Origin of the sequence: Pararoseomonas sp. SCSIO 73927, from assembly GCF_037040815.1 — a bacterium.
GTDB lineage: Bacteria > Pseudomonadota > Alphaproteobacteria > Acetobacterales > Acetobacteraceae > Roseomonas.
In genome coordinates this window covers 443,648-499,537 of record NZ_CP146232.1, presented here as the reverse complement: position 1 = coordinate 499,537, position 55,890 = coordinate 443,648, and the positions used below count along the sequence as shown (strand labels likewise).

The following is a 55,890-nucleotide window of genomic DNA, read 5'->3' as shown; positions in this document are numbered from 1 at the left end:
GGACGCGGACATGGCACGCTACCTCGCCGCGCGGCTCCGTGTGCGGCCGGTCTTCATCGAGACCCTGCCGGGCGCGATCGTCGGCCTGATCGAGCGGGGGAACTGCGACGTGGGCATGGGCGGCCTCGGCATCTCCCCGGCCCGGGCGGAGCGGGTGGCCTTCACCAAGCCCTTCCTCTCCGGCCCCCTCGCGGCCGTGAGCCAGCAGGTCAGCCACCGCGTGCCGGGCTGGGCGGAGATGGACCGGGACGGGGTGGTGGTGGCCGTGCTCGCCGGCTCGGTGGCCGAGGAGGTGATGCGCCAGAGGCTCCGCCAGGCGGAGCTCTTCTCCGTCTCCGCGCCGCTGAACCCGGAGCAGGAGACGGGCGCCGGCCGGGCGGACGTCTTCGTGACGGACTACGCCGACGCCCGCCGGCTGCGCGAGAACGATGCCTGGCGCGTCTCCGACGCGCCCCGCACGGTGGGGGAGACGCTCTACGCCTACGCCGTGCCGAAGGACGACCCGGCCTGGCTGGCGGAGGTGAACGGCTTCCTCTCGGCGATGAAGGGGGACGGCACGCTGACGCGGGCCGCCCAGCGCTGGGAATTGCGCGACATGCTGGTGAACTAGGCCTTCAGCCCCAGCGTCTCCAGCCAGCGCCGCTTCCCGCCGCCGGCCACATGGGCCTCCCCCAGGGCGCGGGCGCGGGGGACATCGCCGGCGGCCGCCGCGTCCAGCATCGCCGCGTGCTCCGCGTTGCTCTCCCGCATCGCCGCGGGGCGGGCGAGGGAGCGCTGGCGGGCCAGGTGGCTCTCCTTCAGCAGGGAGCCGTAGAGGCCGGCGGCGCGGCGGTGCCCGGCGGCGTCCAGCAGCACCTCGTGGAAGGCGAGGTTGCGGGCATAGTAGCCGGCCGCCTCGCCGGCCCCGGCATCGGCCTCCATCGCCGCTACCTGCGCGCGCAGCCCCTCCATCACCCCCGGCGGCAGGGCGCCCGAGGCCGCCAGCTCCGCGATGCGGCCGAGGACGAAGCCCTGGAGCAGGGCGCGCATGTCGTAGAGCTCGGCCAGCTCCTCCGGCTCCAGCCGCCGCACGCTCATGCCCTGGCCGGCGGGGCCGGCGGCCACCAGCCCCTCCCGCTCCAGCCCGCGCAGCGCCTCGCGCAGCGGCCCGCGGGAGAGGCCGAGGCGGGCGGCCAGCGCCACCTCGTTCAGTCGCGCCCCCGGTGCCAGCTCGCCGGAGAGGATGAGCTCCTCCAGCGCGGTGCGCGCGCGCTCGGAGAGCGGGGCCGGTGGGGAGGGCAGGTCCATGCGGGGCAGGGCATCACGGCCGCGCGCGCCCTGTCAACAGGCTGTTGACAGGGCGGCCCGCCCGGCCCAGCCTGTGCCGCAGGAGGAACCGCCATGCTCGACGCCCCGAACCCCGCCGAGACGGGAACCGCCGCCGGCGCCCTCTCCCGCTTCACCGTGCTCGATCTCACCCGCGTCCGCTCCGGCCCTACCTGCGTCCGCCAGCTGGCGGACTGGGGCGCGAAGGTGATCAAGATCGAGATGCCCGAGGGGCTGGACCAGGGCGATCCGATGGGCGGCCCGCGCGGCGGCCCGGACTTCCAGAACCTGCACCGCAACAAGCGCGGCCTGACGCTGAACCTGAAGTCGCCCGAGGGCGTCGAGATCCTGAAGAAGCTTGCCGAAAAGGCCGACGTGGTGGTGGAGAACTTCCGCCCGGACGTGAAGGACCGGCTGGGCATCGGCTACGAGGATCTGGCGAAGGTGAACCCGCGCCTCGTCTACGCCTCCATCTCCGGCTTCGGGCAGGACGGGCCCTACGCCGGCCGCCCCGGCTTCGATCAGATCGCGCAGGGCATGGGCGGGCTGATGTCCATCACCGGCCTGCCCGGCCAGGGCCCGGTGCGCGTGGGCATCCCCATCGCCGACCTCTGCGCCGGGCTGTTTGCCGCGCAGGGCATCATGGTCGCGCTGCTGGAGCGCGAGGTGTCGGGCAAGGGGCAGTGGGTGCAGACCTCCCTGCTGCAGGCCCAGGCCTTCATGCTGGACTTCCAGGCCGCGCGCTGGCTGCAGGCCGGCGAGGTGCCGAAGCAGGCCGGCAACAACCACCCGACCAGCATCCCCACCGGGGTGTTCAAGACCAGGGACGGCCACATCAACATCGCGGCCACCGGCAACGCCATCTGGAAGCGTTTCGCGATTGCCGCCGGCGCGCCGGAATGGCTGGAAGACCCGCGCTTCAAGGATGCCGGCTCCCGCTCCGACAACCGCGACGCGCTGAACGCCCTGATCGACGCGAAGATCGCCGAGCGCACGAGCGAGGAGTGGGTGATGGCGCTGAACGAGGCGGGGGTGCCGGCGGGGCCGATCTACTCCATCGATCAGATGTTCGGGGACGAGCAGGTGAAGCATCTGGGTATCGCGACGACGCTGGACGATGGCGCGAAGAGCCAGACCTACGTCGCCCAGCCTTTCACCCTCTCCCGCACGCCCAGCCGCATCGTCAGCCACCCGCCGGCGATCGGCGAGCACTCGGCCGAGATCATGGCCGAGATGGGCCTGCCCGAGGACGAGATCGCGGGGCTCAAGTCCCGCCAAGTGATCTGAGACCAGGTGATCTAGGACAGCACATGCCCGACGCGCTTCCCCCGCCGAACCCGGCGCTTGGCACCGACAAGATGCTCTCCCGCAAGGAGGGCGGCGTCGGCTGGATGATCTTCAACAACCCGGAGCGCCACAACGCCGTCTCCATGGAGATGTGGGAGGCGGCGGAGAAGATCCTGGCCGATTTCGGGGCCGACCCGGAGATCCGCGTGGTGGTCGTCACCGGCGCGGGCGGCAAGGCCTTCGTCTCCGGCGCCGACATCTCGAAGTTCGAGAGCGAGCGCAGCAGCAAGGAGGCGGTGGACGCCTACCAGGCGCAGACCGCGAAGGTGTACGACGCCCTCTCGGACTTCCCGAAGCCGACCATTGCCGCCATCCGCGGCCACTGCATCGGCGGCGGCTCCGCGCTCGCGGTCTGCTGCGACATGCGGATCTGCACGGAGAAGTCCTCCTTCGGCATCCCCGCCGCGAAGCTCGGCCTGGGTTACCCGCTGCCGGGCATCCGGCGGCTCGTGCACCTCGTCGGCCCCTCCTTCGCGAAGGAGCTGTTCTTCACCGCCAAGCGCTTCACCGCCGAGGATGCCCGGGTCATGGGGCTGGTGAACCGCGTGGTGGCCGATGACGCGCTGGAGGCCACGGTGGGGGACTATGCCAGCACCATCGCCGGCAACGCGCCGCTGACCGTCGGCTCGGTGAAGGCGATCGTGGCGGAGGCGCTGAAGGCCCAGCCGGACGAGGCGCTGTGCGACCGCCTGGTCCGCGAGTGCTTCGGCAGCGAGGACTACATCGAGGGCCGCCGCGCCTTCATGGAGAAGCGGCCGCCGCAGTTCCGCGGGCGCTAAGCCCGCTGCAGTTCCGCGGGCGGTAAGCCCGCTGCAGTTACGTTAGCGGTAAGCCCGCTGCAGTTGCGTCAGGGGTAAGCCCGCCGCGGTCTCGCGGCCGCCAGGCCCAGCGTTCAACGGCCCCCGGAGAGACCCGCGACAGACGGGCCCCGGGGCGCCGCAGGAGGAGAGTCCGAGATGATCCACCGTCGCGCCCTGCTGGGCGCCGGGATGGCGGGCTGCGCCCTGTCCCTCCCGGCGATCCGCGCCGCCGCCCAGGAACCCTGGCCGAGCAAGCCCATCCGCATCGTGGTGGGCTTCGCCGCCGGCGGCGCCACCGACATCAGCACGCGGGTGATGCAGCCGAAGCTCACCGCCCTGCTCGGCCAGCCCGTGGTGATCGACAACCGGCCGGGCGCGGGCGGCAACCTCGCCACCGAGATCGTGGTGCGCGCCCCGGCCGATGGCAGCACCTTCCTGATGGGCACGATCGGCGCCCTGGCCATCAACCCCAGCCTCTACGGCAGCCTGCCCTTCGACCCGCAGGCGGACCTCACCCCCGTCGCCATGGCGGGGAACGTGCTGAACGTGCTGGTGGTACCGGCGAACCGCCCGTGGCGGAGCGTGGCGGAGCTGATCGTGGCGGCGAAGGCGCAGCCGGACACGATCACCTACGGCTCCTCCGGCGTCGGCGGCGCGGGGCACCTGGCCGGGGCGCTGATGGATCAGATGACCGGCTGCAAGACCGTCCATGTCCCCTATCGCGGCGGCGGGCCGATGATGACGGACCTGGTGGGCGGGAAGGTGGACTACGCCTTCTCCACCGCACCGACCGCGCTGCCCCAGGTGCAGTCCGGCCGGCTGCGGCTGCTGGCCGTGCCCACCGCCCGCCGCATCCGCGCCCTGCCGGACACGCCGGCCATGGCGGAGACCCTGCCGGGCTACGAGGTGCAGAACTGGTACGCGCTGGTGGGGCCGAAGGGCCTCTCGCCCGCGATCGTGGCGAGGATGAACGCCGTGGTCCGCGAGGCCCTGGCGGACCCGCAGGTCTCCGCCTCGCTGGAAGGGCAGGGGGTCGAACCCCTGCCCAGCTCGCCGGAGGACCTGGCCCGCTTCATCCGCGAGGAAACGGTGAAGTGGGCGCCGATCGTCAAGGCGACGGGCGCGCGGCCGGACTAGCCCGCCTCGCCCCCGCGCAGGCGCCCGGCCATCAGCTCCTGCAGGTCCAGGTCGTGCTCCAGCGCGTGCAGCACCTCGTCGTGCAGGCGGCCGGCGCGGTGCAGGCGCAGCACCTCCGCCCGCCCCGCGGCCACGGCGGCCAGCACCACGCCGAAATGCTCGTCCCGCGCGCCCTGCAGCTCCTCCGACGCCTCGCTGAACCGGGCGGCGGCGCGGGCGCGGTAGCCGTACTGCTCCAGCAGGCGGGGGTGGCGCACGGTGCCGTCCGGGGCGCGGGCCAGCGCCTCCACCGCGGCAAGCTGGACCGAGGCCACCTTTGCCTCGGCCTCGTGGTGGGTGAGGTGGATGCCTCTCTCCTCCGCGTGCGCGCCGGCGCCGAGCAGCCGGATCACCCACCCCAGCGTCGTGCCCTGGACCAGCACGGTGACGAGGATCACCGCGAAGGCGCTGACAAGGATCAGGTCGCGCCCCGCCATCTCCTCCGGCACGGAAAGGGCGATGGCCAGCGTCACGACGCCCCGCATCCCCGCCCAGCCGATCACGGCGGAGGTGCGCAAATCCATCCCGAGCGACGGGCGCCCCCGCAGCCGGTCCTGCGCGCCCACGAGGAGGCGGGCGCCGAAGACGAAGACGAAGCGGGAGAGGATCACGGCGACGATCACCGCCAGCACCGGCCCGCCGAGGTTCTGCAGCGCGTCCTCCGCCCCGCCCAGCCGCAGCAGTACGCCGCGCAGCGAGAGGCCGATGAGGACGAAGACCAGCGCCTCCAGCAGGTGGGTCATGATCTCCCACACGGCGGTGCCGGTGCGGCGGCCGCCCGCCGTGAAGATTTCGTGCTGGTACCAGCCCAGCACCATGCCCGTGACGACGGTGGCGATCACGCCGGAGGCGTGCAGCTCCTCCGCCAGGATGTAGGCGGCCCAGGGCATGAGCAGGGTGGTGATGATCCCCAGCTCCACGGAGCGGAACAGGCCGAGCAGCCGCACACCCGCCGCCCCCACCGCCAGCCCGGCCACGATGCCGCCGACGGCGAGCACGCCGAAGCTGAGCGTGGCGTCCCACAGGCTGAAGGTCCCGGTCAGGGCCGCCGCCACGGCGAAGCGGAACAGCACGAGGCCGGCCGCGTCGTTCAGCAGGCTCTCCCCTTCCAGCAGCATCATGGTGCGGCGGGGCAGGCGCACCCGCTGCAGCACCGCCTTTGCCGCCACGGCGTCGGGCGGGGAGACGACGGCGCCGAGGGCGAAGCAGGCCGCCCAGGGCAGTTCCGGCACCGCCCAGCGCACGACGAGCCCGACGGCGAGGGTGGTGAAGGCCACGGCGCCGACCGCGAGCGCGAGGATGCCGCCCAGCTGCGCCCGGAACTCCCGCCAGGGGGTGAAGTAGGCGCTGGCCATCAGCAGCGGCGGCAGGAAGAGCAGCAGGACCAGCTCCGGGTCCAGGCTCAGCGCGGGCATGCCGGGGATGAAGGTCAGGGCGCCGCCGCCGAGGATGAGGGCGGCAGCGGGCGGCAGGCGCAGCCATCGCGCCAGCGCCTCCAGGCACACCACCGCGACGAGGAGGAGCAGGATGAACTCGAATTGCGCGGTCGGTGACATGGATCTCTCTGCCGGTGTTCCCGGGTTAGCGTAACATCGGGCGCGCCGGGCGGGGATGGTGCCGGGCGGCCGGGGTTCAGGCCCGCGCGCTCAGCGCCAGGGCGGTCAACTTTGCCAAGTCCGTCCCTGCGCTGCGCACTCCGCCCACCGTGCCACCGCCGAGCAGGGTGACGAGCTCCGACAGGCGCGTCCCGCCCGACCCGGCGTAGAGGGGCGAGAGGTCGAGCGTGCCCGCCGCGCCGCCCGTGGCCCGGTAGGCGCCCACCGCCGCCGCCAGCGCCGCCGCGGTGGCAGCCGGCACGGCGAGGCCGATAGCGGGGGAGAGCGGCTTCGCGGAAGCGGACCGGTACACCGCCGCGTCCCGCACCACCGAGTCAAAGCCCGCGCCATCGCCATCGCCCCGCAGCGCCGCCAGCGCGTTGACGGAGCGCGTGCCGGTGGCACGGGCCGTGATCTCCAGCGTCGGGCTGCTGATCGTCAGGCGGCCCTCCGCCCTGCGCGCCACCACCAGCAGGTCCTGCGCGCTGCCGGCGGGCCCGGCCCGGAAGACGAGGGCGGAGAACTCGGGGCCGGTGAACTCCGTGCGGCCCGTCACGTCCTTCCCTTCCAGCAGCAGCCGCGCGCCGGCGCCCGTCCCCGCCACATCGTCCCGCATCGCGACGCGATAGGTCATGCCGGCGTCGAACACGCCGCCGGCCGTGTCGAACAGCGTGTTCATGGAGAGCAAGTCGCCCGCCGCCGCGGTGAAGTCGCCCACGGCCCGCAGCGCGGGGGTCTTCTGGGCGCCCAGCGGGGCGTAGACCGCCGCGTCCGACGCGATGCGGGCGTAGCTGTCCTCCGGCGCGCCGCGCAGCGCCGGGGCGGCGTTGATGGAGCGCTCCCCCGTGCTGCTCGCCGTCACCTGCACGGCGCGGCTGTCCACCTTCATCCCCCTGGCGTCCGTGGCCCGCGCCACCACCAGCAGGTCCTGCGAGGTGCCGCCGGCGCCCGCGATGAATTGCAGGCGGTTGAATTCGGCGGGGGTGAAGTCAATCCGGCGGGTCACGTCCTCCCCCTCCAGCAGCAGCCGCGCGCCAGAAGCCGCGTCGCCCTCTCGCAGCGCCACGCGGTAGCCGCTCACCTCCGCCCTCGCGCCCGTGGGGGAGGCGAAGAGGTCGCGCAGGGCGAAGGCATCCCCCGCCCGCGCGGTGAAGTTGCCGGCCGTGACCAGGCCCGGCGCCACCTGGCTTCCCAGCGGCGCGTGCAGCGCCGCCTCCGACGCCACGCGCAGGAAGTCCGCATCCGCCGCCGATGCGTCGATCCCCGTCCGCAGCGCGCCCGCGGCGTTGAGGGAGCGCGCGCCCGTGACCGCCGCGCGGATCACGGCGGGGGTGCTGTCGGCGATGGAGGTCAGCCCGCCCCTGCCGTCCTCCCTACCGGCGCGCGCCACCACGAGGATGTCCTGCGCCCCGCCCTCCGGCCCCGCCACGTACTGCAGCGACAGGAACTCGATCGGGGAGAAGTCCGTGCGCTCCGTCACGTCCTTCCCATCCAGCACCAGCCGGCCACCCGAGGGGCCGCCCGGATCGTCGCGCAGCGCCACGCGGTAGAGCGCCGGCTCCGCGCCCTTGCCGGCGGGGAAGAGGTCGCGCAGCGAGAGGCTGTCCCCCGCCTTCGCCGTGATGTCGCCGGCAGCCGCCAGCGCCGGGGCCGGGCGGCCGGTGCTGCCCGTGAGGATCGCCGCGTCCTGCGCCACCCTCACAAAGCGGGCGTCCGGATCCGCGGGGTCCACGGCCGTCCGCAGCGCCGGCGCGGCGTTGGCGGAGCGCGCGCCGGTGACGGCCGCGGTGATCGCGACGGCCGGGCTGTCCACGATGCCCGTCAGCCGGCCATCCCCCGCCCGCGTGCCGGCGCGGGCCACCACGAGGATCTCCGCCGCGCTGCCCGCCCCGCCCGCGACGTATTGCAGGTTCACGAACTCCTCCGGCGTGAAGTCCAGCCGGCCGGTCACGTCCTCCCCGCCCAGCATCAGCCGCGCGCCGGTGCCGGCATCCTCGCGCAGCGCCACGCGGTAGAGGGCGGGCTCGGTCTTGCCGCCAACCGTGAACAGGTCGTGCAGGGCCAGCGCGTCGCCCGCCCGCAGCGAGACGTCGCCCGCGCCCGTGAGGCCCGGCGCCGTCCGGCTGCCATGGGCGGCGAAGACGGAGGCGTCCTGCGCCAGCCGCACGAATTCCTCGTCCGCCCCGCCCGCCGCCGGGGTGCGCAGCGCCGCCAGCACGGAGAGGGAGCGCGTGCCCGTGACGGTCGCGGTGATCTGCACGGGCTCGCTGTCCGCGATCTTCGTCCAGCGGCCGTCCGCGCCCCGCATTCCCGTGCGCGCCACCACCACCAGCTCCTGCGCGCTGCCCGCCTTGCCGGTGACGTATTGCAGCTCGTTGAATTCCATGGGGTCGAAGTCGGTGCGGGCCGTCACGTCCTCGCCGCGCAGCGTCAGCCTGCCGCCGCCCTCGCCGCGCAGGGCCACGCGCATCAGGTCGGCGCCAGGCGATCCGAACAGCTCCCGCACGGAGAGGCTGTCCCCCGCCTTCGCGGTGAAGCCGCCGGAGGGGAGGGGCACGCGGATGTCCACGATGTCCGCAGCCGCCGCCGGGCCGCCCGCGGAGGCCGGGGGCGGCGTGGCGGCGGCGTAGCCGGCCGGCAGGCTCGTGTAGAAGGCGGCCGCTTTACCGCTGAGGGTGACGGACACGGGGCGGTCCTCGCGAAACCCGCTCCAATCTGCCCGCGCGCCGTTAACCCGCCCTGAATCCTGTTCCGGATCCTGTTCCGGATCCTACCCTACGCGCAGCAGGGTCGGCCCGTGGCGCCGCAGCCAGTCCTGCGCCGCTTCCCGGTGCGGGGTCAGGCGTGACACATGGGCCCAGAAGCGGTCGGAATGGTTCAGCTCCCGCAAATGGGCCACCTCATGCGCCACCACGTAGTCCAGCACCCAGTCCGGGGCCATCACCAGCCGCCAGGAGAAGGCGAGCGTGCCGTCCGGCGCGCAGCTTCCCCAGCGGGAGCGCGTGTCCTTCAGCGTGATGCGGCGGATCTTCACACCCAGCGCCACGGCGTGGCCCGCCGCCAGCACGGCGATGCGGCGCTTCGCCTCCGCCTTCATGAAGTCGCCCACCCGGCGGGTGAGGAAGGCGGCATCCCCCGCCACCACGATCTCCCCGTTCCACAGGATGGCCGGGCCGCGCGCGGTCGGGTCGTGCCGGATGGCGTGGGGGATGCCGCCCAGCGGCACGCGCTCCCCCTCCCGGAAGGGGATGGCGGGGGAGAGGCTGCTCAGGCGCTCCTTCACCCAGGTCGCGTGGGTGGTCAGCAGCGCCATGCCCGCCTTCCGGCCGGAGCGCGGCGGCAGGGTCACCACCACCTCCCCCGCCCGCGGGTCGATCCGCAGCGAGACCCGGCGCGCCCGGGCGGAGCGGTTCCAGCGCACCGGCGTCGGCGTCGGGAGAGCCAGCGGATGGGCGCGGAGGGGAACGCTCTCGGTCTCGTTCTGTTCCATGACCGGGAGAATGGACCCTCGGCGGGGTCCGGTTCAACGGCTTGACAGAAGCGGGAATGATCCTGTGGTGAATGCGGCGCAAAAAGAGCACGGAAACAGCGTTCTGGCCGCCGATCCGCCCCGGATCGCCTTCGCCCACGGGCTGCGCGGCCCCGCCGCCCTCCTGGTCCTGCTGAGCCACTACACCCAGTTCTTCTGGGACCGCCGGGGCGCGGCCGCGAACTTCCTCGGCCTGCCGAACTGGACGGGTCCGGCCCCCTCCGTGCTGGAACTCCACCGCCTGTTGCCGGAAGGGTTCGCCGGGCATTTCGGGGTGGCGCTGTTCTTCCTCATCAGCGGCTTCGTCATCCCCTTCTCCCTGCTCGACCGGGGCCGGGGGAGCTTCGCCCTGGGGCGGGTGCTGCGGATCCTGCCGACCTACGCGGCGGGCCTCTCCGTCACCATGCTCGCGGTCCTGGCCTGCGCCCGGCACTTCGGGCAGCCCGTGCCCTTCGGGGTGGCGCAATGGGCCGCCCAGCTCCTCTTCGTGCGGGACCTGCTGAGCCTGCCCTCCATCGACGGCATCGTCTGGACGCTGGAGATCGAGGTCCGGTTCTACCTCCTCTGCCTCCTCCTCGCCCCCGCGCTGCGGGCGGGGCGGGTCGCGCCGCTGGTAACGGCCGCGCTGGCGATGTTCGGCGGGGTCGGCGCGCTGGCCGCGCTGCCCCTGCCGGATGCCTGGCTGACGGCGGTGACGGAGCTGGGGATCAGCGCGCAGATGATCACCTTCATGCTCGTCGGCACCGTGTTCCACGCCTGGCACCGGGGCACGGAGCCGCAGCGGACCCTCCTGGCGGCTGGAGCGGCCCTGCTGGCCCTCTTCGCCGCGCAATGGGCGGTGGGCGGCATGCGGGGGGCGCTGCGGCCCGGCCTGCTCTCCTACGCGGCGGCGCTGGGCCTCTTCGCCGCCCTTTTCGCCGCGCGCCATCGGATCCGGCAGTTGCCCGGGCCGCTCGATGCCCTCGCCCGGATAAGCTACCCGCTCTACGTCGTGCACGGGGTGGCGGGCTTCGCGGTCATGCGTCTGCTGCTGGAGGCGGGCTGGGGGCCCGGCGCGGCGGTCCTGGCCGCCACGGCCCTGGCCTTCGCGGCCGCTTGGCTGCTGCACCGGCTGGTGGAGCGCCCGACCCAGCGGGCGGCCCACCGGCTGGGCCGGTAAGCCCACCGGCTCGGCCGGTAAGCCCACCGGCTCGGCCGGTAAGCCCACCGGCTCGGCTGGTAGGGTCCCGCTGCAACGGGGTGTTCCCGGCCACGTTGCCCAGACCATGGACATCCCGCCCCCGATCCGCGAGATCGACGCCGAGGCCGGTGTCCAGCGCCGGATCTGGCTCGCCTCCCGCATCGCGTGGGGGGCCATGGCCGCCGCGCTGCTTCTCGGCGCGGCAGGGCTGTTCGGGGACGGGACGCTTGCCGAGGCCGAGGCGAGCGCGCCCGGCGCCTCCCTCCACCTGCGCTACGACCGTTTCCAGCGCGCCGACGCCATGAACCTTTTCACCCTCGTTCTCGACAAGCGAGAGGAGGGGCCGGGGGAGGAGAGGGAGGTGGTGCTGTGCTTCGATCGCCCCTTCCTGAAGGAGTGGCGGGTCTCGCGCCTCGAGCCGGCGCCGGAGCGGGAGGAGGCGCGGGGCGAGGACTGGTGCGGCCACTTCCTGATCGACCCCGCAGTGCGGCCGGCGGCGCTGCGCCTCTGGGCCGCGCCGAGGAGCAGCGGCTTTGCCAGGGGCGGCGCGATCTACCGCCCGGGCCACCCGCCCGTGCCCGTGGGCGCGGTGGTCTGGCCATGACGGAGACGATCCTCCGCACCGCCCTGGCCTGGCTGGGGCTGGTGGTCCTGATCCGCCTCTCCGGCCGCCGCACCCTCGGCGAGATGAGCCCGGTGGACTTCATCGTGCTGCTCATCATGGGCGACATGATCCAGCAGAGCCTGCTGGGCGAGGATTTCAGCATGACCAGCGCCTTCGTGGTGGTGGTGACGCTGCTGCTGCTGACCGTGACCTACGCCTGGGCAAAGTCTCGCTGGCCCCGCCTGACGCGCGCGGTGGAGGGCGTGCCGACGGTGCTGGTGCGGAACGGCGTGCCGGACGAGGCGCAGATGCGGGCCGCCCGCGTGGGCATGGACGAGGTGATGGAGGCGGCGCGCAAGAACGGGCTGCTCGATCTGGGGGAGGTGCGCTTCGCCGTGCTGGAGACGGGCGGGGAGATCAGCATCATCCCCGCCGCGAAGGGCTAGGGCAGATCGCCTAGGGCAGATCGCCGTAGCGCGGCATCGCGCGAAGGCGTGAATCTGCCCTTCAAACAATAGGCCAGGGCATGTGCGGTGAACGCATGTGAACCGGAAATGCCCTCGCCCTCAGCCCGGGTGGGCCTTGAACTCGATCTCCACGAAGGAGAAGGGCACCGTGCCCTCGTTGATCACGTTGTGCTCCACTCCCGGCGGGCGGGTGTAGGAGACCCCGGCGGTGATGCTGGCCTGGCGCATGGCGCCGCCCGGCTCCTCCAGGGTCATCGTCCCGTCCGTCACGGGCACGACGAGATAGGCCCAGCCATGGCGGTGCCAGCCCGTCTCGGCCCCCGGCGGGAAGTCCCAGCGCGTGACGCGGGCGATGGCGTCATCGGCCTGCACGGTCGCGGTGGCGGGGATGCGGCAGCGAAGCGGTTCGGACATGGGCCTCAGCTTGCAAGCCTCAGGCCGCGAGCGCCATGCCGATATCGGCGAGGCCGGGAAGGGGCAGGGCGCCCGTGGCCTGCCAGGCGGCCCAGGCGCGGTCCCCTTCCTCCCGCGTCAGCGGCGTGTGCGGCGGGCGGATGTGGCGCCAGCCCTCGTCGCCCGTGCTGCGGGCGATGATCTCGCGCAGGCCGGGGATCAGCGGCACGGTGGCGGCCGCGGCGCGGCAGGCGTTCATCATGGCCTGGGCGGCGTCCGCCTCCGGCCCCGTTCGCTTCGTGTACACGGTCTGGGCGAAGCCGCAGGTCAGGTTCGTGGCCGCGGTGATGCAGCCGGCCGCGCCGAGCCCGAGCATCCGCTGGAACAGGCTGTCCCCGCCCGGATAGACCTCGAAGCCGCTCGCCGCGAAGGCGCGGAGATAGGCTTCCGTCTGCGCCGCATCGCCCGTGCTGTCCTTGATGCCGCGCACGGTGCCGGGGAAGGCCTCAATCAGTCGCCCGACCAACTCGACCGAGAGCGGTACGGCCGACTGGGCGGGGAAGTGGTAGAGGTAGAAGGCGAGGCCCGGCCCGGTCCGCTCGATCACCTCCGCGTAGTAGGCGAAGAGGCCGTCATCGGTCGGGGCCTTGTAGTAGAAGGGGGGCAGGACGAGCACGCCGGGGCAGCCCAGCTCCCGCGCGTGGCGGGAGAGCTCCACCGTGTCCGTGATGTTGGGCAGGCCCGTGCCGGGCATCAGCCGCGCCGCCGGCACGCCCGCGTCCACCAGCGCCTCCAGGATGCCGCGCCGCTCGGCGAGGCCGAAGGAGGCCGCTTCCCCGGTGGTGCCGAGCACGCCGAGGCTGTTGCAGCCGTGGGAGAGGAGCCACTTCGCGAAGCGGACCGTGCGGGCGTGGTCCGGCGAGAGATCCGCCCCCACCGCCGTGATCAGCGCCGCGTTCACCCCGGCGTAGAGCGCGCCCGTCATCCTGCCTTCCTCCCCAGTGACCCCGCGGCGCGGGGTGCCCGGCCGCCCTTGCGGGACCTGGCCGGCCATCGGCCCGGCCATTCCACCACATGATCCTCCAGCGCGCCTGCCTCCCGCTCCGGCACCGCGCGCCCGCGGACCGAGATTCCGGCGCGGTGGACGCTCTCCGGGTCGCCCGTGACCAGCGGGTGCCACTCCGGCAGGTCCCCCCCGCGCGCGAGGAGGTGGTAGGCACAGGTGGGCGGCAGCCAGTCCAGCGCGGGCAACATCTTCGCCTTCAGCTGCACGCAGTCCGGCACGTGGTCCTTGCGGTTCGCGTAGTCGCGGCAGCCGCAGCCCTGGGTGTCCAGCATCCGGCAGGCGACGTTGGTGAAGTGGATCTCCTCCGTCTCGTCGTCGCGGATCTTGTGCAGGCAGCAGCGGCCGCAGCCGTCGCACAGGCTCTCCCACTCCGCGCGGGTCATGGCGGAGAGGGACTTGCGCTTCCAGAAGGGGAGGGAGTCGGACACGGCGCTCCTCTACACCTCCCGGGGACCCAACTGGAAGCTTGACCTGCTCCTCGACTCGGCGTGAATCCGGCCGATGCCGCTGGACCTGACCATCCCCGAGCGCACGGCCACCACCTGCCGCGCCGCCATGCGCTTCTGCGCCCGCAACCGCTGGGCGCCGCTCGCCGAGATGCCCATCCCCTGCGGCCGGCGGCTGGACATCATGGCCCTGACGCCCGAGGGCTGCCTCTACGCCATCGAGGTGAAGTCCGGCCCGCGCGACTTCCTCTCCGACAACAAGTGGCACGAGTACCGGGACTGGTGCGACCGGCTCTACTTCGCCGTGGACATCGACTTCCCGCAGGAACTGATCCCGGAGGAGGTGGGCCTCATCGTCTCCGACGGGTTCGACGCGGTGATGGTGCGGGACACCGAGCACAAGGCCCTGGCGGGCGCGCGGCGGAAATCCCTGATGCACCGCTACGCCGTGCTGGCGGCGGGGCGCCTGGCCGCGGCCCTCGACCCCGTGGGCGCGCAGGAGATGCGGGCCGCGCTGCTCTGCGAGTAGGCCGGACCAGAGCGGCCTGCCTTCGCCCTGGCCCGCTTCGACTGCCCCGGCCTGTCGGATGGACTGGCCCTAACATTTCATGGTCCGGAACCCTCCTCCGGCTCCGCCGTTCTCTCCCGGCGCCGGCCCCCCAGGCGCCACCGGGAGAATCACCAGCCATGTTCCGTCGCTCCATCCCCCTCGCCCTCGCGGGCGCCGCCCTGATCCCCGCCATGGCCCGCGCCCAGGCGCCGGCCGCCAGCGCCAACCCGCAGGCCGGCACCGCGCCGAACCGCATGGCCGGGATGTCGCCCGACCAGCTCGCCCTTCGCACGCACGAGGCCGGCGCCTTCTCCCTCATCACGGCCCGCGTGGGCGTGGAGAAGGCCACGAACCCCGACGTGAAGCGCTTCGCCAACTTCGAGGTGACGGAGCAGGAGGGCGTGGCCCAGGCCATGAAGCTGGCCGGCCACAACTTCCCCGACCACGCGCCCACGGGCGAGAAGGCCCAGGCCCTGCAGCGCCTGCAGGCTGCGGGCGGCGCCGAGTTCGACCGCCTGTTCCTGGAGGTGCAGGAGCAGGGCCACCAGGAGCTGCTGAACCTGACCACGGCGCTGATGAACAGCACCGCCCCGGCGCCGGACAAGATCATGGCCCTGCTGGCCAACGGCCAGGTGAAGGAGCACCTGATCCTCATCGGGCTGATGATGGGCCGCCGCTGAGGCCCGGGCCCGCGGCGGCCTCCGGGCCGCCGCGGCCCGCTGACAGGCGCGGCCGCCAGTGGCCGCGCCGCTAGCCCTTCAGGCCCAGCCCCAGCCGCGCCACCGTCGCGTCCGGGTCCGGCAGCAGGTCAGCCAGGCGCACCACGCCGCCCCATTCCTGCACCAGAAGCCCGCCGGGGATCTCGTCCACCCGGTTGTCCGCGCCCTTCACCAGCACGTCCGGCCGCAGCGCCTCGATGAGGGGCAGGGGCGTGTCCTCCTCGAAGAAGGTCACGAGGTCCACGGCGGGGAGGGAGGCGAGCACGGCCGCCCGCGTGGCTTCCGCCTGCACGGGGCGGGTGGGGCCCTTCGCGCGGCGCACGGCGTCGTCCACCTGCACGCCCACCACCAGCCGGTCGCACCAGCGCCGCGCCTGCTCCAGCAGGTGGACATGGCCGGGGTGCAGCAGGTCGAAATGGCCGTCGGTGAAGCCCACGCGCCAGCCGCGGCGGCGCCAGCGCTCCGCCTGCTCCGCCGCGCGGGCGCGGGGGACGATCTTGCGCAGCGCGCCGTGCCGGCCGCCCAGCGCCTCCAGCAGCTCCGTGTCCTGCGCCACCGCCGTGCCGAGCTTGCCGACGACGAGCCCGGCCGCGAGGTTGGAGAGGCGCGCCGCGACCGGCACGGGCAGCCCGGCCGCGAGCGCCGCCGCCACCACGGCCACCACCGTGTCCCCGGCGCCGGAGATGTCGGCCACCTCCGCCGCCTCGGCCGGGAAGTGCTGCAGCCCGTCCCCGTCCAGCAGCGCCATGCCGTGCTGCCCGCGGGTGACGAGGACGGCGCCGAAGCCGTGCCGGTCGCGCAGGGCGCGGGCGGCGGCGACCACCGCGGCCTCGCCGTCCACGTCCATGCCGGTGGCACGGTGCAGCTCCGCCCGGTTCGGCACGATCAGGTCGGCGCCGGCGTAGAGGGCGAAGTCCTCCCCCTTCGGGTCCACCACCACGCGGCGGCCGGCGGCGTGGGCGGCCGCGATCAGGCGGGGCGTCACATCCCCCGCCAGCACGCCCTTCCGGTAGTCCGAGAGGACCATGACCTTCGTCGCGGCCACCGTGTCCTGCGCGATGCGGATCAGCCGGTCCGCCAGGCGGGGATGGATGGGCTGGGCCACCTCGTGGTCCGCCCGCAGCAGCTGCTGGCCGGAGGCGATGAAGCGGGTTTTCGTGGTGGTGGCGCGGCCGCCCTGCACCAGCAGCCAGGGCTCCACCCCGGGCTGCCCGCCGATGAGGCCGGTGAGGTCGGAGCCCGCCTGGTCGTCCCCGACGACGGAGAGGAAGGCGACGGAGGTGCCCAGCGCCGTGAGGTTGCGCACCACGTTCCCGGCGCCGCCGGGCATGGCCACCTCCCGCTCCACCGCCAGCACGGGCACGGGGGCCTCGGGCGAGATGCGGGTGACGCGGCCGTAGACGGTGCGGTCCAGCATGGCGTCGCCGACCACGAGCACGGAGGCGCGCCGGAGGGAGCGCACGGCCTCCGCAAGGTCGGCGGCGCCCATGGGATGGGTAGGAGGTTCGGGCACGGGGCCGGTCATCATTCCCGGCGTAGCCCCTGAACGGTGCGGGTGGCAACCGGGCGTTTCGGCCGGTGACGGAGGGTTAACCCCGCGGCGCCAGATTGCGGGGGCAGATCTGGGGGCGCGATGATCGCCGTCACGCTTCCGGCCCAGGACGGGCCGGCCCTTCCGTTTCCTGGCGCCGTCCCGGGCGCCTTGCTGTTCCGCCCCGGCCCCGGCCTGGCGCCGGAGGCGCACCGGGTGGCCCGCGCCCTGCTGGAGGACGCGGCGCGCAACCGCGGCGGCCGGGTCCTCTCCGCCGAGGACGGGACCTGGCGGCTGGTGGCCGCGCCGCCGGCGCTGGAGATGGCGCGGCGCGCGCTCTCGGCCGTGCTGAACGGGCGGGACGCGGTGCTGGTGACGGAGGCGCTGGCCGCGCCGGCCGCCAGGCCGGTTCCGGCCGGGACGGGGCCGGAGGCGATCCTCGCCGCCCTGCCACTGGACGGGCTGCTGGAGAGGCGGGAGATCCTGGGCTTCGGCCCCGGCGGAGTGCCGCGCCCGGCCGGGGTGCGGGTGCGCCCGGCCGCCGCCGCCATCGGGGCGGCGCTCGGGCCGCGCTGGGCGGGGGCGCCGTGGCAGGCGCATGGCTGGGGCCTGGTCGCGCGCCGCGCCCTGGGCCTGCGGGAGCCGGCGGAGGGGGCGCTGCACCTCGACCTGCCGCCGGAGGCGCTGCCGGCCGAGTCCCCCCCATGGCGCCTGCCGGTCCTGCCGGTCTCCGCGCTGGCCAGCCCGCCGAAGGGGCGCTTCGGCGTGGACGGGCCGCCCCGCGCGGCACTGGCGCTGCTAGAGCCGACTGCGCTGCCGGGCGCGGCGCTGCACCTCGCCTGGGAGCCGGGGCTGGACCACTTGCCGGCGGGCTTCTGGGCGGCGCTCGGGCCCGGGCGGGTGGTGCTGGAGGGGGTGGCGGACGCCGCCGGGCTGGAGTGGGGGCTGTCGCGCGGCATCGGGCGCTTCGCCGGGCCCGGGGCCGACCGGCTGCTGGCCGCGCTGCGGCGCGGGGCGCGCGGGTGAGGGCCGCGCCGGACCCCGGACCGGGAAGGCCGGCCCCGCGCGCGGCCGGGCTGGTCGATCCTCCGCCGCTGACCGGGCCGGACGGCGGCGTGGCGGAGCTGGCGGCGCTAGTGCGGCTCTGCCTCGCCTCCGGCTCCGTGCGGGACATCCTTTGGCTCCGCCTCTCCCGCCTGCCGAGAGGGCTGGACCGGCCCCATCACCGCCGCCTGCTGCGGGAGGCGCTGGCCCTGCCGCAGCACGCCCGCCGCGCGCGGGTCTTCCACCTGCCGGACGGCGACATGGCCGTGGCCACCGCCCCGCCGGACACGCTGCGCCCCGCCATGATGCGCGTGCTGGACGGCGCGGTGGAGGAGGAGGCGGTGGCGGAGGTGGTGCGGTCCCTGTGCCTGCCGGAGGAGGCGGGCGCCTTGCTGGCGGGTCTGGAGGAGAGCCTCGGCCTCGCCCCGCCCGCGCCCCCCGCCGGCCCCGAACCCCCGCCGCTGGAGGCCGAGGCGCTGGCCGCCGTGCTGCCGGCGCTGACGCGCGCGGACCTCGCGCCCTATCTGCGCCGCCAGCCCGTGCTGCGCCTGACGCACGAGGAAGGGTTCGGGGTGGTGGCGGAGTCCGTCGCCCCCATGCCCGGGGCGCTGCGGGACCGGCTCCTGCCCGGCCGCGGGCTGGGGGCGGTGCCGGCCCTGGAGGCGCGGCTGCGGCTCTCCCTGGAGTTGCGGATGCTGGCGGGGGTCGCGCGGCCGGAATGGCTGGCCTCGCCCTCGCCGCTGCACCTCTCGCTCTCCGTCGCGTCCCTGACCTCGGAAGCCTTTCTTGCGCTGGACGGGCGGCTGCCGGGGGCTGTCCGCCCGATGCTGACCCTCGGCGTGCCGGCCGCGGAGGTGCTGGCGGACCCGGCGGGCTTCGCGCTGGGGCGGGACCTGGCGGCCAGCCGCGGCTACGGCCTGGCGCTGGAGGCGGCGGGCGGGCCGGTGCTCGCCCTCCTGCCGCCGGCGCGGATCGGGGCGGGGACCGTGCGGCTGGCCTGGTCCGAGGCGCTGCCGGGCGATCCCGGGCCGGTGGCGGCACTGGCCCGGGCCGGGATGCCCGTGGTGCTGACGGGGGCGGACCGCAGCGCCGCCATCGCCTGGGGGTGGGAGAACGGGATCACCCTGTTCCAGGGGCGCGCGACGGACCGGCACCTCCGCCACTGACCCGGTGGTGCCCCGTGCCCTGGCGGCGCGGCGCCGCGGCCTATATCCCCCCTCCATGCGCGCCGCACCGGACCCCGACGCCCCCGCCATCGCGGCCGAGGGCTTGACCAAGCGCTACGGCGAGGTGGTGGCGGTGGACGCGCTCAGCTTCACCCTGCCGCGCGGGGCCACCTTCGGGCTGCTGGGCGGCAACGGGGCGGGGAAGAGCACGACCATCGCCATGCTGCTGGGGCTGCTGATCCCCAGTGCCGGGCGGGTCCGGGTGCTCGGGCACGACATGGCGCGGGATCGCTTCGCGGCGCTGGCGCGGGCCAATTTCTCCTCTCCCTACATCGCCCTGCCGCACCGGCTGAGCGTGGGGGAGAACCTGCGGGTCTACGCCCACCTCTACGACGTGCCGGACGGGGAGGCGCGGATCGCGGAGCTGGCCGGGGAACTGCACCTCGGGGATCTGCTGGACCGGCCGGCGGGCGACCTCTCGGCGGGGCAGAAGACGCGGGTGGCGCTGGCCAAGTCCCTCATCAACCGTCCGGAGGTGCTTCTGCTGGACGAGCCGACGGCGAGCCTGGACCCGGACACCGCCGATTTCGTGCGGGGCTGGCTGGAGCGGTACCGGGAGAGGAGCGGCTGCGCCATCCTGCTGGCTTCCCACAACATGGCGGAGGTGGAGCGGCTCTGCGGCCATGTCCTGATGTTGAAGAAGGGGCGGCTGGTGGACAGCGGCTCTCCGGCGGCGCTTCTGGAGCGCTACGGCCGGGACGACCTGGAGGAGGTGTTCCTGGACATCGCGCGGGATCGTTCGGGGCCGGGGAAGGCGCCGTGAGCGAGGGGATGCGGCCCGGCCGGTCCTCCGGCGCCGGGGCCTACGAGCTGCTGCTGGAGGCGATGGAGGCCGGCGCCCTGCCGGCGGGCACGCGGCTGCGCGAGGCGGAGCTGGCGGAGCGCTTCGGGATCAGCCGGACCCCGGTGCGGGAAGCGCTGAAGCGGCTGGAGGCCCAGGGGCTGGTGCTGCACGAGCCCCATCACGGCGCGGTGGTGGCGAGCCTGGACTACGGGCAAATGACGGAGCTCTACCACATGCGGGAGGTGCTGGAGGGCACGGCCGCCGGGCTGGCCGCGACCCATGCGACAGCCACCGAGGTGGAGATCCTGCGGGAGATGGTGGAGCGGGATCGCGGGTTGCTGGAGGACCCGGCGGCGTTGGCGGCGACCAACCGGGCCTTCCACCGGCAGATCCGGCTCTCCGCCCGCAACCGGTTCCTGAACACCTCGCTGGAGACCATGCGGATCTCGCTCGCGCTGCTGGCGCGGACGACACTGGCGGCGCCCCGGCGCGGGGCGGAGTCCGTGGAGGAGCACGCGGCGATCCTCGGTGCGATCGAGGCGCGGGACGCCGCGCGGGCCGAGGAAGCCGCGCGGCGCCACATGCGGAACGCCTTCAAGGCGCGCATTCGTCTGGAGCACGCCGACGGCCAGGGGTGAGGAGCCTCACGCCTCGATGAAGCTCCGGAAGCCGCCGAAAATCATCCGCTTCCCGTCGAAGGGGGCGTTCGACATCGTGTCCTTCAGGCGCGGGTCGGCCATGACCTTGGCCATGATGGCGTCCCGGGCCTCGCGGCTCTCGTAGGTGATCCAGGAGAAGATCACCGTCTCCTCCTCCGTCGCCATGACGGCGCGGGGAAAGGAGGTGAGGGTGCCGTAGGGCACGTTATCCGCGACGCACTCTACATAGGAGAGGGCGCCGTGCTCCTTCCACACCTCGGCCCCGATACGGGCCATGGCGGTGTACTCGTCCATCCTCGCCTTCGGCACGGCGAGCACGAAGCCGTCGACATAGGGCATGGATCGTTCCTCCGCTGAACTCCTCTCCGATGATGGACGCCCTGTCATCTTTCAAGGGACGCTTGCGTGTCACTTCCCTTGTGCGGAACGCGGGAAGATCGTATCCCACCGTATACAGTTCTGGAGGGTGGCAGGGGCGATGCCGGACTTCTCGCGTGTCTGGGACGTGCTGGTGATCGGGGGCGGCAACGCGGCCCTCTGCGCCGCCGTGACCGCGCGCCAGGCCGGGTGCTCCGTGCTGCTGATCGAGAGCGCGCCGAAGGCCTTCCGCGGCGGCAATTCCCGCCACACCCGCAACATGCGGACGATGCACACGGAGCCGACCTCGGTGCTGACCGAGGCGTACCTGGAGGACGAGTACTGGGACGACCTGCTGCGGGTCACGGGCGGGCAGACGGACGAGCACCTGGCGCGGATGACCATCCGGCTGACCACCGACGCGCTGCGCTTCATGGAGGCGAGCGGGGTGCGGTTCCAGCCATCCCTCTCCGGTACGCTCAGCCTCTCCCGCACCAACGCCTTCTTCCTCGGCGGCGGCAAGGCGCTGGTGAACGCCTACTACGCCCTGGCCGAGCGCCTGGGGATCGACATCCTCTACGACACGGAGGCCGTGGACCTGAGGATGGAGGACGGCTTCGTCCGCGAGGTGGCGATCACCCATCGCGGCTTCCCGGAGACGGTGCGGGCCAAGGCGGTGGTGGCCTCCTCCGGCGGGTTCCAGGCGGATCTGGAGTGGCTGGAGAAGGGCTGGGGGCCGGCGGCGCGCAATTTCCTCATCCGCGGCACGCCCTACGCCAAGGGCGTGGTGCTGCGGAACCTGCTGGACCAGGGCGTGGCCTCGGTCGGCGATCCCACCCAGTGCCACGCGGTGGCGATCGACGGGCGGGCGCCGAAGTTCGATGGCGGCATCGCGACCCGGCTGGACTGCGTGCCCTTCTCCGTCGTGGTGAACAAGGACGGCGAGCGCTTCTACGACGAGGGCGAGGATGTCTGGCCCAAGCGCTACGCCATCTGGGGCCGGCTGGTGGCGCAGCAGCCGGACCAGGTGGGCTACGCCATCATCGACGCGAAGTCCGAGACGCTGTTCATGCCGAGCGTCTTCCCGCCCATTAAGGCGGACAGCGTCGGCGAGCTGGCGGTGAAGCTGGGGCTGGAGCCGGCGAAGGTCGAGGCGACGATCGCCGGGTTCAACGCGGCCTGCGTGCCCGGCGAGTTCAACTCCACCCGGCTGGACGGCTGCCGCACCGAGGGGCTGACCCCGCCCAAGACCCACTGGGCGCGCCCGATCACGGAGCCGCCCTTCATCGGCTACCCGCTGCGCCCCGGGATCACCTTCACCTATCTCGGCGTGAAGGTGGACGAGAACGCCCGCGTCCGCATGGATGACGGGCGGCCGAGCGCGAATCTTTTCGCCTCGGGCGAGATCATGGCCGGCTCCATCCTCGGCAAGGGTTACCTCGCCGGCTTCGGAATGGCGATCGGTTCCGTCTTCGGGCGGATCGCGGGCAGGGAGGCCGCGAGGAATGCGCGAAACTGAGGCCACCGCCGAGGCGCGGCGCGCGCTCGAGGTCTGCAACGCCTGCCGCTACTGCGAGGGCTTCTGCGCCGTCTTCCCCGCCATGACGCTGCGGCGGGAGTTCAGCTCGGGCGATCTGAGCTACCTTGCCAACCTCTGCCACAACTGCCGGGGTTGCTACTACTCCTGCCAGTACGCGCCGCCGCACCCCTGGAACATCAACGTGCCGCAGGTGCTGGCCCAGGTGCGGGCGGAGACCTACGAGGAATATGCCTGGCCGGCGTCGCTGGTGGGGCTCTACAGGCGGAACGGCACGGTGGTGTCGCTGGCCGCCGCCGCCGGGATCGCGCTGACGCTGCTCTTCACCATGGCGCTGGTGGACCCCTCCATCCTCTACACCGCGCAGACCGGGCCGGGCGCCTTCTACCGGGTGATCCCCTGGTGGCTGATGGTGACGCTGGCGGGCGGCACCTTCACCTTCGCCGTGGTGGTGCTGATCATAGGCTTCGTCCGCTTCTGGCGCGACACGGGCGGGCGGGCGGAGGAGTTCGCCCAGGGCCGGCCGCTGATGACCGCGCTGCACGACATCTTCACGCTGAAGAATCTCGGCGGCGGGGGCGGCGGCTGCAACGACGTGGACGAGGGCTTCTCCCAGGTCCGGCGGCGCTTCCACCACTTCATGTTCTACGGCTTCCTGCTCTGCTTCGCCTCCACGAGCACGGCGACGGTCTACGACCACTTCCTCGGGCTGGTCGCGCCCTATCCGTTCTGGAGCCTGCCCGTGCAGCTCGGCACCTGGGGCGGAGTGGGCATGGTGATCGGCACGGCCGGGCTGATCTGGACCAAGATCGTCTCCGACCCGGCCCCGGCCGCGCGCAACCTGCGGGGGTCCGAGTACGCGATGCTCTCGCTCCTGCTCCTCATCGCCGCCACGGGGCTCCTGCTGCTGGCGCTGCGCCACACGGGGGCGATGGGCGTGATCCTGGCCGTGCATCTCGGCCTGGTCTTCTCCTTCTTTCTCGTCATGCCCTACTCCAAGATGGTGCACGGCGTGTACCGCTCGGCGGCGCTGTTTCGGCACGCGCTGGAGCGTCGGCCCTCTCCCCCGCCGCCGGGGAACAAGCCTTCCGACCGGGCCCTGGGCTCGGCCGCCTGAAGGCAGCGATTTGTTTGCGCTGGCCCGGCGCACCGGACGGGCCGAACATGACGGAGGCGCCGCATAAGCCGCCCCGGGCACAGGAGGATCGGTGATGCTGGAAAAGACGAGGAAGCAACTGCGCATCAGCTCGATGCAGGATAAGGTCTCGCCGGCCGAGTGGCAGGCGCGGATCGACTGCGCGGCCTGCTACCGGCTCGTCGCGCATTACGGCATGGCCGACATGATGGCCAACCACATCTCCGTCCGCGTGCCGGGTGAGGAGAGCTTCCTCATCAACCCCTACGGCATGATGTACGAGGAGATGACGGCCTCCGCCCTCATCAAGGTGGACATCGAGGGAAACATCCTGGGCAAGCCGGACTACGGCGACTTCGATTTCGGCATCAACCGCGCGGGCTACGTCATCCACTCCGCGGTGCACCACGCCAAGCCCGAGGTCGAGTGCGTGATCCACACCCACACCTGGCCGGGCATGGCGATCTCCTCGCTGGAGTGCGGGCTGCTGCCGATGACGCAGACTGCCATGCGCTTCACCCGGATCAGCTACCACGAGTACGAGGGCGTGGTGCTGAACACGGATGAGCAGGCGCGGCTCGTCGCCAATCTCGGCGACAACAACGCGATGATCCTGCGCAACCACGGGCTGCTGACGGTGGGCCGCACGGTGGGCGAGGCCTTCAACGCGCTGCACCGGCTGGAACTGTCCTGCAGGGCGCAGATCGCGGCCATGTCCTGCAACACGCCGCTGCACCCCGTGCCGCAGAAGGTGCTAGACGAGACGTACCAGAACTACCAGCCCAACGTGCGGCGCCCCTACGGCGTGATGGAGTGGCCGGCCCTGCTGCGGATGCTGGACCGGCTGGACCCCACCTACGCCGAGTAGGCGCCGTGCCTTTCCGGCGCCCGATATTCCAGCCCCCGCTACTCTGGTACCGCGCCGGAGCGGCGGACGACCTCCGACCAGCGGTCGATCTCCGCGCTGATGAAGGTGGCGAACTCGGTGGGGCTGTTCCCCACCGGGTCCGCGCCCTGCTCGACCATCTGCTTCTCGATATCCGGGCGCTTGAGGATCGAGGCCGTATCGGCGGAGATCTTCCGCACCAGCTCCGGTGGCGTGCCCGCGGGCGCGACCATGCCGAACCAGGAGGAGGCATCGAAGCCGGGGAAGCCCAGCTCCGCCATGGCCGGCACGTCGGGCGCCGAGCGGGAGCGGTGCAGGCTGGAGACGGCCATCGGCCGCAGCCTGCCGGCGCGGATCTGCTCGATGACGCTGGGGATGGTTGCGAACATGAAGTCCACGCGGCGCGAGAGCAGGTCGTTCAGCGCCACGGCGCCGCGATAGGGCACGTGGGTGGTCTGCACCCCCGCCATCTGGTCCATGAGCGCGCCGGAGAGGTGGGAGGAGGTGCCGACCCCGGTGGAGCCGTAGGAGAGGCCGCCGGGCCGGGCCTTCGCCAGCGCCACGAGCTCCGCCACGCTGCGGGCGGGGAAGTCCGGCGCGACGACGAGGATGTTGGGCACGCCCGCCAGAAGAGTGACCGCCGCCAGGTCCTTGCGGCTGTCGTAGGGCATGGTCTTGTAGAGCGACATGTTGACCGCGAGTGGACCGACCGAGGCGACGAGCAGCGTGTAGCCATCGGGCGTGGAGCGCGCGACGTACTCCGTGCCGATGTTGCCGCCCGCACCGGGACGGTTCTCGATCACCACGGGCTGGCCCCACATCTCCGAGAGGCGCGCGCCGACGAGGCGGGCGATGATGTCCGTGGTGCCGCCCGCGGTGAAGGAGACGATGATGCGCACGGGGCGGTCCGGCCATGCCGCCGCGCGGGCCGGGCGCAGCGCGGGAAGGGCGAGGATGGGCGCGGCCAGAAGGCCGCGGCGCGTTGCTTTCATGGTGTCCTCCGTTCGGCCGCTCTCCGGCGGCGACGTGCCGTCATCGTGGCAAGCGCGAGGGCGGTGGCGCAAGCGCCGAGCACGCGACGAGAACGGAAGCTTTGAAGAAAGTGCAGTGGAGGAAAGGCATGAATGAGATGACGCGCCGCCGCCTGGTGGCGGCATCCGGCATGATCCTGGCAGCGCCCGCGCTCGCGCAGCGCGGCTGGCCGGAGCGGCCGGTGACGCTGCTCGTGCCCTACGCGGCGGGCGGCTCGAACGACGTGGTGGCGCGGTTGCTGGCGCCGAAGCTGCAGGCCGCGCTGGGCCAATCCTTCGTGGTGGAGAACCGCACGGGCGCGGGCGGCTCCATCGGCATGGCGGCGGTGGCGCGCGGCCCGTCGGACGGCACGCTGTTCCTCATCTCCTCCGCCAGCAATCACGTGATGTACCCGATCGTGGCGCCCGGCACGGTGCCGGACCCGCGCGAGGCCTTCGCGGGCATCTCCATGCTGGTGGACGTGCCGCTGGCGCTGACGGTGGCGAACCGGCTCGGCGTGAGCGACCTGCGCGGCCTGCTCGCGCTGCTGAAGCGGGAGCCGGGGAAGCACTCCTTCGCCTCCTCCGGCGTCGGCGGTTCGCAGCACCTGGCGGGTGAGCTGTTCAAGATGATGGCGGGCGTGGACATCGACCACGTGCCCTATCGCGGCGGCGGGCCGGCGCTGAACGACCTGGTGGCGGGGCAGGTCTCCCTGTCGTTCCTGAACCTGCCAACGGCGCTGCCGCAGGGCGAGGCGGGGACGGTCCGCATCCTGGCCGTCGCGGGGGAGAGGCGGTCCGCCCTGAAGCCGGATATCCCCACGGTCGCGGAATCCGGCGTGCCCGGCTTCGCCGTGCGGTCCTGGACCGCGGCCTTCGCGCCGCGCGCGACGGCGCCGGAGATCGTGGCGCGCTTCAACGCGGCGCTGCGCGAGATCCTGGGCGACCCTGCCGTGAAGGCGCGGCTGGCGGAGCTGGGGACGGAGGCGGAGCCCTCCGCGCCCGACGAGCTGGACCGCTTCGTGCGGGCGGAGTTCGACCTCTGGACGCCCGTGATCCGGGCCGCGAAGGTCACCGCGGGGTAGTAGCGCGGCCTTGATGGCGGCAGGGCGCGCGGGCCGTGCTATGGCTCCGGCCATGCAGGACTCCCGCCCCTCCCGCCGCCTCCTCCTCGGTGCCCTGGCCGCCGCCGTGCCGGGCCTCGCACTCGCCCAGGCGGCCGACCCGCGCGCGGTGGTGGAGCGCTTCCACGCCACGCTGATCGAGCTGATGCGGAACGCCACCCAGTTGGGCGCGCGCGGCCGCTACGAGCGGCTGCGCCCGGCCATGGACGCCGCCTTCGACCTGCCGGCGATGACGCGCATCGCGGTGGGCCCGGCCTGGACCGGGATCGCACCCGACGCGCAGGCGCGGCTGGTGCAGGCCTTCTCCGACTGGACGACGGCCAACTACGCCAGCCAGTTCAAGGGCTTCTCCGGCGAGAGCTTCACCACCACGGGTGAGCAGGCCTTGCAGAACGGGGACCGCATGGTGCGGACGACGCTGAACCGGGTGAACGACGCGCCGGTGCAGCTGAACTACCTTCTCCGCTCCGGCAGCGCGGGGTTCCGCATCGTGGACGTGTACCTGACCGGCACGATCAGCGAGTTGGCCTCCCGCCGCTCCGAGTTCGGGGCGCTGCTGCGGGATGGCGGGGCGGAGCGGCTGGTGGCGGACCTTCAGCGCCGCACCGCGGCGCTGCTGCAGGGGTAAAGGGGGCTACCGCGCCCCCGGGTCCTCCAGCACGTCGATCCTGTCGCCCACGTCGCCGGTGCGGCCCAGCTCCACGTCCCGCCGCTGCTGCCACACGCTGCGCAGCCGCGCGTAGAAGTCCAGCGAGCCGCTGCGCAGGGCGTCCAGGTTCTCGATGTTCTGTTCCCGCAGGTCCACGCCGCCCACCACGGCGCGGGCCACGTTGCCCTCGAAGGGGATGAAGTAGGTGAGGGGGTTGGTGAAGCCGTCCGCCACCAGCCCCACCGTGTCCCGCACGTTGGAAGGGCCGGCGAGGGGCAGCATGACGAAGGGCCCGTCCTCCAGCCCCCAGGAATAGAGGGTCTGGCCGAAATCGCCGGTGCGGCGGGCGATCCCGAAATCGGTGGCCACGTCGAAGATGCCGCCCAGCCCGACGGTGGAGTTGAAGAAGAAGCGCATCGTCGTGTGCCCGGCATCCAGGAAGCGGCCCTGGAGAAGGTTGTTCACGAGGATCCGCGGCTCCTGGATGTTGTCCAGCACGTTGCGGACGCCGGTGCGGACGGGCTCCGGCACCACGGCCCGGTATCCCTGGGCCACGGGCTTCAGCACGGCGTCGTCCACGGCCAGGTTGGCGTCCAGCACGTCGCGGTTCGTCGCCTCCCAGGGGTCGCCCGGGGTAGCGGAGGCCACGCCATCGGCGTTCCGGGTGGCGCAGGCGCCGAGGGAGAGGGCGCCCAGGAGGAGCAGGGCGCGAATCGAGGCTTGGACCATCACGGAATCATAAGCGGAGCCGGCCGCCGCCGCCCAGCATCCTTTCCAGCACGAGCCTGTGACGTCAGGCGGCTTTCACGGCCCTCTCCTCGGGCGGCCGGGCCAGCAGGGCGGGGCGGATGAGCAGGGTGACGAGGATTTCCCAGCCCAGCGAGATCATCAGCAGCCGCCCCATGCTCGCCGTGCCGGGATGGGTGGAGAGCCAGAGGGCGCCGAAGGCCGTCGCCGTGGTCAGCGCGCTGAAGATCACCGCCCGCATGAGGCTGGACTGCAGCAGGTGGTGCTCCCCCGCCCGCCAGGCGACGACGAAGTAGACGTTGAAGGCCACGCCGATGCCAAAGAGCAGGGGCAGGGCGATGATGTTGGCAAAGTTCAGCGGCAGGTCCAGCGCGGCGCAGGTGGCGAGCGTCAGCAACCCGCTGAGCAGCACCGGCAGCATTGTCAGCACCACGTCCCGGACACGGCGCAGCACCAGGGCCAGCAGGGCGGTGACGGCGATGAAGGAGAGGAGCCCGGCCTGGATGAAGGCGGAGACCACCATGCCACCCGCCGCCTGGATGGAGATGGGCGGCCCCACCGCCTCCGGCGCCACGGCCAGCACGGCGTCCGAGAAGCGGACGAGGTTATCGTTGTCGTTCGGGTTGCCGCGCGGGTAGGCCTCCACCCGCCAGCGGCCATCGGCGGTGCGCCAGTCGGCCACGAGGTCGGGCGGCAGGTCGGCCTCGGTCACCGGGCCGGCGGAGAGCAGGGCGCGGAGTTGGGCGAGCAGTACGCGGAGCGGGGCGGAGACGGCCTCGTCCGCCGCCGCGCGCTGCGCCGGGGTGCCGGTAGCGAGGCTGGCCATTGCATCCGCCAGCCGGCGGGCGGCCCCAGCGGCGGGGTCCCCGGCATCACCGGCCGTGCGGCGCAGGGCTTCCGCGGTGCCCTGCAGGGCGCGGGCACGCTCCGCGTCATCCGGCGGGGGCAGGGGCTGCACCCCCTCCAGCACGGGGCCGAGGAGGCCGGCGGCGTCCCCGACGAAGGCCAGCTTCTCCTCCTGACGGGAGGGGATGAAGGTGGCGAGGCTGACCGTCCGCAGCACCTCCGGCAGGGTCTCCAGCCGGCGAGCCATCGCTTCCGCCTCCGCCCTGGTGGGGAGCAGGACGCTGATCGTGTTCGGCGTGCGATCCGCATCGGCTGAGATGTCCCGCAAGGTGGTCATGGATTCCGCGCCGGGGTTGCGGAGGTGCAGCGGGTTGAAGTCGAAGCGCACGAAGGGCAGCGCGGCGAGGCAGGCCAGGGCCACCAGCCCGGCGCCGATCAGCACGGGGCGGCGCTCCCGCTCCAGCAGCCGCTCCACTGGGGCGAGGGCGGCGTATCCGAATTCCGCTCGCCCGCCGGCGGGCGGGCGCATCAGCACCAGCAGCGCCGGCAGCAGGGTGACGGTGAGGAGGAAGGCGATGCCCATGCCCAGCCCGGCGATGGCGCCCAGCTCGGCCACGCCGACATAGGAGGTGGGGAGGAAAGCGAAGAACCCCGCCGCGATGGCGGCCGCGGCCAGGGCCAGCCCCCGCCCGACGCCGCGCCCGGCCTCGGCCAGGGCGTCCCGCAGGTCGGGGTGGTTCAGCCGCTCCGCCAGGGCGCGCATGGAGAGCTGGATGCTGAAATCCACGCCCAGGCCCACGAAGAGGGGGATGAAGGCGACGGAGATGAGGTTGAAGCGCCCGATCGCCAGCAGCCCGAGCCCCGCGGTGATGACGAGCCCGATGAGGGTGGTGAAGAGGATGGCCGCCATGAACCGGGCGGATCGCACGGCGAACCAGACGATCCCCACCAGCGCCAGAACCATGGCGACGGCCACCACGTCCATATCCTCGGCAAGGCTGGCGAACTCCTCGTCGGCCAGGGGCACGGGGCCGGTCAGGCGGATGGTGACGCCGTGGGCGGGGTCCAGGCCCAGCCGCGCGGCCGTCTCCTGCAGGGCCTCGGTGCCCGCTCTCCCGGGCTGGAGGGCGGTGAAGTCCATCACGGGCTGCACCAGGACGAAGCGCCTCAGCTCCCGCGGGTTGGGCGGGCCGCCGGAGAAGAGGGCACGCCAGGAGAAGGGGGCGGGCCGGCCGGCCAGCAGCGCTTCGAAGGTCCCGGCCAGGGCGGTGGCGGCGGGCTGGATGTCGGCCAGCCGCGCCTGCCCGAGCGCCACGCCCTGCAGCACGGTGGAGAGGGCGCCCGCCACGCCCCGCAGGCTGGGATCGGCCGCCAGCGGCCCGAGGAAGGGTTGGGCGCGGATGAGGCCTTCCATGCCCGCCTGCACCTCCTCCAGCGGCAGGAGGAGGAGGCCGTTCCGGTCGAAGAAGGGGCCGCCATCGGGGCGGCGCACGCTGCGGAAGAGGTCCGGCCGGGCGGCGAGGGCCTCGGCCAGCCGGGCGGCGGCGCTCTCTGCGATCTCGGGGGTCGCGCCATCCACCACGGCGACGACCAGGTCCTCCTGCCCGGGGAAGGCCCGGTCATAGGCGATCTCCCGCTGGCGCCAGACGAGGTCGGTGGAGATCAGCTCCGCCGTGTCGGTGGTCATGGCGAAGTGCCGGGCAGCGTAGTGCGCGGCGCCGGCGGCCAGGATCAGGCCGAGGAGGAGGACGGCCCAGGGGCGCGCGGCGCTGAGGGCGACGAGGCGTCCGGTGAGGGACGGGCGCCCGGCAGGGGAGGATCGGGGGGTCACGCCTTCGCCTTAGCGGGGTTGGCCGCCCCGGGAAATCAGGCGGCGTCGAGTTGCGGCAGGATATCGCGCCGGGCGCGGAGGATGTCCTCCTCGAAATCGATCTCCACCCAGGGCAGGGCGGTGATGTCGTGCGCCCGGAAGCGGGCCGGCCCGGCCAGGATCAGGTCCCGGATGGCCTCTTCGTACTCCAGCCCCCTGTGCCCGGCCTGGACATGGAACCGGCAGCGATCGGCCAGGGCGGTGGCGGTCTCGGCGGAGAAGCGGAAGAAGCCTACCGATTCGCCGTGCCGGTCGTGCGCGTGCTCCGGCACCTTGCGGAAATCCACGATGGTGTCGCCCCGGAAGCAGATCTTCACGGGCTCGTCGCCCGGCTCGATCTCCCGGTCCAGCAGCAGCACGTTCTCCCCCGGCGCGTCCAGCAGGGCGCCGATCATGCGGGGATCGTAGAGCACGTCCCCGTCCATCAGCAGCACGGGCCCGGCCCGCAACACCGCGTCCTGCACCGCGAGGGAGACGAGGCTGCCTTCCCGGAAATCCGGGTTTCCGACGAAGGAGACGCGGTCCGCCCAGCCGATCCGGGCCACCTCCGCCTCGATCAGCCCGCGCTCGTAGCCGACTGTCATGCTGACCCGGCGAATGCCGTTCGCGGCCAGGGCCTCGAGGTGACGGTGGAGGAGGGTGCGGCCGCCGAACTCCAGCAGGATCTTCGGGCCCTCATGCGCGGCGCCGAGCCGGCGCCCCACCCCCGCGGCCAGGATGATCGCGGTGGGGGTGGCGGCGTGAACGGGCAAGACGGGCTTCCGGATAGGCGGCTCTTCCGTGTGAAGGTAAAGTTACTATGGAAGGCGGACAAGGGCGGCCATCCTGCCGGGCTTTCCGGCCACGCCGCCCAAAGGGAAACGCCTTGAGTCACGCCAGCCCGCCGGGCACCCGCCCCCTTGATGCCCCTGCCACCCGCTTCGCCGCCCTGCGGCGGGAGATCGCCTCGTCCAGCCTCTCCTTCCTGATGGAGGCGCATGACGGGCTCTCGGCCAAGATCGTGCAGGAGGCGGGGTTCCGCGGCGTCTGGGCCTCCGGCCTCACCACCTCCGCCGCGCTGGGCCTGCGCGACAGCAACGAGGCGTCCTGGACGCAGGTGCTGGAGGTGCTGGAGTACATGGCGGACGCCACCACCCTGCCCATCCTGGTGGATGGCGACACGGGGCACGGCAACTTCAACAACGTCCGCCGCTTCGTCCGCAAGCTCTGCGAGCGCGGCATCGCCGGCGTGTGCATCGAGGACAAGCTCTTCCCGAAGACGAACTCCTTCATCGGGGAGGCGCAGCCGCTGGCGGACGTGGACGAGTTCTGCGGCCGCATCAAGGCAGGCAAGGACAGCCAGACCGACGACGACTTCGTGCTGGTGGCCCGCGTGGAGGCGCTGATCTCCGGCCATTCCATGGAGGAGGCGCTGCGGCGCGCGGAGGCCTATCATCAGGCCGGCGCGGACGCGATCCTTATCCACTCCAAGAAGTCCAACGCGGACGAGATCTTCACCTTCGCGCAGCGCTGGGGCAACCGCGCGCCGCTGGTGATCGTGCCGACCATGTACTACGCGACGCCGACGGACCTGTACCGGCAGGCCGGCATCTCCACCATCATCTGGGCGAACCACCTGCTGCGCGCCTCCATGGCCGCGATGCGGGAGACGGCCGCGCGCATCCACGAGGACGAGTCCCTGATGCGCGTGGAGGGCAGCGTCGCCACCGTGAAGGACATCTTCCGGCTGATGGGCAATGCCGAGCTGGAGGAGGCGGAGCGCCGCTACCTGCCGAGCAAGCCCGCGCCCTCCGCCGTGGTCCTCGCCGCCGGGGGCGGGAGCCTGGAGGGGGTCGCCGGCGACGGGCCGAAATGCATGCTGGACATTCGCGGCCAGTCCCTGCTGCAGCGCCTCGTGGGCACGCTGCGCGAGAGCGGCGTGCGCGACGTCTCCGTGGTGCGGGGCGAGCGCAAGGAGGCGGTGACGCTGCAGGGCGTGCGGATGGTGGACAATGACCGCCACGCAACCACGGGCGAGGCGATGTCCCTGGCCTGTGCGCGCGACGCCATCAGGGGCGAGACGGTGGTGGCCTATGGCGACGTGCTGTTCCGCCGCTACATCCTGGACAGCCTGCTGACCAGCCGGGCCGACGTGGTGGTGGCCGTGGACACGCTGGGCGCGCGCCCGCGGCCGGGGCACCGCGACCTGGTGACGGCGGATCGCCGTTTCTCCGGCGACTACCTGGACGACCGGCCCGCACATCTGGTGCGGCTGGCCGCCGACGTGCCGGCGGCGGAGTGCCACGGCGAGTGGATGGGCCTGGCCCGCTTCACCGCCCGCGGCGCCGAATGGCTGCGCGAGGAGATCGCGGCGATGGAGGAGGAGGGCGTGCTGGAGGGCGCGGACATGCCGCTGCTGCTGACGCGCCTTGCCGCGAAGCACCCGGTGCGCGTGAAGTACTTCAGCGGCCACTGGCTGGACGTGGACACCCTGACGGATCTGGCGGAAGCCCGCAACTTCACATGATCAAGGCCGACGACTTCATCGAGGAAGCGGGGCGCGCCGGCTTCGACTTCTACACGGGCGTGCCCTGCAGCTTTCTCACGCCTCTCATCAACGGCGTGCTCTCCACGCCCGCGCTGAACTACGTGGGCGCGGCGAGCGAGGGGGAGGCGGTGGCGATCGCCTCCGGCGCCTGGCTGGCCGGGCGGCGGACGGTGGTGATGTGCCAGAACTCCGGGCTGGGGAACGCGGTGAACCCGCTGACCTCGCTGAACCACCCCTTCCGCATCCCCACCCTGTTCCTGACGACGTGGCGCGGCGAGCCGGGCATCCCCGACGAGCCGCAGCACGAGATCATGGGGGGGATCACCCAGGACCTGATCGCGCTGATGCGGCTGGAGCAGGCGCCCTTCCCGCGGGCGCGGCAGGCGCTGGGCCCGGCGCTGGACCATGCCGCCGCGCGCATGGAGGAGACGGGGCTGCCCTACGCCTTCGTCGTGCGGAAGGACGACGTGGAGGAGCGGGCGCTGAACCAGCCCCCGCGCGCCCTGCCCGTGCCCGGGCGGCGCGAGGATTTCCCGGCTTCCGGCGAGCGGCCCGCCCGCGCGGCGGTGCTGGAGCGCTTCCTGTCGATCGTGCCGGAGGAGGCGGCGGTGATCGCCACCACCGGCAAGTGCGGGCGGGAACTGTTCACGCTCGCGGACCGGAAGCAGCACCTCTACCAGGTCGGCTCCATGGGCGGGGCCAGCGGCATGGGGCTCGGCGTGGCGCTGAACACGGACAAGCCCGTGGTGGTGCTGGACGGCGACGGCGCGGCGCTGATGAAGCTCGGCACCTTCGCCACCATCGGGGCCTACGCGCCGAAAGGGCTGGTGCACGTGCTGCTGGACAATGGCGTGCACGATTCCACGGGCGGGCAGGCCACGGTCTCGCCCTCCGTGGACTTCGCGGCGATCGCCCTGGCCTGCGGCTACCGCTACGCCGCCTCCGCCTCCTCGCTGGAGGGGTTCGAGGGCGCCTTCCGCGCGGCGCTCGCGGCCGGCGGGCCGGCGATGATCCACCTGCGGATCGCGCCGGGCTCCATGGCGGTGCTGGGCCGGCCCACAGTGAATCCCGCCGACGTGGCGCGGCGGTTCCGGGACTTCGTGACGGCGTGATCCTCTCCACCATCGTCAGCCTCGCGGTTGGGCTGGCCATCGCCGTCGCGCTCATCGCCACCAACGACCCCGCCGCCATCCTGCGGATGCTGCTGGACAGCGGCTGGTGGATGCTGGCGGTGCTGGCGCTGAACGGGCTTCAGATCGTCGCCTCCGGCCTCGGCTGGGGGCCGCTGATCGACGACCCGCGGCGGCCGGGCGTGGCGGGGCTGGCCTTCCTGCGCTGGGTGCGCGTCTCCACCAACGCCCTGCTGCCGATCGTGCAGGCGATGGGGGAGCTGATCCGGGCGCAGCTCCTCGTCCGCATGGGCGTGGCGAAGGTGAAGGTGATCGCCAGCCTCGCCATCGACCTGGGCACGGAGATGGCATCCCAGATCGTCTTCTCCCTCATGGGGCTGGCGGCGCTGCTGCTGATCCCGCACGCGGCCGGCACCTCCGCCACCTTCTGGGCGGTCGCCGGCACGGCGCTGGGGGCGGGGGTGACGGGGGTCTTCATCGCCGCCCAGCGCTGGGGGCTGTTCAAGGCGGTGGAGGGCATGCTGCCGAAGCTGGCGGCCCGGGTGGGCTGGACCTCGCTCGGCGAGCTCTCCGGCCTGAACGACACGGTGCAGCACCTCTACGCCCAGCCCGGGCGGCTCTGGCGCAGCGGGGGGTGGCACATGGTTTCCTGGCTCGTCGGCGTGGTCGAGACCTGGGCGGCGATGCGGGCCGTGGGGATCGAGGCCGGGCTGGCGGAGGCGCTGGTGATCGAGAGCCTCGGCCAGGCCGTGCGCAGCGCCGGGTTCTTCATTCCCGGCGCCCTGGGGGTGCAGGAGGGGGGCTACGTGCTGATCTGCGCCCTCTTCGGCATTCCCCCGGACAAGGCGATCGCGCTGGTGCTGATCCGGCGTATCCGCGACATCATCCTCGGCGTGCCGGGCGTGATCGCCTGGCGCCTTAGCGTGGCGGGCGCGCGGCCCGCCGAAGCCAGAGGTGCGACATGAGCGACAGCCCCATCCTCCTCACGCCGGGTCCGCTGACGACCGCCGCCGGGACGCGCCGCGCGATGCTGCGGGACTGGGGATCGCGCGATCCCGCCTTCATCGCGCTGACGGCGGAACTGCGGGCCGGGCTGCTGCGCGCGGCGAAGGGGGAGGGGACGCACGCGGCCGTGCCCCTCCAGGGTTCCGGCACCTTCATCGTTGAGGCGGCGGTCGCCACGCTGGTCGGGCCGCGGGACAAGCTGCTGGTGCTGGTCAACGGCGCCTATGGTGAGCGGATGGTGACCATCGCCGAGCGGATGGGCCGCGCCGTGACGGCCCTGCGCTGGCCGGAGGACCGCGCGGTGGAGGCGGCGCGCGTGGCGGAGGCGCTGCGGGCCGACCCCGCCATCACCCATGTCGCGCTGGTCCACTGCGAGACGACGACCGGGCTGCTGAACCCGTTGGAGGAGGTGGCGGCCGTTGTCGCCGAGGCCGGGAGGGCCTTCCTGCTGGACGCGATGAGCAGCTTCGGCGCCCTGCCGCTGGATCTCTCGGCCACGCCCGTCACCGCCGTCCTCGCCTCCTCCAACAAATGCCTGGAGGGGGTGCCGGGAATCGGCTTCGCGCTGGTCACGCCCGCGGCGCTGGAGGCGGCAGCCGGGAGGAGCCCCTCCCTGTCCTTCGACCTGCACGCCCAGTGGAAGGGGTTCGAGGGGGACGGCCAGTGGCGCTTCACCCCGCCCGTGCAGGTGGTGGCGGCGCTCGTCGAGGCCCTGCGCGCCTTCGAGGCCGAGGGCGGACAGCCCGCGCGGCTGACCCGCTACGCGGACAACCTGAGCACCCTGCTGGTGGGGATGCGCCGCCTGGGCTTCGAGCTCTTCCTGGACGAGGCCCTGCAGGCCCCGATCATCGCCACCTTCCGTCTGCCGGAGAGCTTGGCCTTCCGCCCCTTCTACGACGCGCTGGCCGAGCGCGGCTTCCTCATCTACCCGGGCAAGTTGACGAGGGCCGAGACCTTCCGCATCGGCTGCATCGGCGCGCTCGGCCGCGCGGATCTCGAGCGGCTGCTGGCGGCGGTGGAGGCGGTCCTGGCCCCCGCCTGATCAGGCCCGCTGCCGCCGCGTGCCGGTGAGGGCGAGCAGGAGCGCGCCCAGCGGCGTGACCACCGCCGCGACCCAGAGCATCAGCACCGCCGCACCTATCCAGATCAGCACGGGAACGAGGGCGAGGAGGTCGTCCGGGTCGATGATGATCCCGGGGGTCGGCTCCCAGCCCCGCAACGTGCCGATGCGGAGGACGTGGAGCTGCCAGAAGATCGCGCCGATCGCGATCCCCGCCGCCGCGCCCAGGATCGGCCCGGTGCCTCCCAGGTTCTCCACCTGCCCCACGCCGATGCCGATGAAGGCGATCATGTTGGAGAAGCAGTCGCTGAACAGGTCGTACCGATGCCCGGCCGCGCTGGTCTGGCCGGTGGAGCGGGCCAGCTCCCCGTCCGCCCGGTCCAGCAGCATGGAGAGGAGGAAGATCCCCGCCCCAATCGCCTGCCAGCTGCCAGCATCCAGGCCCAGCGCGACAGCGGCCGCGATCCCGCTGACCAAGCGGGCCGTGGTGATCGTGTTCGGGGTGATCCCCGTGGGCGCGATCGCCCGCACGGCCGGGCGGACGATCCGGTGGATGACGGTGTTGCTGCTCACGCTACGTCACGCCGCGGTGGGGGCTGGCTTCTTCATGAAGCGCAGGGCGAGGCGCACGAAGAAGGGCACGGTGTTCGGCCGCAGCAGGCGCTTGTCGTAGCCCGCCAGCCGCCGGTCGTTCTCCTCCAGGCAGATCCGCATCAGCTCCGCCGGGCTCATGGTGACGCCGATGGAGTCCGAGTTCGCCGTGAAGTTCGTCTGGGAGGAGGAGCCGCCCATGTCGCGCGCCAGCACGAAGCGGTCCCAGAGCAGCACGGCCCAGACGGCCGCCGTCTTCGCCAGGAAGTACGGCTTGCGCCACAGGGGCTGCCGCGCCCGCTGCCAGGCGGCCCAGTTCTGGAAGAAGAGGATGTGGCGGCTCTCCTCCTGGATCACCGGCTCGAAGGTGCCGACGAGGTCGGGGGGAAAGAAGCCGGAGCGGCGGGCGGCCTCGAAGAGGCCGAAGGCGAAGAAGCTGTCGATGCACTCGGAGTAGCCGGTGCGCATCCAGCCCCATTCCACGTCGCGAAAGCCCGTGTACTCCGGCTCCGGCTCCAGCACGACGCCGTAGGCTTCCACGAGGTTGGACAGCACCCGCTTGTGGCGCGCCTCCTCCTCGGCATCCATCACCATGGCCTCGTTCAGCAGCGGGTCCGTGATGGTGCGGGCGTAGTCGTGGACGCGCAGCGAGGCGCGGCCCTCCGTCTGGACCGCGATATCCCAGATCGGCAGGCCCGTCAGCCGGGCATGGGCCTCCGGGTCCAGCTTCGGCCAGTCCAGCACGCGCGGCTTGTAGGGGTTGTGCGTCTCCAGCAGCATCCGCGCGAACATCCGCATGTGCGCGTCGCTGCCGATCCGCACGGGGCCGGGCTCGTCAAAGGTCCAGTGGCGGGCGGTGTGGTCGGCGGCGGCAACGGTAGGGCTGTCGAGAGGGACGGCCTCGGCAGGACTCGACGACATCGGAGAACCTCGAAAAGGAGCCGGCAGGCCCTGGCCGGAAGGACGATTAATGGCGCCTGCCACGGGAATGCAACCCGCACCCGTCCTGGGACTGTCATGGGCGTAAGGAACGCGGGCCCGCGCGGCGCGCGGCGGGGCGGGGATCGGCCCGGCCGCGGGCTGCCCGGGCAGGGTTCCCCGCCGGGCAGGATCCCCGCCGTGGCAGGCCCGTGGCCGGTGGCGGGAAGCCGCACCCCGCCCGAATTCCACCCGGCCGGGCAGGACCGGCCTTGAACGAGGCGTGACGAGGCACCTGATCGCGAGTGACAGCGAGCCCGACCCCGCCCGGCGATCCGGCGCGGGGCGGGCAGGGCTGGCCTCCGGCGCCTCCGCGCCGGGGGCGATGGATGCCGGACGTGCTGGGGGCGCTGCGCCGCCATGCGGGCGGCGCGGGGGCGGTGGAGGTTGCGGCGATGGACGGAATCCGGGAAAACATGGGGTTCTGCCGACCCCGTGAATGCCGGGCGGCGCCCCCCGCGGCGCCTTCCCAGCCAGCCGAATAGGATAGGAGCGCCGCTTTGGGCATCCCCATGCTGCAGGCCGCCCGGATCGGGGCCTACCTGATGAAGCAGCAACTCTCCGGGCGGAAGCGCTACCCGCTGGTGCTGATGCTGGAGCCGCTGTTCCGCTGCAACCTGGCCTGCGCCGGCTGCGGCAAGATCGACTACCCGAACGAGATCCTGAACCAGCGCCTCTCCTACGAGCAGTGCATGGAGGCGATCGACGAGTGCGGCGCGCCCGTCGTCTCGATCGCGGGCGGCGAGCCGCTGCTGCACAAGGAGATGCCGAAGATCGTCCAGGGCTACCTGGAGCGGAAGAAGTTCGTCATCCTCTGCACCAACGCCCTGCTGCTCGAGAAGAAGATCGACGACTACAAGCCGAGCCCGGCCTTCACCTGGTCCATCCACCTGGATGGGAACGAGGCGATGCACGACAAGTCCGTCTGCCAGACGGGCGTCTATGACAAGGCGGTCGAGGCCATCAAACTGGCAAAGTCCAGGGGCTTCCAGGTCTCCATCAACTGCACCCTGTTCAACGACGCCGACCCCGAGCAGACCGCCCGCTTCTTCGACGACGTGACGGCGATGGGGCTGAACGGCATCACCGTCTCCCCCGGCTACGCCTATGAGCGCGCGCCGGACCAGCAGCACTTTCTGAACCGCACGAAGACGAAGGAGCTGTTCCGCGGCATTCTCTCCCGCGGGCGGGGCGGCAAGGCCTGGCCCTTCACGCAGAGCCGGATGTTCCTGAACTTCCTGGCGGGGAACGAGGCCTACAAGTGCACGCCCTGGGGCAACCCGACGCGCACGGTCTTCGGCTGGCAGAAGCCCTGCTACCTGCTCGGCGAGGGCTACGCGAAAACCTTCAAGGAGCTGATGGACGACACGGAGTGGGACAAGTACGGCGTCGGCAACTACGAGAAGTGCGCCGACTGCATGGTCCATTCCGGCTTCGAGGCCTCGGCCGTGCAGCACATGGTGACGAACCCCATCAAGGCGCTGGCCGTGACCCTCGGCGGCATCCGGACCGAGGGCGCGATGGCGAAGGACATCTCCCTCGATAACCAGCGGCCCGCCGACTACGTCTTCTCCGGCCATGTGGAGAAGAAGCTGGCCGAGATCCGTGCCACCGCGCCGGCCAAGGGCGCCAAGCACGGGCCGCGCGTGAAGATCACCCGCTCACCCGGGATCGGTGAGGGCGGGCCCGAGACGATCGTGGCCGCGGAGTAGCGCCCGGAAGGCCCGCTCCGCCTCCCACCCCGTCCGGATCAGGGCGGGGAGCTGGAGGGGGTTGCGGGCCAGGGAGAGCAGCACGGCCGGCAGGTCCATCCCGCCATCCGGCCGCATCCCCACCCGCGCGGCGGGAGGAAGGCTTCGGTCCGCGCCGTCCGAGACGACGCGGGCCGCCGCGAAGGGAAGGCCGTGGCGGGCCGCTACGCGGGCGGCGACGTGGGATTCCATGTCCACCGCCAGGGCACCGGTGCCCCGGTTCAGGGCTGCCTTTTCCGCCGTGTCGGCTGCCATCCGGTCCTGCCCGATGATGCCACCCCGCCGGGCGCCAAGTGCGGCGGCGAGCCGGGCCGCCCAGGCGGGATCGCCGTCCACCACCCAGTCGCCGGGCCGCAGCCCCGGCGCCAGCCCGCCGGCGATGCCGATGCTGAGGATGCCGGCGGCGCCCGGAGCCTGTCGGTCCAGCTTCGCCTCCAGCCGGGCGGCATCCCCGCCGCCGGCCACCACCTGAACCCCCGGCCCGGACAGGATCCGGGCCTCCCGCAGCAGTCCCGTTGCCACGAGGACGGGGCGCGGCGCCCCGCTCACATCCCGTGCAGGGGCCGCGCCGCGTTGCCCTGCTTCAGGTTGCGGAACCGCGCCATGGCCCAGAGGGGGAAGAACTTCGGGTAGCCGTGGTAGCGGAGGTAGAAGACGCGCGGGAAGCCGCCGCCCGTGTAGTGGTCCTGCGCCCAGAGCCCGTCCTCGCCCTGGGTCGCGCGCAGGTACTCGACCCCGCGCGCCACGGCCGGGTGGTCCACCTCGCCGGCGGCCATCAGCCCCAGCAGGGCCCAGGCGGTCTGGGAGGCGGTGGAGGGGGCGGGCTCGAAGCCCCGGTAGTCCAGCTTGTAGCTGGAGCAGTCCTCGCCCCAGCCGCCATCGGGGTTCTGGATGGCGATCAGCCAGTCCGCCGCGCGGCGGACGGAGGAGGTGGTGCCGTCCAGCCCGGCGGCGTTGAGGGCGCAGAGGGCGGACCAGGTGCCGTAGATATAGTTCACGCCCCAGCGGCCGAACCAGCTCCCATCCGCCTCCTGCTCCCGCTCCAGGTAGTCCAGCGCGGCGCGCATCCGCGGGTTCTCCCGCGTCTCTCCGAGTTGGGCGAGCATGGAAACGCAGCGGGCGGAGACGTCGGCGGTGGGCGGGTCCAGCAGGGCGCCGTGGTCGGCGAAGGGGATGTTGTTGAGGTAGAAGTGCGTGTTGTCGGCGTCGAAGGCGCCCCAGCCGCCATCGCCGCTCTGCAGCCCGACGGTCCATTCCGTGCCGCGGGAAATCGCCTCGTCGTAGCGCGCGTCCAGGCCCATCTGGCCGCGGGCGCGGTCCATGGCCATCACCACCACGGCGGTGTCGTCCAGGTCGGGGTAGTGGGCGTTGCGGTACTGGAAGGCCCAGCCGCCCGGGCGGACATGCGGGCGCACCTCCGCCCAGTCGCCCTTCACCTCCAGCTCCTGAAGCGGCTTTAGCCATTCCAGGCCGCGCGCGGCGGCGGCCTCGGCGGCCTCGCCGCCCACCTCCAGCATGGCGTGGGCCGTCAGCGCCGTGTCCCAGACTGGGGAGACGCAGGGCTGGCAGTAGGCCTCGTCCTCGCGGATCACGAGGAGCTTCTCGACGGAGTGGCGGGCGATGGCGCGGTCCGGGTGGTCCGCCGGGTAGCCCAGCGCGTCGTACATCATCACGGCGTTCGCCATGGCCGGGTAGATCGCGCCCAGCCCGTCCTCGCCGTTCAGCCGCTCTGTCACGAAGGCCACGCAGCGGTCGATGGCCTGCTTCCGCAGGGTGCGCGGCCAGAAGGGCTCGGCCACCTTCAGCCCGCCATCCAGCCCGTTGAAGAACAGGGCCCAGCCCGGGTGCTTGTGGCTGCGCGCCCGCCTCCAGGCCAGGCGGCGCGGGGCGAAAAGTTCCTGGATCCGCACGCCCCGCGGGTTGCGGGCGCGCACGCGCATGGCCTGCAGCACCAGCAGCGGGACCAGCACGGTGCGCGCCCAGTAGGACATGCGGCCGATATGAACGGGGAACCAGCGCGGCAGCAGGATCATCTCCACCGGGATGGTGGGGACGCGGCGCCAGGGAATCTCCCCGTACATGGCCAGCAGGATGCGGGTGAAGACGTTGGCGCGCCCGGCGCCGCCATGGGCGAGGATGGCGGCGCGGGCGCGGGCCATGTGCGGCGCGTCCGGGCTGTCCCCGATCATCTTCAGGCAGAAATAGGCTTTGACGGAGGCGCTGATGTCGAACGCACCGCCGTGGAACAGGGGCCAGCCGCCATGGTCGCCCTGGATGCGGCGCAGGTAGTTGCCGATCCTGCGCTCCAACTCCAGGTCGTCGGGCTCGGCCAGGTGCTGGCGCAGCAGCACGTACTCGGCGGGGATGGTGGCGTCGGCCTCCAGCTCGAAGACCCAGTGGCCGTCCTCACGCTGCTGCCGCAGCAGCGCCTCGGAGGCGCGGGAGATCCCGGCCTCGACGGCGCCCAGCGAGGGCTCGGCCTCGGAGAGGAGATCGCCCGGCACGTCCTTCATGCGCCGCCCGCCATGGCCTGGGCCCGTCCCTTCCACATCCCGCCCTTGCCCCGCCAGACCTGTAGGGCGGATTGCAGGGTGAACCACGTATAGGCCGCCCCGATCACCGGCAGTGCCAGCCCCCACAGGACGGAACCGAGCGGGGAGACGCGGTAGAAGCGGAGCATGGGCTGGAAGGCAAGCGCCATCATCGCCCAGGCGGCCAGCCCCGCGATCCGCGCATACCCCTCCCCGAACACCGCGAGGGTCGGGGGAAGGAGGTAGGTGAGAACCATCCCCAGCACCGTCCCGGCCAGCAGCAGCGGCGAGTAGCCGAGCTGGGCATAGGCGGAGCGGGAGACCATCCGCCCGATCTCGGCCACCCCGCCATAAGGGCGCAGGCTGCGGGCACGCCGGGTCAGGTCCAGCCGGATGGGCCCGGTCTCCTTGAGGCGGCGGGCCAGGTTGCAATCGTCGATGATGGCGGTGCGGATGGCGGCGATGCCGCCGATGCGCTGCAGCGCATCCCGCCGCACCAGCATGCAGCCGCCGGCGCCGGCGGCCGTCCGGGCGCGGGCATCCGCCACCCAGCGGAAGGGGTAGAGCATCCCGAAGAAGAACACGAAGGCCGGGATCAGGAAGCGCTCCGCCGCCGTGGCGCAGGAGAGCTCGGCCATGAGGGAGACGAGGGAGTGCCGCCCCGCCTCCGCCCGCGCCACCAGGGCGCGCAGGTTGTCGGGGGTGTGGCCGATATCGGCATCGGTCAGCAGGACGTAGTCCGGGCTGCTGCCGGCATGGCGCACGCCCTGGGAGAGGGCCCAGAGCTTGCCCGTCCAGCCCGCGGGTAGGGGCTCGCCCCGCAGCACCTCCAGCGGGGCGCGGCCGGTGGTGGCGCTCGCGGCCTCGGCGGTGCCGTCCGTGCTGCCGTCATCCACCAGGATCACGGAGAAGGGGCCGGGATAGTCCTGCGCACGCAGGCTGCCGATGGAGTGGGCGATCACGTCCGCCTCGTTCCGGGCGGGCACCACGGCGACCACCCGGGGCCAGATTGCCGGCTCCGGCGCGGGGTCACGGCTGTCCCGCTCCCGGCACAGCCAGAAGCCGCCGCGCGCGAGGAGCATGACGAGCCAGATCGCGACCGGAACCAGGCCGAGGAGGAGGAACATGCCCTACAGATACCCCGCCCCGCGAAACCACGCGATGGCGTCCGAGACCCCTTCCTGCCAGGGGCGGGCGGTGTAGCCCAGCTCCCGCTCCGCCTTGGCCGAGGTGAAGAACATCCGGTAGCGGGACATGTTCAGCGCGTCCACCGTCAGGATCGGCTCCTTCCCCGTCATCCGCGCCACCGCCTCCGCGCCCCAGGCCAGGGGGTAGAGGGGACCGCGCGGCAGCTTCACGCGCGGGGCGGGGCGGCCCGTGAGCCGCGCCACCTCCGCCAGGAACGCCTGCAGGGAGACGTCCTGGCCGCCGAGGATGTATCGCTCCCCGATCCGCCCGCGCTCGAAGGCCAGCAGGTGCCCCTCGGCGATGTCGTCCACATGGGCGAAGTTCAGCCCCGTCTCTACGAAGGCCGGGATCTTGCCCCGGGCGCCGTCCAGGATGATCCGGCCGGTGGGGGTGGGGCGGATGTCGCGCGGGCCGATGGGGGTGGAGGGGTTCACGATCACGGCGGGCAGGCCTTCCCCGGCCACCATCGCCTCCACCACGCGCTCGGCGGCGGTTTTGCTTTGCTTGTAGGCGCCGATGGCGGCCGCGGGATCCTGGGGCGAGGTCTCGTCCACCGGGCCGGTGGCGCCGGCCAGTCTGAGGGTGGCGACGCTGCTCGTGTAGACGATGCGCTCCACCCGCGCCTCCTGGGCGGCGCGCATCAGGTCGCGCGTGCCCTCCACGTTCACCCGGTGGAGCACGGAGGGGTCGGGCGCCCAGAGACGGTAGTCGGCCGCGACGTGGAAAAGGTGGTGCGCCCCCTCCATGGCAGCGCGGAGGGAGGCGGGGTCGGTCAGGTCGCCGGAGACAGGTTCCCACCCCATCCCCTCCAGGTTGCCGCGCGGGCTGGAGGGCCGGACGAGCACCCGCACGCGCAGGCCACGCGCCGCCAGGGCGCGGGCGACGGAGGAGCCGAGGAAGCCGGAGGCGCCGGTGACGAGGGCCGTCTCGCCCGGGCGGAGCGGGAAGGGCGCGGGTCCGGGGAGAGGCCCGGTCGGCGGGTCGATCGACCGGTCGGCGTCAGGAATGGCCTGCTTTCCCCTGCTGTCACGCCGCCCGGAAAATCTGGGGCGGAGGGCGTGAGATAGGCCGGTTCGACGGCCGGTTCAATTTCTCCGGCGGTACCGGCCCGGGGGAGTGCCGGGGCGGGTGCATCCGGCCGGGCCGGCTCTCCGCTCCCACGGCCCCGGGCGACGCGGCCCTGCGGCGGGCCTCACGGACGGCCCATTAGATGAGTTTGGTTCTCATCCTCAGTATCGCGTCACGAATAGTTCCGCTTCGGGCCATATGCTTGCCCGGTACTGAGGGAACCGGGTATTATCCCAGGTGTTATCTTGATACGCGGCACTAGGTCTGGGAGGGCCACATGAACATGGAACTCTCGCGGCGCGGCCTGCTGAAGGTCGCCGGCGCGGGCGTTGCTGGCACGTCACTCGGGGCGATGGGTTTCAGTGAGGCGGAGGCCGCGGTGGCGGCCCATGTCAGGCCCCTGAAGCTCGCCAACCTGAACGAGACGCGCAGCATCTGCACCTACTGCTCGGTCGCCTGCGGCATCATCGCCTACTCCCGCGGCGATCGACGCAAGGGCGAGCGCGCCGAGCTGATCCACATTGAGGGCGATGTCGATCACCCCACGAACCTCGGTACCCTCTGCCCCAAGGGCGCGGCGCTCAAGGATTTCGTGAAGTCGGCGAGCCGGCTGCAGTACCCGATGATCCGCAAGCCCGGTTCCGACCGGTTCGAGCGGGTGAGCTGGGACTTCGCGCTGGACCGCATCGCGCGCCTGATGAAGGACGACCGCGACGCGAACTTCGTGGCGAAGAACCGGGCAGGGCTGCCGGTGAACCGGTGGACCACCACCGGGATGCTCGCCGCCTCCGCCACCACCAACGAGACGGCCTGGGCGACCTTCAAGGTCGTCAAGGCGCTCGGGATCGTCGGATTCGATAACCAGGCGCGCGTCTGACACGGCCCCACGGTGTCCAGTTTGGGCCCGACATTTGGCCGTGGAGCGATGACGAACTCCTGGACCGACATCAAGAACACCGACCTCGCTGTCGTCATGGGCGGCAATGCGGCGGAAGCGCACCCGTGCGGCTTCAAGTGGGTGACGGAGGCGAAGGCGCACCGCGGCGCCAAGCTGATCGTCGTCGACCCGCGCTACACCCGCACGGCCTCGGTCGCCGACCTCTATGCCCCGATCCGGCAGGGATCGGACATCGCCTTCCTGCTGGGCCTGATCAACTACTGCATCACGAACGACAAGGTGCAGTGGGAGTACACGAAGGCCTACACGAACGCCGCCTTCATCGTGAAGGAGGGCTTCGGGTACCAGGACGGCCTGTTCGCGGGCTACGACGAGGAGAAGCGGGACTACGACCGCAGCAGCTGGGACTACGAGATCGGGGATGACGGCTTCGCCAAGGTCGACCCGACGCTCGAGCACCCGCGCTGCGTCTGGAACCTGCTGAAGCAGCACGTCTCCGTCTACACGCCGGAGATGGTGTCCAACATTTGCGGCACGCCCCAGGACAAGTTCCTGCGCGTCGCGCAGATGATTGCGGAGACGTCGGCGCCGAACAAGGTGATGACGTCGATGTACGCCCTGGGCTGGACCCAGCACTCCCACGGCGCGCAGAACATCCGCGCCATGGCGATGCTGCAGCTCATCCTCGGCAACATCGGGCTGCGCGGCGGCGGGATGAACGCGTTGCGCGGGCACTCCAACATCCAGGGGCTGACGGATCTGGGGCTGATGTCCCACCTCCTCACCGGCTACTTGAACATGCCGTCCGAGGCGGAGCCCGACTACGCCACCTACATGCGGTCGCGGCAGTTCAAGCCGCTGCGCCCGGGCCAGACGAGCTACTGGCAGAACTACTCGAAGTTCATGGTCTCCTTCCAGAAGGCCATGTGGGGCGAGGTGGCGCAGGCCTCCAACGACTGGTGCTACGACTACCTCTCGAAGCTGGACGTCCCGGCCTACGACATCCTGCGGATGTTCGAGTTGATGAACCAGGGGCGGGTGAACGGCTACATCTGCCAGGGCTTCAACCCGCTGATGGCCGTGCCGGACCGGGCGAAGACCACCTCCGCCCTCTCCAAGCTCAAGTTCCTCATCACGATGGACCCGCTGGAGACGGAGACGGCCCGCTTCTGGGAGAACCACGGCGAGTTCAACGACGTGGACACCCGGAGCATCCAGACGGAGGTGATCCAGCTTCCCACCGTGTGCTTCGCGGAGGATGAGGGGTCCCTCACCAACTCCGGGCGGTGGCTGCAGTGGTTCTGGCCGGCGGCGACCCCGCCGGGCGAGGCGCGGCCGGACACCGCCATCATGGCGGAGATCCTTCTCCGCATGCGGGAGCTGTACAAGAAGGAAGGGGGCGCCTTCCCCGACCCGGTGCTGAACCTCTCCTGGGACTACCACAACCCCAGGGAGCCGGAGCCGGAGGAGCTGGCGCGCGAGATCAACGGGCGCGCGCTCACCGACCTTCGCGACCCGGCCGATCCTTCCCGGGTGCTGGTGCCGGCGGGCAAGCAGGTGGTGAACTTCTCCCAGCTGCGGGACGACGGCTCCACCATGTCGGGCTGCTGGATTTATTCCGGCTGCTTCAACGAGGCGGGCAACAACATGGCCCGGCGGGACAACCGCGACCCCTCGGGGCTGGGCACGCACCCCAACTGGACCTTCGCCTGGCCGCTGAACCGCCGCACCCTCTACAACGGCGCTTCCGCGGACACGCAGGGCCGGCCCTGGGATCCCAGCCGGAAGCTGCTGGAGTGGGACGGCGCCAGGTGGGTGAGCGACGACGTGCCGGATATCGGCCCGACGTCCAGGCCCGGCGAGGTGCAGCCCTTCATTATGAACCAGGAGGGGGTCTCGCGCCTCTTCGCCCGGGGATTGATGCGGGACGGGCCGTTCCCCTCGCATCTCGAGCCCTTCGAGAGCCCGGTGCAGAACGTGTTCAACCGCCGCATGCGCGGCAACCCGGTCGGCCGCATCTTCGAGAGCGACGTGGGCCGCTTCGGCAACGCGGACGAGTTCCCGTTCTTCGCGACCTCGTACCGGCTAACGGAGCACTTCCACTACTGGACGAAGCACAATGCGGTAAATGCCACGCTGCAGCCCGAGTTCTTCGTGGAGATCTCGGAGGAGCTGGCGGCGCTGCGCGGGGTTTCGGCCGGAAGCTGGGTGCGCGTGTGGTCCAAGCGCGGATCGGTGAAGGCGCGCGCCGTCGTCACCAAGCGCATCCGGCCGCTGATCTGCGACGGGAAGACAGTCCACATCGTAGGCGTGCCCATCCACTGGGGCTTCATGGGCGCCGCGAAGAAGGGCCACAGCGTGAACACGCTGACGGCGCCCGTCGGCGAGGCGAACATCGAGACGCCGGCGGTGAAGGCCTTCCTCGTCAACCTTGAACCGACGACGGCCCCGGGGGTGCAGTCATGAGCGGGAGCACCGCCTACCAGAGCCCGCGCACCGCGGTCTCCAACCCGCCGGTCACGCCCGTGGCCGCGGGCTTCGGGGAGGCGGACCTCGTCCGCCGCTCCGCCACGGGCGACCTGCCGCCGCCGCAGCGGCAGCTCACCCCCGTGGCGAAGCTGATCGACGTCTCCAAGTGCATCGGCTGCAAGGCGTGCCAGTCCGCCTGCATCGAGTGGAACGACACGGCGCCGGACATCGGCTCGAACCACGGGATCTACGACAATCCCCGTGACCTGACCGAGAACATGTTCACGCTCATGCGGTTCACGGAATGGGTGAACCCGGAGACGGACAACCTGGAGTGGCTGATCCGCAAGGATGGCTGCATGCACTGCGCGGATCCCGGCTGCCTCCGGGCCTGCCCGGCGCCGGGCGCGATCGTGCAGTACACGAACGGGATCGTGGACTTCATCCACGAGAATTGCATCGGCTGCGGCTACTGCGTGAAGGGCTGCCCCTTCAACATCCCCCGCATCTCGAAGGCGGATCACCGCTCCTACAAGTGCACCCTCTGCTCCGACCGCGTGGCTGTCGGCCAGGGCCCCGCCTGCGCGAAGGCCTGCCCGACCCAGGCCATCGTGTTCGGCACGAAGGAGGACATGAAGCGGCACGCCGAAGGGCGGATCGCGGACCTGAAGTCCCGCGGCTACGCCAATGCGGGGCTGTACGACCCGCCGGGCGTGGGCGGCACGCACGTGATGTACGTGCTGCACCACAACGACAAGCCGGGCATCTACTCCGGCCTGCCGGAGAACCCCCGCATCTCCCCGATCGTGCAGACCTGGAAGGGCGTGACGAAGTATGTGGGCCTTGCCGCCATGGGCTTCCTGGCCGCCGGCAGCCTCATCCACGGCGTCTTCGCCCGGCCCAACCGGGTGACGGAGGAGGATGACGAGCACGGGGAGGACCTGGTCCACGGCAAGCCCGTGCCGCCGCCCGGTCCCGAGACCCCGGACACCGGAAAGGGGGATCGGGCCTGATGGTGGAGCGCGTCCAGCCCGGGGATGTCATCCACCCCGGCAAGCCGAGCACGGTGGGCCGCTACGGCCCGCTGGCGCGGCTGAACCACTGGATCACGGCGGCCAGCCTGATCCTGCTGGCGCTCTCCGGCCTCGCGCTGTTCACGCCCTCCCTCTACTGGCTCACGGGCCTGTTCGGGGGCGGGCAGAACACGCGGGCGTGGCACCCCTGGATCGGGGTGGTGCTCTTCGTCAGCTTCTACGTCTTCTTCCTCCAGCTCTGGCGGGCCAACCTGCCCCAGCGGGTGGACTGGGTGTGGCTGTCCAGGTTCCGCGACATCGTGGCGGCGCGGGAGGAGAACCTTCCGGAGCTCGGCAAGTACAACGCCGGCCAGAAGTTCATCTTCTGGGCCATGGCCGGGCTGATCCTGGTGCTGATCATCAGCGGCGTCCTGATCTGGGAGCAGTACTTCGCGGACTACGTGGACATCCCCATCCGCCGGATCGCGGTGATTACCCATTCCATCGCGGCGGTGCTGGCGATCTGCGTGTTCATCCTGCACGTCTACGCGGGGATCTGGACGCGCGGCACGCTGCGGGCGATGACGCGTGGCGACGTGACGGCGGGCTGGGCCTGGCGCCACCACCGCAAGTGGCTTCGGCAGGTCGCCGCGCAGAAGCGGGTGGACCCGGCCGAGTAATCCAGAAGGGGCGTGGCCGGTCCGGCCCGCCGAGGTGACATGTCCGGTTTCGAGAGCATCCAGCCCGATCCTTCGGTGATCGGGCGCCTTCTTCCGCCCCCCTTCGCCGTGCTGCCCGATCCGCGCCGCCTGTTCCGGGCGCGGGCGGAGCGCTTCGCGGCGCTGGGCCAGGCGGGGGACATGGCCCCCTACCTCCGCTTCCTGGCCGGGCTCTGCGAGGCGCAGGCGGCGGTGGCGGACGCGTTGCCACCTGCCGAGCCCATCCCCGCCGCCCAGGTGGAGCGGGCGCGGGAGGGCAAGATGCCGCCGCTGGACCGCAACGCCTTCCCGGACTCCCCCGGGCTGCGGGCGGTGATCGGCCCCCTCCTCGATGCCATGGTGCCGGTGGCGAAGCCGCAGCCCGCGCAGGACGCGCTGGAGTGGCTGCGCCGCGCGCCCGGGGAGTCCATGCGGGAGATGCTCGGCAACGTGGTGGCCGATGCCATCCCGCTGGAAGCGATCCCGCAGCACCTCTTCCTCTCCGCCGCCGTGCAGGTGGAGGCGGCGCGGCTGGCCTCCACGCTGGACGCGGCGAAGCTAGTGCCGGTGGAGACCGGCGTCTGCCCGGTCTGCGGCGGCCCTCCCGTCGCGTCGCTGGTGGTGGAGCGGCCGGGGGCGGAGGGCGCGCGCTACGCGGCCTGCGCCTTCTGCGGCACGCACTGGAACGAGGTGCGGATCAAGTGCCTGGCCTGCGGCTCCACCAAGGGCGTGGGCTACAAGGCGGCGGATGAGGGCGGGCGGGATCCGGCCATCAAGGCCGAGACCTGCGATTCCTGCCGGAGCTGGGTGAAGATCCTGTACCACAAGAACAACCCCTCGCTGGAGCCGGTGGCGGACGACGTGGCGAGCCTCGGCCTGGACCTGCTGATGCAGGGCACGGAGTACCGGCGCGCCGGCTTCGACCCCTTCCTGATCGGCTACTAGGCCCCGTGCCCGACAAGGCCGCGCTGCGGGCGCTTCCCTCCGTGGACCGGGTGCTGGGCGCGGCGGAGTGCACGCCCCTGGTCTCGCGCTTCGGGCGCGCGGAAGTGACGGCGGCCGTGCGCGCGGCGCTGGCCGAGGCACGGGCCGCGGGCGCGCTGCCGGACGCCGCCGCGATCGCTGCCACGGCCGGGGCCCGGCTGGCCGCGCGGGACCGGTCCAACCTGCGGCCGCTGTTCAACCTGACCGGGACGGTGCTGCACACCAATCTCGGCCGCGCCCTTCTGGCAGAGGAGGCGGTGGAGGCCGCCGCCGCCGCCATGCGCGACGCCGTGGCGCTGGAGTTCGACCTGGACACCGGCCGGAGGGGCGAGCGCGACGACCACCTGCGCGGCCTGCTGCGGGAGCTGACGGGGGCGGAGGACGCCACCCTGGTGAACAACAACGCCGCCGCCGTGCTGATCGCGCTGAACACGCTCGGCGCGGGGCGGGAGGCGATCGTCTCCCGCGGGGAGCTGATCGAGATCGGCGGCGCCTTCCGCGTGCCCGACATCATGGCGCTGGCCGGGGTTCGGCTGGTGGAGGTGGGCACGACGAACCGCACCCATCCCAGGGACTACCGCGGCGCGATCCGGGCCGAGACGGCGCTGATCGCGAAGGTGCACCCCTCCAACTACCGGATCGAGGGCTTCACGGCGGAGGTCGGCGGCGCCGAGCTCTCGGCGATCGGGCGGGAGGCCGGGGTGCCCGTGATGAACGACCTCGGCTCCGGCACGCTCGTCGATCTCTCGCGCTGGGGGCTGGCGAAGGAGCAGACGGTGCGGGAGGCGGTGGCGGAGGGGGCGGACATCGTCACCTTCTCCGGCGACAAGCTGCTGGGCGGGCCGCAGGCCGGCTTCATCGTCGGGCGGCGCAACCTGATCGCGGCCATCAACCGCAACCCGATGAAGCGGGCCCTGCGGGTGGACAAGATCCGCATCGCCGCGCTGGAGGCGACGCTGAAGCTCTACCGCGACCCGGACCGGCTGGCGGAGCGGCTGCCGGCGCTGCACCTGCTGGCGCGCAAGGGGGCGGAGATCGAGGCGCAGGCCGGGCGCCTGCTGCCGCTGGTGGCGCAGCACCTGCCGCCGGGCATCGACGTGGAGGTCTGCGCCTGCCGCAGCCAGATCGGCTCCGGCGCCCTGCCCGTGGACACGCTGCCCAGCGCCGGGCTGCGGCTGACCGCCCCGCGCGGGCGCGACCTGGAGGCGCTGGCGGCGGCGCTGCGGGATCTGCCGCGCCCTGTCATCGGCCATGTGCGGGATGGCGCCCTGGTGCTGGATCTGCGCTGCCTGATGGACGAGGCGGCGTTCCTGGAGAGTCTGTCCGCCCTGCCGGGGATCCATGGGCTGGCTTGACCGCTTCCGGCGCGCGGCCCCGCCCGCGCCCGATCCGAGGCCCGATCCGTTGGAGGACGCGCTCGCCGCCTTCCGCGCCGGGGATTATGCGGCGGCGCTGGCGCTGTGGGAGCCGCTGGCCCGGGCCGGGAATGCGCGGGCGCAGGCCAATATCGGCGCCTGCTTCGCGGAAGGGCTGGGCGTGCCCCAGGACCCGCCGCTGGCGCTGAAGTGGCTGACGCTCTCGGCCGAGTCAGGGCATGCGCCGGGCCAGCGCAATCTGGCCGCGCTGTACCTGCGCGGCGGGCGCGGGGTGGAGACGGACTTCGCCAAGGCCGCCGATCTCTATCGCCGTGCCGCGGAAGCCGGGGACGGCTTGGCGCAGGACATGCTGAGCTGGATGCTGCTGGAGGGCGAGGTGATGCCCGCCGATCCCGTAGAGGCCCGGCTCTGGGCGGAGAGGGCGGCCGCGCAGGGCGTCGCCCCCTCCATGACGCGGGTGGGCATGTTGTACCACCACGCCATGGGCGTGGAGCGGGACGTGGCGGAGGCCGCGCGCTGGTGGTCCCGCGCTGCCGCGCTGGGCGATGCGGACGGGCAGGCCATGCTGGGCGCGGCGCACCACCTCGGCGCCGGCGTCCCGAAGGACGGCGTGTCCGCTCTGACCCTGCTGCTGCGCGCGGAGGCCGGGGGCAGCGCCCTGGCCCGTCCCTTCATGTCGGCCGCGCGCGCCGCCCTGGACCCGGACGGCATCGCCGAGGCCGGGCGCCGGGCAAGGGAGCCCCTGCCATGATCGTCGGCACCGCAGGCCATATCGACCACGGCAAGACCGCCCTCGTCCGCGCCCTGACGGGGGTGGAGACCGACCGGCTGAAGGAGGAGAAGGCCCGCGGCATCACCATCGAGCTCGGCTTCGCCTATGCGGGGGAGGGTGAGCACATCACCGGCTTCGTGGACGTGCCGGGGCATGAGCGCTTCGTGCACACCATGCTGGCGGGCGCCAGCGGGATCGACTTCGCCCTGCTGGTGGTGGCCGCCGATGACGGGGTGATGCCGCAGACGCGCGAGCACCTGGCCATCCTCGACCTGTTGGGCATCGCGCGGGGTGCGGTGGCGATGAGCAAGGCGGACCTGGCCGATGCGGCGCGGCGCGCGGAGGTGGAGGCGGAGATCCGCGAGCTGCTGGCGGACACAGCGTTGCGCGACGTGCCGATCGTCCCTGTCTCGACCGTGACGGGCGAGGGCGTCGTGGAGCTGAAGGCGCTGCTCTCGCAGGCCGAGGCGGAGACGCGCGCGCGGGACGCGGGCGGGCGCTTCCGCCTCTCGGTGGACCGCAGCTTCGTGCTGCCCGGCGCGGGCACGGTGGTGACGGGCACGGTGCTGTCCGGTGCCGTTTCGGTGGGCGATGCGGTGGTGATCAGCCCGCTCGGCCTCGCCGCGCGCGTGCGCTCCATCCACGCGCAGAACCGGCCCGCCGCGCGCGGGATGGCGGGGCAGCGATGCGCGCTGAACCTGGCGGGGGAGGGGGTCTCGAAGGACGCCGTCTCGCGCGGCGATACCGTGCTCGACGCCGCCCTGCACGCGCCCACGGACCGCATCGACGCCGAGTTCCGCGCGCTGGCGGGCGAGCCGAAGGCCATCGGCCAGTGGTTCCCCGCCCGCCTGCACCATGCGGGGGAGGAGGTGGGCGCGCGGCTGGTACCACTGGAAGGCCCGGTGGCACCGGGCGGGCGCGCGGCCGTGCAGCTGGTGCTGGACCGCCCGATCGCGGCGGCGGTGGGGGACCGCTTCATCCTGCGCGACGTCTCGGCCCAGCGCACAATCGGCGGCGGGCGCTTCCTCGACCTGCGGGCGCCCGCGCGCAAGCGCCGCACGCCGGAGCGGCTGGCGGTGTTGGAGGCCCTGCAGGCCCCCGTACAGGAGGCCCTCGCGCGGCTGCTGGAACTGCCGCCCTTCTTCGTCGAACTGGACGGCTTCGCGCGGGACCACGCGCTCGGGCCGGCGCAGGAGGCCGCGCTGGCCGAAGGGGCCGTGGTGCTGGAAGGGGGCGGGCGGCGCACCGCGCTCTCCGCCGGCGGGTGGGCGGGCTTCCGCGCCAGCCTGGAGGAGGAGGCGGGCCGCTACCACGAGGAGAACCCGGACATCCAGGGCATCGGGCGGGAGAGGCTGCGGATGCTCGCCCGCCCCCGCCTGCCGCAGCCCGCCTTCCTGGCCGCGCTGGATCGCCTGGCGGCGGAGGGCGCGGTGGTGCTGGAGGGCGCCTTCGTGCGCCTGCCCGGTCACGAGGTGCGGCTGAACCCGGCGGACGAGGCGCTGTACGAGGCCGCCGTGCCGCATCTCGGCGGCGAGGCCCGCTTCCGCCCGCCCCGCGTGCGCGACCTGGTGCCCGTGCTGGGCGCGACGGAGCCGGAGATCCGGCGGGTGATGCGGCTCTGCGCCCGGCTGGGCCGGGTGGACCAGCTGGCGCAGGACCACTTCTTCCTGCGCGCCACCACGGCGGAGATGGTGGAGATCGCGCGCGACGTGTCGGCCGCCGCGCCCGATGGCTGGATCACCGCCGCCGCCTTCCGGGACCGGATGGACAACGGCCGGAAGGTGGCGATCCAGATCCTCGACTTCCTGGACCGCCACGGCGTCACCTTGCGCCGGGGGGACCTGCGCCGCATAAATCCGCACCGCGCGGACCTGTTCCGCGTGTCCACCGATGCCGGAGGAGAATCGTCCCCGGTGGGGCGTCCGGACTTCAAATCCGGGTGGGGCAGCGAGACTGTCCCGGGTGGGTTCGACTCCCATTCTCTTCCGCCAATTCCCGGCCCCTCCGCGCCCCGGCCCGGCCCGAAGCCGGGGTAGGGGATCGCGCGCCCACCCGCCCGGGCTCCGCGTCGGCAATCCTATTCCGGCTGGAACTTCGCGAGCTGGAGGAGGGAGGTGGCCCGCTCCACGTCCCGCCGGATGAAGGCCGCGAACTCCTCGCCCGTCTCCGCCATGGGCTCGATGCCGAGGGTGCCGACGCGCGCGAAGACGTCGGGCTCCATCATGCCCGTCCGCAGCGCGTCGCCGACGCGCGCGACGACCTCGGCGGGCAGCCCGCGGGGTCCCCAGAGGCCCCACCAGGACTGGATGTCGAGGTTCGGCATCCCGCCCTCCGCCGCCGTGGGCACGTTCGGCGCGGCGTCGCTGCGGGCGGCGGAGGTGATGGCCAGGGCCTTGGCGAGCCCGTCGCGTGCGGGCGGCCAGGTCGCGAGGATCGGCTCGAAGACGAGCGAGACATTGCCCGCGACGACGTCCGTGATGGCGGGGGCCGTGCCACGATAGGGCACCTGCACCAGCTCCACCCCGGCCTGCCGGATGAACTCGATGGTGGCGAGGTGGCCCGCCGCGCCGAGGGAGGAGACGGCAACCGGCCAGTCCCGCGGGTTGGCCCGCACGGCGGCCAGGAGCTCGGCCAGCGTGTTCGGGGCCCGGTTGCGGTTCATCAGCAGCAGCAGCGGGCCGCGCCCGGTGCGGATGATCGGCTGCAGGTCCGCCACGGGGTCGTAGCCCGGGTTCCGCATCACCTGCCGGGCGAGCACCTGGATGGAGGCGGAGAAGCACAGGGTGTAGCCGTCGGGCGCCGCCTCGGCGACCGCGCGCCCGCCGATGGCGCCGTTGGCGCCGGGCCGGTTCTCCACCACGAAGGGCTGGCCGAGCTTCTCCGTCAGCTTGGCCGCGGTGACGCGCGCCATCGCGTCGGTCGAGCCGCCGGGCGTGAACGGGACAATCACCCGCACGGGGCGGTTGGGCCAGGTTCCCTGGGCAAGAGCCGGGATGGCCAGGACAGGGTTGGCCAGGGCGGGGGCGGCCAGGGCGGCGAGGAGGGAGCGGCGATTCATCATTCGATCGTATCAGTCCGCCGGCCCCGCACCAGCCTTGCCGCGGCGCCCCGGGCGACGGGGAGGCGGGCGCGGCCGCCTGCTACCCGAGGGGCGCGGCCGATGGCATGCTCGCGGCCTGGAAGGCCGGGCGCTGGCGGGAGGGGACGGATGGCGGACGGCCCGGACGAGCGTCTTCCCGATCCCCGACGCGCCCTTGCCTGGCTTCTCC

Annotated in this window: 50 protein-coding genes, 1 tRNA gene and 1 pseudogene (2 of these 52 only partly in view); 32 read left to right on the top strand and 20 right to left on the bottom strand. The window is 72.6% G+C overall.

Translation table 11 applies throughout. The features are described 5' to 3' along the window. Positions 1-610, top strand: the 3' portion of a protein-coding gene (locus tag VQH23_RS02395; RefSeq protein ID WP_338664017.1) for an ABC transporter substrate-binding protein. The gene continues 134 nt to the left of window position 1, outside the view; the window shows 610 of its 744 coding nt (coding positions 135-744); the start codon falls outside the window, past its left edge; the stop codon is at positions 608-610. On the opposite strand, the gene VQH23_RS02390 is transcribed toward VQH23_RS02395, so the two are convergent. After that, on the bottom strand, positions 607-1,287 hold the full coding sequence (locus VQH23_RS02390) for a GntR family transcriptional regulator (protein ID WP_338664016.1): 681 nt from the start codon (positions 1,285-1,287) through the stop codon (positions 607-609). The two genes, VQH23_RS02395 and VQH23_RS02390, sit on opposite strands and share 4 nt — an antisense overlap. A 93-nt stretch (positions 1,288-1,380) precedes the next feature. Here VQH23_RS02390 and VQH23_RS02385 point away from each other — a divergent pair, with 93 nt between their 5' ends. The 3 genes from VQH23_RS02385 to VQH23_RS02375 all read left to right on the top strand — a co-directional run bounded on the left by VQH23_RS02385 (position 1,381) and on the right by VQH23_RS02375 (position 4,589). Further along, entirely contained in the window at positions 1,381-2,592 is a 1,212-nt protein-coding gene (locus tag VQH23_RS02385; RefSeq protein ID WP_338664015.1) for a CaiB/BaiF CoA-transferase family protein, read from the top strand. 23 nt (positions 2,593-2,615) lie between these two features. Beyond that, positions 2,616-3,431 carry an enoyl-CoA hydratase gene (locus VQH23_RS02380; protein ID WP_338664014.1) on the top strand — a complete coding sequence of 272 codons (816 nt, stop codon included), beginning with the start codon at positions 2,616-2,618 and terminating at the stop codon, positions 3,429-3,431. Positions 3,432-3,608: 177 nt separating this feature from the next. Beyond that, positions 3,609-4,589 (top strand): tripartite tricarboxylate transporter substrate binding protein, encoded by a 981-nt coding sequence (locus VQH23_RS02375; RefSeq protein ID WP_338664013.1) that lies wholly within the window; start codon positions 3,609-3,611, stop codon positions 4,587-4,589. Here VQH23_RS02375 and VQH23_RS02370 read toward each other — a convergent pair. The 3 genes from VQH23_RS02370 to VQH23_RS02360 form a co-directional block, all read right to left on the bottom strand. Continuing rightward, positions 4,586-6,184 carry a Na+/H+ antiporter gene (locus tag VQH23_RS02370; RefSeq protein ID WP_338664012.1) on the bottom strand — a complete coding sequence of 533 codons (1,599 nt, stop codon included), beginning with the start codon at positions 6,182-6,184 and terminating at the stop codon, positions 4,586-4,588. The two genes, VQH23_RS02375 and VQH23_RS02370, sit on opposite strands and share 4 nt — an antisense overlap. A gap of 76 nt (positions 6,185-6,260) precedes the next feature. Continuing rightward, positions 6,261-8,909 carry a hypothetical protein gene (locus tag VQH23_RS02365; protein ID WP_338664011.1) on the bottom strand — a complete coding sequence of 883 codons (2,649 nt, stop codon included), beginning with the start codon at positions 8,907-8,909 and terminating at the stop codon, positions 6,261-6,263. Positions 8,910-8,993: 84 nt separating this feature from the next. After that, a complete protein-coding gene (locus VQH23_RS02360; protein ID WP_338664010.1) occupies positions 8,994-9,713 on the bottom strand; it encodes a SprT family zinc-dependent metalloprotease in 720 nt (239 codons plus the stop codon). A 67-nt stretch (positions 9,714-9,780) separates the two neighbouring features. Here VQH23_RS02360 and VQH23_RS02355 point away from each other — a divergent pair, with 67 nt between their 5' ends. The 3 genes from VQH23_RS02355 (at position 9,781) to VQH23_RS02345 (ending at position 11,982) form a co-directional block, all read left to right on the top strand. Further along, the gene (locus VQH23_RS02355) at positions 9,781-10,911 is read left to right on the top strand and encodes an acyltransferase family protein (RefSeq protein ID WP_338664009.1); all 1,131 of its coding nucleotides are present in this window, start codon (positions 9,781-9,783) and stop codon (positions 10,909-10,911) included. 106 nt (positions 10,912-11,017) lie between these two features. Then, on the top strand, positions 11,018-11,536 hold the full coding sequence (locus tag VQH23_RS02350; RefSeq protein WP_338664008.1) for a hypothetical protein: 519 nt from the start codon (positions 11,018-11,020) through the stop codon (positions 11,534-11,536). Beyond that, the gene (locus tag VQH23_RS02345) at positions 11,533-11,982 is read left to right on the top strand and encodes a YetF domain-containing protein (RefSeq protein WP_338664007.1); all 450 of its coding nucleotides are present in this window, start codon (positions 11,533-11,535) and stop codon (positions 11,980-11,982) included. The genes VQH23_RS02350 and VQH23_RS02345 overlap by 4 nt, the downstream gene beginning before the upstream one ends. 120 nt (positions 11,983-12,102) lie before the next feature. Here the strand turns inward: VQH23_RS02345 and VQH23_RS02340 are convergent, their stop codons facing one another. From VQH23_RS02340 to VQH23_RS02330, 3 genes are read right to left on the bottom strand one after another with little or no spacing between them, the layout of a single operon-like run. After that, positions 12,103-12,417 (bottom strand): cupin domain-containing protein, encoded by a 315-nt coding sequence (locus VQH23_RS02340; RefSeq protein WP_338664006.1) that lies wholly within the window; start codon positions 12,415-12,417, stop codon positions 12,103-12,105. A gap of 19 nt (positions 12,418-12,436) precedes the next feature. After that, positions 12,437-13,381: a dihydrodipicolinate synthase family protein gene (locus tag VQH23_RS02335; RefSeq protein WP_338664005.1), complete on the bottom strand. Its 945-nt coding sequence runs from the start codon at positions 13,379-13,381 to the stop codon at positions 12,437-12,439. Further along, positions 13,378-13,890, bottom strand: coding sequence for a YcgN family cysteine cluster protein (locus VQH23_RS02330; protein ID WP_338664004.1), 513 nt, complete (start codon positions 13,888-13,890; stop codon positions 13,378-13,380). Before VQH23_RS02330 ends, VQH23_RS02335 begins: the two co-directional genes overlap by 4 nt. 73 nt (positions 13,891-13,963) lie before the next feature. Between VQH23_RS02330 and VQH23_RS02325 the strand changes: the two genes are divergently transcribed. Together VQH23_RS02325 and VQH23_RS02320 are read left to right on the top strand one after the other, a co-directional pair. Next, positions 13,964-14,437: an MmcB family DNA repair protein gene (locus VQH23_RS02325; RefSeq protein ID WP_338664003.1), complete on the top strand. Its 474-nt coding sequence runs from the start codon at positions 13,964-13,966 to the stop codon at positions 14,435-14,437. Between the two features lie 158 nt (positions 14,438-14,595). Continuing rightward, entirely contained in the window at positions 14,596-15,138 is a 543-nt protein-coding gene (locus VQH23_RS02320; protein ID WP_338664002.1) for a DUF4142 domain-containing protein, read from the top strand. A 70-nt stretch (positions 15,139-15,208) separates the two neighbouring features. Here the strand turns inward: VQH23_RS02320 and VQH23_RS02315 are convergent, their stop codons facing one another. Further along, positions 15,209-16,666, bottom strand: a complete 1,458-nt coding sequence (locus tag VQH23_RS02315) for a bifunctional heptose 7-phosphate kinase/heptose 1-phosphate adenyltransferase (protein WP_338666037.1) — start codon at positions 16,664-16,666, stop codon at positions 15,209-15,211. Positions 16,667-16,810: 144 nt separating this feature from the next. Here VQH23_RS02315 and VQH23_RS02310 point away from each other — a divergent pair, with 144 nt between their 5' ends. From VQH23_RS02310 to VQH23_RS02295, 4 genes are read left to right on the top strand one after another with little or no spacing between them, the layout of a single operon-like run. Beyond that, positions 16,811-17,734, top strand: coding sequence for a hypothetical protein (locus tag VQH23_RS02310; RefSeq protein ID WP_338664001.1), 924 nt, complete (start codon positions 16,811-16,813; stop codon positions 17,732-17,734). Next, the gene (locus VQH23_RS02305; RefSeq protein WP_338664000.1) at positions 17,731-18,918 is read left to right on the top strand and encodes a hypothetical protein; all 1,188 of its coding nucleotides are present in this window, start codon (positions 17,731-17,733) and stop codon (positions 18,916-18,918) included. Before VQH23_RS02310 ends, VQH23_RS02305 begins: the two co-directional genes overlap by 4 nt. A gap of 55 nt (positions 18,919-18,973) precedes the next feature. Then, entirely contained in the window at positions 18,974-19,741 is a 768-nt protein-coding gene (locus VQH23_RS02300; RefSeq protein WP_338663999.1) for an ABC transporter ATP-binding protein, read from the top strand. Further along, the gene (locus VQH23_RS02295; RefSeq protein WP_338663998.1) at positions 19,738-20,400 is read left to right on the top strand and encodes a GntR family transcriptional regulator; all 663 of its coding nucleotides are present in this window, start codon (positions 19,738-19,740) and stop codon (positions 20,398-20,400) included. The genes VQH23_RS02300 and VQH23_RS02295 overlap by 4 nt, the downstream gene beginning before the upstream one ends. A 6-nt stretch (positions 20,401-20,406) precedes the next feature. Here the strand turns inward: VQH23_RS02295 and VQH23_RS02290 are convergent, their stop codons facing one another. Further along, the gene (locus VQH23_RS02290) at positions 20,407-20,760 is read right to left on the bottom strand and encodes a DUF1428 domain-containing protein (protein WP_338663997.1); all 354 of its coding nucleotides are present in this window, start codon (positions 20,758-20,760) and stop codon (positions 20,407-20,409) included. Between the two features lie 139 nt (positions 20,761-20,899). Here VQH23_RS02290 and tcuA point away from each other — a divergent pair, with 139 nt between their 5' ends. From tcuA to VQH23_RS02275, 3 genes are all read left to right on the top strand, one after another. After that, entirely contained in the window at positions 20,900-22,297 is a 1,398-nt protein-coding gene (gene tcuA, locus VQH23_RS02285; protein ID WP_338663996.1) for an FAD-dependent tricarballylate dehydrogenase TcuA, read from the top strand. Then, a complete protein-coding gene (gene tcuB / locus VQH23_RS02280; protein WP_338663995.1) occupies positions 22,284-23,432 on the top strand; it encodes a tricarballylate utilization 4Fe-4S protein TcuB in 1,149 nt (382 codons plus the stop codon). Before tcuA ends, tcuB begins: the two co-directional genes overlap by 14 nt. Positions 23,433-23,526: 94 nt before the next feature. Further along, positions 23,527-24,318 (top strand): class II aldolase/adducin family protein, encoded by a 792-nt coding sequence (locus tag VQH23_RS02275; protein ID WP_338663994.1) that lies wholly within the window; start codon positions 23,527-23,529, stop codon positions 24,316-24,318. A 38-nt stretch (positions 24,319-24,356) separates the two neighbouring features. On the opposite strand, the gene VQH23_RS02270 is transcribed toward VQH23_RS02275, so the two are convergent. Next, positions 24,357-25,328, bottom strand: coding sequence for a tripartite tricarboxylate transporter substrate binding protein (locus VQH23_RS02270; protein WP_338663993.1), 972 nt, complete (start codon positions 25,326-25,328; stop codon positions 24,357-24,359). 128 nt (positions 25,329-25,456) lie between these two features. Here VQH23_RS02270 and VQH23_RS02265 point away from each other — a divergent pair, with 128 nt between their 5' ends. Then, entirely contained in the window at positions 25,457-26,431 is a 975-nt protein-coding gene (locus tag VQH23_RS02265; RefSeq protein ID WP_338663992.1) for a tripartite tricarboxylate transporter substrate binding protein, read from the top strand. Between the two features lie 52 nt (positions 26,432-26,483). Then, the gene (locus VQH23_RS02260; RefSeq protein ID WP_338663991.1) at positions 26,484-27,098 is read left to right on the top strand and encodes an ABC transporter substrate-binding protein; all 615 of its coding nucleotides are present in this window, start codon (positions 26,484-26,486) and stop codon (positions 27,096-27,098) included. A 6-nt stretch (positions 27,099-27,104) separates the two neighbouring features. Here VQH23_RS02260 and VQH23_RS02255 read toward each other — a convergent pair whose 3' ends face one another. The 3 genes from VQH23_RS02255 to VQH23_RS02245 form a co-directional block, all read right to left on the bottom strand. Next, positions 27,105-27,848, bottom strand: a complete 744-nt coding sequence (locus tag VQH23_RS02255; protein ID WP_338663990.1) for a VacJ family lipoprotein — start codon at positions 27,846-27,848, stop codon at positions 27,105-27,107. A gap of 64 nt (positions 27,849-27,912) precedes the next feature. Beyond that, positions 27,913-30,543, bottom strand: coding sequence for an MMPL family transporter (locus VQH23_RS02250; protein WP_338663989.1), 2,631 nt, complete (start codon positions 30,541-30,543; stop codon positions 27,913-27,915). A gap of 35 nt (positions 30,544-30,578) precedes the next feature. Continuing rightward, the gene (locus tag VQH23_RS02245; RefSeq protein WP_338663988.1) at positions 30,579-31,334 is read right to left on the bottom strand and encodes a phosphocholine cytidylyltransferase family protein; all 756 of its coding nucleotides are present in this window, start codon (positions 31,332-31,334) and stop codon (positions 30,579-30,581) included. 113 nt (positions 31,335-31,447) lie between these two features. Here VQH23_RS02245 and aepX point away from each other — a divergent pair, with 113 nt between their 5' ends. From aepX to VQH23_RS02225, 4 genes are read left to right on the top strand one after another with little or no spacing between them, the layout of a single operon-like run. After that, positions 31,448-33,088 (top strand): phosphoenolpyruvate mutase, encoded by a 1,641-nt coding sequence (gene aepX, locus VQH23_RS02240; protein WP_338663987.1) that lies wholly within the window; start codon positions 31,448-31,450, stop codon positions 33,086-33,088. Continuing rightward, positions 33,085-34,221, top strand: a complete 1,137-nt coding sequence (aepY, locus tag VQH23_RS02235; protein WP_338663986.1) for a phosphonopyruvate decarboxylase — start codon at positions 33,085-33,087, stop codon at positions 34,219-34,221. The genes aepX and aepY overlap by 4 nt, the downstream gene beginning before the upstream one ends. After that, positions 34,218-35,204 (top strand): lysylphosphatidylglycerol synthase domain-containing protein, encoded by a 987-nt coding sequence (locus tag VQH23_RS02230; protein ID WP_338663985.1) that lies wholly within the window; start codon positions 34,218-34,220, stop codon positions 35,202-35,204. Before aepY ends, VQH23_RS02230 begins: the two co-directional genes overlap by 4 nt. Continuing rightward, complete coding sequence (locus VQH23_RS02225) at positions 35,201-36,286, top strand: 2-aminoethylphosphonate--pyruvate transaminase (RefSeq protein WP_338663984.1); 1,086 nt, start codon at positions 35,201-35,203, stop codon at positions 36,284-36,286. Before VQH23_RS02230 ends, VQH23_RS02225 begins: the two co-directional genes overlap by 4 nt. Here VQH23_RS02225 and VQH23_RS02220 read toward each other — a convergent pair whose 3' ends face one another. Together VQH23_RS02220 and VQH23_RS02215 are read right to left on the bottom strand one after the other, a co-directional pair. Further along, a complete protein-coding gene (locus tag VQH23_RS02220; RefSeq protein WP_338663983.1) occupies positions 36,287-36,877 on the bottom strand; it encodes a CDP-alcohol phosphatidyltransferase family protein in 591 nt (196 codons plus the stop codon). 6 nt (positions 36,878-36,883) lie between these two features. Then, positions 36,884-37,816, bottom strand: coding sequence for a ferritin-like domain-containing protein (locus tag VQH23_RS02215; RefSeq protein ID WP_338663982.1), 933 nt, complete (start codon positions 37,814-37,816; stop codon positions 36,884-36,886). Positions 37,817-38,373: 557 nt separating this feature from the next. Here VQH23_RS02215 and hpnH point away from each other — a divergent pair. Next, positions 38,374-39,585 carry an adenosyl-hopene transferase HpnH gene (hpnH, locus tag VQH23_RS02210; RefSeq protein ID WP_338663981.1) on the top strand — a complete coding sequence of 404 codons (1,212 nt, stop codon included), beginning with the start codon at positions 38,374-38,376 and terminating at the stop codon, positions 39,583-39,585. Here hpnH and VQH23_RS02205 read toward each other — a convergent pair. From VQH23_RS02205 to hpnA, 4 genes are read right to left on the bottom strand one after another with little or no spacing between them, the layout of a single operon-like run. Continuing rightward, the gene (locus tag VQH23_RS02205; RefSeq protein ID WP_338663980.1) at positions 39,535-40,173 is read right to left on the bottom strand and encodes a hopanoid-associated phosphorylase; all 639 of its coding nucleotides are present in this window, start codon (positions 40,171-40,173) and stop codon (positions 39,535-39,537) included. The two genes, hpnH and VQH23_RS02205, sit on opposite strands and share 51 nt — an antisense overlap. Further along, the gene (shc, locus tag VQH23_RS02200; RefSeq protein WP_338663979.1) at positions 40,170-42,137 is read right to left on the bottom strand and encodes a squalene--hopene cyclase; all 1,968 of its coding nucleotides are present in this window, start codon (positions 42,135-42,137) and stop codon (positions 40,170-40,172) included. The genes VQH23_RS02205 and shc overlap by 4 nt, the downstream gene beginning before the upstream one ends. After that, positions 42,134-43,282: a glycosyltransferase gene (locus VQH23_RS02195; protein ID WP_338663978.1), complete on the bottom strand. Its 1,149-nt coding sequence runs from the start codon at positions 43,280-43,282 to the stop codon at positions 42,134-42,136. The genes shc and VQH23_RS02195 overlap by 4 nt, the downstream gene beginning before the upstream one ends. A 3-nt stretch (positions 43,283-43,285) precedes the next feature. Then, the gene (hpnA, locus tag VQH23_RS02190; protein WP_338666036.1) at positions 43,286-44,329 is read right to left on the bottom strand and encodes a hopanoid-associated sugar epimerase; all 1,044 of its coding nucleotides are present in this window, start codon (positions 44,327-44,329) and stop codon (positions 43,286-43,288) included. Between the two features lie 359 nt (positions 44,330-44,688). Here hpnA and fdnG point away from each other — a divergent pair, with 359 nt between their 5' ends. The 8 genes and pseudogenes from fdnG to VQH23_RS02150 all read left to right on the top strand — a co-directional run bounded on the left by fdnG (position 44,689) and on the right by VQH23_RS02150 (position 54,612). Beyond that, positions 44,689-47,775 carry a formate dehydrogenase-N subunit alpha gene (fdnG, locus tag VQH23_RS02185; protein ID WP_338663977.1) on the top strand — a complete coding sequence of 1,029 codons (3,087 nt, stop codon included), beginning with the start codon at positions 44,689-44,691 and terminating at the stop codon, positions 47,773-47,775. Beyond that, the gene (gene fdxH, locus VQH23_RS02180) at positions 47,772-48,791 is read left to right on the top strand and encodes a formate dehydrogenase subunit beta (protein WP_338663976.1); all 1,020 of its coding nucleotides are present in this window, start codon (positions 47,772-47,774) and stop codon (positions 48,789-48,791) included. Before fdnG ends, fdxH begins: the two co-directional genes overlap by 4 nt. Next, positions 48,791-49,471 (top strand): formate dehydrogenase subunit gamma, encoded by a 681-nt coding sequence (locus tag VQH23_RS02175; protein ID WP_338663975.1) that lies wholly within the window; start codon positions 48,791-48,793, stop codon positions 49,469-49,471. The genes fdxH and VQH23_RS02175 overlap by 1 nt, the downstream gene beginning before the upstream one ends. A gap of 39 nt (positions 49,472-49,510) precedes the next feature. Further along, positions 49,511-50,434 (top strand): formate dehydrogenase accessory protein FdhE, encoded by a 924-nt coding sequence (gene fdhE, locus VQH23_RS02170; RefSeq protein WP_338663974.1) that lies wholly within the window; start codon positions 49,511-49,513, stop codon positions 50,432-50,434. Positions 50,435-50,439: 5 nt separating this feature from the next. Next, positions 50,440-51,828, top strand: a complete 1,389-nt coding sequence (gene selA, locus VQH23_RS02165; RefSeq protein WP_338663973.1) for an L-seryl-tRNA(Sec) selenium transferase — start codon at positions 50,440-50,442, stop codon at positions 51,826-51,828. Then, entirely contained in the window at positions 51,815-52,600 is a 786-nt protein-coding gene (locus tag VQH23_RS02160) for a tetratricopeptide repeat protein (RefSeq protein WP_338663972.1), read from the top strand. Before selA ends, VQH23_RS02160 begins: the two co-directional genes overlap by 14 nt. After that, a pseudogene (gene selB / locus VQH23_RS02155) lies at positions 52,597-54,414 on the top strand (selenocysteine-specific translation elongation factor); the annotation flags it as partial. The gene VQH23_RS02160 and the pseudogene selB, both read left to right, overlap by 4 nt. Before the next feature lie 102 nt (positions 54,415-54,516). After that, positions 54,517-54,612: transfer RNA gene (locus VQH23_RS02150), tRNA-Sec, on the top strand. Positions 54,613-54,698: 86 nt separating this feature from the next. On the opposite strand, the gene VQH23_RS02145 is transcribed toward VQH23_RS02150, so the two are convergent. Beyond that, complete coding sequence (locus tag VQH23_RS02145) at positions 54,699-55,682, bottom strand: tripartite tricarboxylate transporter substrate binding protein (protein WP_338663971.1); 984 nt, start codon at positions 55,680-55,682, stop codon at positions 54,699-54,701. Positions 55,683-55,829: 147 nt separating this feature from the next. Between VQH23_RS02145 and VQH23_RS02140 the strand changes: the two genes are divergently transcribed. Next, a protein-coding gene (locus tag VQH23_RS02140) for a hypothetical protein (RefSeq protein WP_338663970.1) crosses the window boundary here: on the top strand, positions 55,830-55,890 show its 5' end (the start). Its footprint extends 251 nt past the window's final position; only the first 61 of its 312 coding nucleotides appear in the window; the start codon lies at positions 55,830-55,832; its stop codon lies beyond the right edge, outside the window.

Coding starts and splice junctions, on each gene's coding strand:
- VQH23_RS02360 (WP_338664010.1), bottom strand. CDS start 9,713: ATGGAACAGAACGAGACCGAGAGCGTTCCCCTCCGCGCCCATCCGCTG.
- VQH23_RS02315 (WP_338666037.1), bottom strand. CDS start 16,666: ATGGGCGCCGCCGACCTTGCGGAGGCCGTGCGCTCCCTCCGGCGCGCC.
- VQH23_RS02265 (WP_338663992.1), top strand. CDS start 25,457: ATGAATGAGATGACGCGCCGCCGCCTGGTGGCGGCATCCGGCATGATC.
- VQH23_RS02195 (WP_338663978.1), bottom strand. CDS start 43,282: ATGTTCCTCCTCCTCGGCCTGGTTCCGGTCGCGATCTGGCTCGTCATG.
- VQH23_RS02260 (WP_338663991.1), top strand. CDS start 26,484: ATGCAGGACTCCCGCCCCTCCCGCCGCCTCCTCCTCGGTGCCCTGGCC.
- VQH23_RS02255 (WP_338663990.1), bottom strand. CDS start 27,848: ATGGTCCAAGCCTCGATTCGCGCCCTGCTCCTCCTGGGCGCCCTCTCC.
- VQH23_RS02375 (WP_338664013.1), top strand. CDS start 3,609: ATGATCCACCGTCGCGCCCTGCTGGGCGCCGGGATGGCGGGCTGCGCC.
- VQH23_RS02340 (WP_338664006.1), bottom strand. CDS start 12,417: ATGTCCGAACCGCTTCGCTGCCGCATCCCCGCCACCGCGACCGTGCAG.
- VQH23_RS02290 (WP_338663997.1), bottom strand. CDS start 20,760: ATGCCCTATGTCGACGGCTTCGTGCTCGCCGTGCCGAAGGCGAGGATG.
- VQH23_RS02325 (WP_338664003.1), top strand. CDS start 13,964: ATGCCGCTGGACCTGACCATCCCCGAGCGCACGGCCACCACCTGCCGC.
- VQH23_RS02350 (WP_338664008.1), top strand. CDS start 11,018: ATGGACATCCCGCCCCCGATCCGCGAGATCGACGCCGAGGCCGGTGTC.
- VQH23_RS02310 (WP_338664001.1), top strand. CDS start 16,811: ATGATCGCCGTCACGCTTCCGGCCCAGGACGGGCCGGCCCTTCCGTTT.
- VQH23_RS02390 (WP_338664016.1), bottom strand. CDS start 1,287: ATGGACCTGCCCTCCCCACCGGCCCCGCTCTCCGAGCGCGCGCGCACC.
- VQH23_RS02175 (WP_338663975.1), top strand. CDS start 48,791: ATGGTGGAGCGCGTCCAGCCCGGGGATGTCATCCACCCCGGCAAGCCG.
- VQH23_RS02300 (WP_338663999.1), top strand. CDS start 18,974: ATGCGCGCCGCACCGGACCCCGACGCCCCCGCCATCGCGGCCGAGGGC.
- VQH23_RS02320 (WP_338664002.1), top strand. CDS start 14,596: ATGTTCCGTCGCTCCATCCCCCTCGCCCTCGCGGGCGCCGCCCTGATC.
- tcuA (WP_338663996.1), top strand. CDS start 20,900: ATGCCGGACTTCTCGCGTGTCTGGGACGTGCTGGTGATCGGGGGCGGC.
- VQH23_RS02270 (WP_338663993.1), bottom strand. CDS start 25,328: ATGAAAGCAACGCGCCGCGGCCTTCTGGCCGCGCCCATCCTCGCCCTT.
- VQH23_RS02335 (WP_338664005.1), bottom strand. CDS start 13,381: ATGACGGGCGCGCTCTACGCCGGGGTGAACGCGGCGCTGATCACGGCG.
- fdxH (WP_338663976.1), top strand. CDS start 47,772: ATGAGCGGGAGCACCGCCTACCAGAGCCCGCGCACCGCGGTCTCCAAC.
- VQH23_RS02275 (WP_338663994.1), top strand. CDS start 23,527: ATGCTGGAAAAGACGAGGAAGCAACTGCGCATCAGCTCGATGCAGGAT.
- VQH23_RS02345 (WP_338664007.1), top strand. CDS start 11,533: ATGACGGAGACGATCCTCCGCACCGCCCTGGCCTGGCTGGGGCTGGTG.
- tcuB (WP_338663995.1), top strand. CDS start 22,284: ATGCGCGAAACTGAGGCCACCGCCGAGGCGCGGCGCGCGCTCGAGGTC.
- fdhE (WP_338663974.1), top strand. CDS start 49,511: ATGTCCGGTTTCGAGAGCATCCAGCCCGATCCTTCGGTGATCGGGCGC.
- VQH23_RS02370 (WP_338664012.1), bottom strand. CDS start 6,184: ATGTCACCGACCGCGCAATTCGAGTTCATCCTGCTCCTCCTCGTCGCG.
- VQH23_RS02215 (WP_338663982.1), bottom strand. CDS start 37,816: ATGTCGTCGAGTCCTGCCGAGGCCGTCCCTCTCGACAGCCCTACCGTT.
- VQH23_RS02225 (WP_338663984.1), top strand. CDS start 35,201: ATGAGCGACAGCCCCATCCTCCTCACGCCGGGTCCGCTGACGACCGCC.
- VQH23_RS02145 (WP_338663971.1), bottom strand. CDS start 55,682: ATGATGAATCGCCGCTCCCTCCTCGCCGCCCTGGCCGCCCCCGCCCTG.
- aepY (WP_338663986.1), top strand. CDS start 33,085: ATGATCAAGGCCGACGACTTCATCGAGGAAGCGGGGCGCGCCGGCTTC.
- shc (WP_338663979.1), bottom strand. CDS start 42,137: ATGAAGGACGTGCCGGGCGATCTCCTCTCCGAGGCCGAGCCCTCGCTG.
- VQH23_RS02160 (WP_338663972.1), top strand. CDS start 51,815: ATGGGCTGGCTTGACCGCTTCCGGCGCGCGGCCCCGCCCGCGCCCGAT.
- VQH23_RS02385 (WP_338664015.1), top strand. CDS start 1,381: ATGCTCGACGCCCCGAACCCCGCCGAGACGGGAACCGCCGCCGGCGCC.
- VQH23_RS02380 (WP_338664014.1), top strand. CDS start 2,616: ATGCCCGACGCGCTTCCCCCGCCGAACCCGGCGCTTGGCACCGACAAG.